This is a genomic window from Pseudomonas fluorescens (assembly GCF_902497875.1).
GTDB classification, from domain to species: domain Bacteria; phylum Pseudomonadota; class Gammaproteobacteria; order Pseudomonadales; family Pseudomonadaceae; genus Aquipseudomonas; species Aquipseudomonas fluorescens_BR.
The window spans coordinates 1-53056 of the sequence record NZ_CABVHY010000039.1 but is presented as its reverse complement, the minus strand read 5'-3'; the positions used below and the strand labels follow the sequence as shown (position 1 = coordinate 53056).

52 protein-coding genes and 2 pseudogenes are annotated in these 53056 nt (G+C 59.6%); 15 read left to right on the top strand and 39 right to left on the bottom strand.

Annotated features, from left to right (window positions below; genetic code table 11):
- The 22 genes from nuoN to F8N85_RS29290 form a co-directional block, all read right to left on the bottom strand.
- Positions 1-1044, bottom strand: a 1044-nt coding sequence (nuoN, locus tag F8N85_RS29400; RefSeq protein WP_150806966.1) for an NADH-quinone oxidoreductase subunit NuoN, incomplete at its 3' end; no start/stop codon positions are given.
- A gap of 7 nt (positions 1045-1051) precedes the next feature.
- The gene (gene nuoM / locus F8N85_RS29395) at positions 1052-2584 is read right to left on the bottom strand and encodes an NADH-quinone oxidoreductase subunit M (RefSeq protein WP_150806965.1); all 1533 of its coding nucleotides are present in this window, start codon (positions 2582-2584) and stop codon (positions 1052-1054) included.
- Between the two features lie 39 nt (positions 2585-2623).
- Positions 2624-4477, bottom strand: coding sequence for an NADH-quinone oxidoreductase subunit L (gene nuoL / locus F8N85_RS29390; RefSeq protein WP_150806964.1), 1854 nt, complete (start codon positions 4475-4477; stop codon positions 2624-2626).
- Positions 4474-4797 (bottom strand): NADH-quinone oxidoreductase subunit NuoK, encoded by a 324-nt coding sequence (nuoK, locus tag F8N85_RS29385; RefSeq protein WP_150806963.1) that lies wholly within the window; start codon positions 4795-4797, stop codon positions 4474-4476. Before nuoK ends, nuoL begins: the two co-directional genes overlap by 4 nt.
- Positions 4798-4801: 4 nt before the next feature.
- Positions 4802-5302, bottom strand: a complete 501-nt coding sequence (gene nuoJ, locus F8N85_RS29380) for an NADH-quinone oxidoreductase subunit J (RefSeq protein ID WP_150806962.1) — start codon at positions 5300-5302, stop codon at positions 4802-4804.
- A gap of 9 nt (positions 5303-5311) precedes the next feature.
- On the bottom strand, positions 5312-5860 hold the full coding sequence (gene nuoI, locus F8N85_RS29375) for an NADH-quinone oxidoreductase subunit NuoI (RefSeq protein ID WP_150643416.1): 549 nt from the start codon (positions 5858-5860) through the stop codon (positions 5312-5314).
- Positions 5861-5872: 12 nt separating this feature from the next.
- Positions 5873-6880 (bottom strand): NADH-quinone oxidoreductase subunit NuoH, encoded by a 1008-nt coding sequence (gene nuoH / locus F8N85_RS29370; RefSeq protein ID WP_150643417.1) that lies wholly within the window; start codon positions 6878-6880, stop codon positions 5873-5875.
- Positions 6877-9591: an NADH-quinone oxidoreductase subunit NuoG gene (gene nuoG, locus F8N85_RS29365; RefSeq protein WP_150806961.1), complete on the bottom strand. Its 2715-nt coding sequence runs from the start codon at positions 9589-9591 to the stop codon at positions 6877-6879. The genes nuoH and nuoG overlap by 4 nt, the downstream gene beginning before the upstream one ends.
- A 136-nt stretch (positions 9592-9727) precedes the next feature.
- Positions 9728-11083: an NADH-quinone oxidoreductase subunit NuoF gene (gene nuoF, locus F8N85_RS29360; protein ID WP_150806960.1), complete on the bottom strand. Its 1356-nt coding sequence runs from the start codon at positions 11081-11083 to the stop codon at positions 9728-9730.
- Positions 11080-11577 carry an NADH-quinone oxidoreductase subunit NuoE gene (gene nuoE / locus F8N85_RS29355; protein ID WP_150806959.1) on the bottom strand — a complete coding sequence of 166 codons (498 nt, stop codon included), beginning with the start codon at positions 11575-11577 and terminating at the stop codon, positions 11080-11082. Before nuoE ends, nuoF begins: the two co-directional genes overlap by 4 nt.
- Before the next feature lie 2 nt (positions 11578-11579).
- On the bottom strand, positions 11580-13364 hold the full coding sequence (gene nuoC / locus F8N85_RS29350; protein ID WP_150806958.1) for an NADH-quinone oxidoreductase subunit C/D: 1785 nt from the start codon (positions 13362-13364) through the stop codon (positions 11580-11582).
- 73 nt (positions 13365-13437) lie between these two features.
- Positions 13438-14112: a NuoB/complex I 20 kDa subunit family protein gene (locus F8N85_RS29345; protein WP_150643422.1), complete on the bottom strand. Its 675-nt coding sequence runs from the start codon at positions 14110-14112 to the stop codon at positions 13438-13440.
- A 10-nt stretch (positions 14113-14122) separates the two neighbouring features.
- A complete protein-coding gene (locus F8N85_RS29340) occupies positions 14123-14536 on the bottom strand; it encodes an NADH-quinone oxidoreductase subunit A (protein ID WP_007929187.1) in 414 nt (137 codons plus the stop codon).
- 849 nt (positions 14537-15385) lie between these two features.
- Positions 15386-16711 (bottom strand): isocitrate lyase, encoded by a 1326-nt coding sequence (aceA, locus tag F8N85_RS29335; protein WP_150806957.1) that lies wholly within the window; start codon positions 16709-16711, stop codon positions 15386-15388.
- A 496-nt stretch (positions 16712-17207) separates the two neighbouring features.
- Positions 17208-17969 carry a secretin N-terminal domain-containing protein gene (locus F8N85_RS29330; RefSeq protein ID WP_150806956.1) on the bottom strand — a complete coding sequence of 254 codons (762 nt, stop codon included), beginning with the start codon at positions 17967-17969 and terminating at the stop codon, positions 17208-17210.
- Between the two features lie 265 nt (positions 17970-18234).
- Positions 18235-18660: a GNAT family N-acetyltransferase gene (locus F8N85_RS29320; RefSeq protein WP_150806955.1), complete on the bottom strand. Its 426-nt coding sequence runs from the start codon at positions 18658-18660 to the stop codon at positions 18235-18237.
- Positions 18653-19819, bottom strand: a complete 1167-nt coding sequence (locus F8N85_RS29315) for a cupin domain-containing protein (RefSeq protein ID WP_150806954.1) — start codon at positions 19817-19819, stop codon at positions 18653-18655. Before F8N85_RS29315 ends, F8N85_RS29320 begins: the two co-directional genes overlap by 8 nt.
- Before the next feature lie 83 nt (positions 19820-19902).
- On the bottom strand, positions 19903-21273 hold the full coding sequence (gene purB, locus F8N85_RS29310; protein ID WP_150643427.1) for an adenylosuccinate lyase: 1371 nt from the start codon (positions 21271-21273) through the stop codon (positions 19903-19905).
- Between the two features lie 125 nt (positions 21274-21398).
- Positions 21399-22022, bottom strand: coding sequence for a high frequency lysogenization protein HflD (gene hflD, locus F8N85_RS29305; RefSeq protein ID WP_150643428.1), 624 nt, complete (start codon positions 22020-22022; stop codon positions 21399-21401).
- Positions 22019-23152, bottom strand: a complete 1134-nt coding sequence (gene mnmA / locus F8N85_RS29300; protein WP_150806953.1) for a tRNA 2-thiouridine(34) synthase MnmA — start codon at positions 23150-23152, stop codon at positions 22019-22021. The genes hflD and mnmA overlap by 4 nt, the downstream gene beginning before the upstream one ends.
- Before the next feature lie 59 nt (positions 23153-23211).
- Positions 23212-23658 (bottom strand): NUDIX hydrolase, encoded by a 447-nt coding sequence (locus F8N85_RS29295; protein WP_150806952.1) that lies wholly within the window; start codon positions 23656-23658, stop codon positions 23212-23214.
- 216 nt (positions 23659-23874) lie between these two features.
- Positions 23875-26118 (bottom strand): NADP-dependent isocitrate dehydrogenase, encoded by a 2244-nt coding sequence (locus tag F8N85_RS29290; RefSeq protein WP_150806951.1) that lies wholly within the window; start codon positions 26116-26118, stop codon positions 23875-23877.
- Between the two features lie 494 nt (positions 26119-26612).
- On the opposite strand from F8N85_RS29290, the gene icd reads away from it, so the two are divergent.
- Positions 26613-27869, top strand: coding sequence for an NADP-dependent isocitrate dehydrogenase (gene icd, locus F8N85_RS29285; RefSeq protein ID WP_150806950.1), 1257 nt, complete (start codon positions 26613-26615; stop codon positions 27867-27869).
- 73 nt (positions 27870-27942) lie between these two features.
- Here icd and cspD read toward each other — a convergent pair whose 3' ends face one another.
- A complete protein-coding gene (cspD, locus tag F8N85_RS29280) occupies positions 27943-28200 on the bottom strand; it encodes a cold shock domain-containing protein CspD (RefSeq protein WP_150806967.1) in 258 nt (85 codons plus the stop codon).
- A 224-nt stretch (positions 28201-28424) separates the two neighbouring features.
- Here cspD and clpS point away from each other — a divergent pair, with 224 nt between their 5' ends.
- Together clpS and clpA are read left to right on the top strand one after the other, a co-directional pair.
- Complete coding sequence (clpS, locus tag F8N85_RS29275; RefSeq protein ID WP_150806949.1) at positions 28425-28787, top strand: ATP-dependent Clp protease adapter ClpS; 363 nt, start codon at positions 28425-28427, stop codon at positions 28785-28787.
- Between the two features lie 30 nt (positions 28788-28817).
- Entirely contained in the window at positions 28818-31088 is a 2271-nt protein-coding gene (clpA, locus tag F8N85_RS29270; protein WP_150806948.1) for an ATP-dependent Clp protease ATP-binding subunit ClpA, read from the top strand.
- A 248-nt stretch (positions 31089-31336) separates the two neighbouring features.
- Here clpA and infA read toward each other — a convergent pair whose 3' ends face one another.
- From infA to trxB, 4 genes are all read right to left on the bottom strand, one after another.
- A complete protein-coding gene (gene infA, locus F8N85_RS29260) occupies positions 31337-31555 on the bottom strand; it encodes a translation initiation factor IF-1 (protein WP_002553999.1) in 219 nt (72 codons plus the stop codon).
- Between the two features lie 100 nt (positions 31556-31655).
- On the bottom strand, positions 31656-32363 hold the full coding sequence (locus F8N85_RS29255) for an arginyltransferase (protein WP_150806946.1): 708 nt from the start codon (positions 32361-32363) through the stop codon (positions 31656-31658).
- Between the two features lie 57 nt (positions 32364-32420).
- Entirely contained in the window at positions 32421-33101 is a 681-nt protein-coding gene (gene aat / locus F8N85_RS29250) for a leucyl/phenylalanyl-tRNA--protein transferase (RefSeq protein ID WP_150806945.1), read from the bottom strand.
- A gap of 64 nt (positions 33102-33165) precedes the next feature.
- A complete protein-coding gene (gene trxB / locus F8N85_RS29245; protein ID WP_150806944.1) occupies positions 33166-34125 on the bottom strand; it encodes a thioredoxin-disulfide reductase in 960 nt (319 codons plus the stop codon).
- Between the two features lie 338 nt (positions 34126-34463).
- On the opposite strand from trxB, the gene ftsK reads away from it, so the two are divergent.
- From ftsK to cysG, 6 genes are all read left to right on the top strand, one after another.
- Entirely contained in the window at positions 34464-36866 is a 2403-nt protein-coding gene (gene ftsK / locus F8N85_RS29240; protein ID WP_150806943.1) for a DNA translocase FtsK, read from the top strand.
- A 64-nt stretch (positions 36867-36930) separates the two neighbouring features.
- Positions 36931-37554 carry an outer membrane lipoprotein chaperone LolA gene (lolA, locus tag F8N85_RS29235; protein ID WP_150806942.1) on the top strand — a complete coding sequence of 208 codons (624 nt, stop codon included), beginning with the start codon at positions 36931-36933 and terminating at the stop codon, positions 37552-37554.
- Between the two features lie 80 nt (positions 37555-37634).
- On the top strand, positions 37635-38960 hold the full coding sequence (locus tag F8N85_RS29230; RefSeq protein ID WP_150806941.1) for a replication-associated recombination protein A: 1326 nt from the start codon (positions 37635-37637) through the stop codon (positions 38958-38960).
- Complete coding sequence (gene crcB, locus F8N85_RS29225) at positions 38957-39331, top strand: fluoride efflux transporter CrcB (protein ID WP_150806940.1); 375 nt, start codon at positions 38957-38959, stop codon at positions 39329-39331. Before F8N85_RS29230 ends, crcB begins: the two co-directional genes overlap by 4 nt.
- Before the next feature lie 16 nt (positions 39332-39347).
- The gene (serS, locus tag F8N85_RS29220) at positions 39348-40628 is read left to right on the top strand and encodes a serine--tRNA ligase (RefSeq protein WP_150806939.1); all 1281 of its coding nucleotides are present in this window, start codon (positions 39348-39350) and stop codon (positions 40626-40628) included.
- Positions 40629-42023, top strand: coding sequence for a siroheme synthase CysG (cysG, locus tag F8N85_RS29215; RefSeq protein ID WP_150806938.1), 1395 nt, complete (start codon positions 40629-40631; stop codon positions 42021-42023). It begins immediately after the preceding gene.
- A 146-nt stretch (positions 42024-42169) separates the two neighbouring features.
- Here the strand turns inward: cysG and F8N85_RS29210 are convergent, their stop codons facing one another.
- The 8 genes from F8N85_RS29210 to F8N85_RS29175 form a co-directional block, all read right to left on the bottom strand.
- Complete coding sequence (locus tag F8N85_RS29210; RefSeq protein ID WP_150806937.1) at positions 42170-43171, bottom strand: glutathione S-transferase family protein; 1002 nt, start codon at positions 43169-43171, stop codon at positions 42170-42172.
- A 110-nt stretch (positions 43172-43281) separates the two neighbouring features.
- Positions 43282-44265: a glycosyl transferase family protein gene (locus F8N85_RS29205; protein WP_191636290.1), complete on the bottom strand. Its 984-nt coding sequence runs from the start codon at positions 44263-44265 to the stop codon at positions 43282-43284.
- A 14-nt stretch (positions 44266-44279) separates the two neighbouring features.
- On the bottom strand, positions 44280-44615 hold the full coding sequence (locus tag F8N85_RS29200) for a TusE/DsrC/DsvC family sulfur relay protein (RefSeq protein WP_150806935.1): 336 nt from the start codon (positions 44613-44615) through the stop codon (positions 44280-44282).
- The gene (gene tusB / locus F8N85_RS29195) at positions 44612-44911 is read right to left on the bottom strand and encodes a sulfurtransferase complex subunit TusB (RefSeq protein ID WP_150806934.1); all 300 of its coding nucleotides are present in this window, start codon (positions 44909-44911) and stop codon (positions 44612-44614) included. The genes F8N85_RS29200 and tusB overlap by 4 nt, the downstream gene beginning before the upstream one ends.
- Positions 44911-45273 carry a sulfurtransferase complex subunit TusC gene (gene tusC / locus F8N85_RS29190; RefSeq protein ID WP_150806933.1) on the bottom strand — a complete coding sequence of 121 codons (363 nt, stop codon included), beginning with the start codon at positions 45271-45273 and terminating at the stop codon, positions 44911-44913. Before tusC ends, tusB begins: the two co-directional genes overlap by 1 nt.
- 1 nt (position 45274) lies before the next feature.
- Positions 45275-45667, bottom strand: coding sequence for a sulfurtransferase complex subunit TusD (gene tusD, locus F8N85_RS29185; protein ID WP_150806932.1), 393 nt, complete (start codon positions 45665-45667; stop codon positions 45275-45277).
- Positions 45668-45980: 313 nt separating this feature from the next.
- Positions 45981-46685 (bottom strand): YoaK family protein, encoded by a 705-nt coding sequence (locus tag F8N85_RS29180; protein WP_150806931.1) that lies wholly within the window; start codon positions 46683-46685, stop codon positions 45981-45983.
- Positions 46686-46752: 67 nt separating this feature from the next.
- The gene (locus F8N85_RS29175) at positions 46753-47082 is read right to left on the bottom strand and encodes a DUF6388 family protein (protein WP_150806930.1); all 330 of its coding nucleotides are present in this window, start codon (positions 47080-47082) and stop codon (positions 46753-46755) included.
- Positions 47083-47186: 104 nt separating this feature from the next.
- Here F8N85_RS29175 and F8N85_RS29170 point away from each other — a divergent pair, with 104 nt between their 5' ends.
- The 3 genes from F8N85_RS29170 to F8N85_RS29160 all read left to right on the top strand — a co-directional run bounded on the left by F8N85_RS29170 (position 47187) and on the right by F8N85_RS29160 (position 48981).
- The gene (locus F8N85_RS29170) at positions 47187-47444 is read left to right on the top strand and encodes a hypothetical protein (RefSeq protein WP_150806929.1); all 258 of its coding nucleotides are present in this window, start codon (positions 47187-47189) and stop codon (positions 47442-47444) included.
- A gap of 94 nt (positions 47445-47538) precedes the next feature.
- Positions 47539-48000, top strand: coding sequence for a hypothetical protein (locus F8N85_RS29165; protein ID WP_150806928.1), 462 nt, complete (start codon positions 47539-47541; stop codon positions 47998-48000).
- 66 nt (positions 48001-48066) lie between these two features.
- Positions 48067-48981, top strand: a complete 915-nt coding sequence (locus tag F8N85_RS29160) for a universal stress protein (protein WP_150806927.1) — start codon at positions 48067-48069, stop codon at positions 48979-48981.
- Between the two features lie 94 nt (positions 48982-49075).
- Here F8N85_RS29160 and F8N85_RS29155 read toward each other — a convergent pair whose 3' ends face one another.
- Entirely contained in the window at positions 49076-49915 is an 840-nt protein-coding gene (locus tag F8N85_RS29155) for an NAD(P)H-binding protein (protein WP_150806926.1), read from the bottom strand.
- A 183-nt stretch (positions 49916-50098) separates the two neighbouring features.
- Between F8N85_RS29155 and F8N85_RS29150 the strand changes: the two genes are divergently transcribed.
- Positions 50099-50767 carry a TetR/AcrR family transcriptional regulator gene (locus F8N85_RS29150; protein WP_150806925.1) on the top strand — a complete coding sequence of 223 codons (669 nt, stop codon included), beginning with the start codon at positions 50099-50101 and terminating at the stop codon, positions 50765-50767.
- Here F8N85_RS29150 and F8N85_RS29145 read toward each other — a convergent pair.
- Positions 50733-50993, bottom strand: coding sequence for a hypothetical protein (locus F8N85_RS29145; RefSeq protein WP_150806924.1), 261 nt, complete (start codon positions 50991-50993; stop codon positions 50733-50735). The two genes, F8N85_RS29150 and F8N85_RS29145, sit on opposite strands and share 35 nt — an antisense overlap.
- 460 nt (positions 50994-51453) lie before the next feature.
- Between F8N85_RS29145 and F8N85_RS35920 the strand changes: the two are divergent.
- Positions 51454-51567, top strand: a pseudogene (locus tag F8N85_RS35920) (antibiotic biosynthesis monooxygenase); the annotation flags it as partial.
- Positions 51564-51689 (top strand): annotated as a pseudogene (locus tag F8N85_RS29135) (MFS transporter); the annotation flags it as partial. The pseudogenes F8N85_RS35920 and F8N85_RS29135, both read left to right, overlap by 4 nt.
- 58 nt (positions 51690-51747) lie before the next feature.
- On the opposite strand, the gene F8N85_RS29130 reads toward F8N85_RS29135, so the two are convergent.
- Complete coding sequence (locus tag F8N85_RS29130; protein ID WP_150806922.1) at positions 51748-52122, bottom strand: DUF2784 domain-containing protein; 375 nt, start codon at positions 52120-52122, stop codon at positions 51748-51750.
- 324 nt (positions 52123-52446) lie between these two features.
- The coding region (locus tag F8N85_RS29125) for a transposase (RefSeq protein ID WP_150806921.1) at positions 52447-53056 on the bottom strand (610 nt) is incomplete at its 5' end.

Genomic DNA, 53056 nt, shown 5'->3' with positions numbered 1-53056 from the left:
CAGGGTGATCACGCCGAACGCGCCGAGGCTGGTGATCACGTAGGTGACCAGGTACACGCCGATGGCTTCCATCGCCAGACCCTTGCTCGCCACCAGGGCGATCAGCAGGTAACCGAAGTGCGCGATGGACGAGTAACCCAGCAGACGCTTGAGGTTGCTCTGGGTCAGCGCCAGCAGGTTACCGAACAGGATCGACGCGATGGCGATAATGGTCAGTACGTTGCTCAGGACACCGCTGTTGGCCACTGGCGAGATTTGGAACAGCCGCACCATCACCGCGAACACTGCGACTTTCGCCGCCGTCGCCAGGAACGCCGCCACGGGTGCCGGAGCACCTTCGTAGACGTCCGGGGTCCAGAGGTGGAAGGGTACCAGCGACAGCTTGAACGCCAGGCCGATCAGCATCATGGCCAGGCCCAGTTGCGCGATCGGGTTAGGCAGACCGGTAGCGGCCAGTGCCTGGCCGATGCCGCTGAAGCTCATGCTGCCGGCTTCTGCGTAAAGCAGCGCCATGCCGAACAACAGGAACGCCGAGCCGGCGGCCGACAGCACCATGTACTTGATGCCGGCTTCCAGCGAACGCTTGTTGAAGAAGGCATAGGCCACCAGGCCGTAGACCGGTACCGAAAGCAGTTCCAGACCGACGAACAAGCCGGCCAGGTGCTGCGCGCTGACCAGTACCAGGCCACCGGCCGCAGCCATCAGGATCAGCAGGTACAGCTCTTCGCGGTTGCCCGGGTAACCCGAACCGCCATCGCCGAGGTAGGCGTGGGCGAGGGTTACACACGCCAGCGTGGCGACCAGGATCAGCGCCATGTAGAGGCAGGCGAAGCTATCGATCTGCAGCAGTGGAGTCACGACCAGAGGCGCGACTTTCAAGGCAGGGAGGATCGATAGCAGGGCCAGGTTGAGACCGGCTACCGACAGCAGAAAGGTCTGTGAGTGGTTGCGACGCCAGGCGATGGCCAGCATCACCACGATGATCGTGGCGCTGGTGATCAACAACGGCGCAAGCGCGATAAAGTGTTGAGTCGTGAATTCCATAGCGCTCTTACCGGGCCGAAGCGAGTTGAGTGAAGGCGGTACCGAACCATTGCTGCACACCACTCATCGTAGCGGCAGAGGTATCGAGGAACGGTTGCGGGAACACGCCGAGGTAAATCAGCAGCACCGCCAGTCCAACCACCATGATCAGTTCGCGAGCATCCATGCCGTGCAGCACTGCGTCAGACTTGGACGGACCGAAGTAGGCACGGTGGATCATGATCAACGAGTAGACCGAACCGAACACCAGACCCGAGGTCGCAATCGCGGTGATCCACGGTGCGTTGGCGAAGTTGCCCAGCAGGATCAGGAATTCGCCGACGAAGTTACCGGTACCCGGCAAGCCCAAGGACGCGGCTGCAAAGAACAGGCTGATCGCCGGCAGATACGCGATGCGTGACCACAGGCCGCCCATCTCGCGCATGTCGCGAGTGTGCAGGCGCTCGTACAACTGGCCGCTGAGGATAAACAATGCGGCTGCCGAAACACCGTGCGCCAGCATCTGCATCACCGCGCCTTGCAGCGCCAGCTGGCTGCCGGAGTAGATCCCGATCAGCACGAAGCCCATGTGCGAAACGCTGGAGAAGGCGATCAGGCGCTTGATGTCGGTTTGCGCGAAGGCCAGGAACGCACCGTAGAAGATCCCGACCAGACCCAGGGTCATGGCGATCGGCGCGAACTCGGCCGAGGCATTCGGGAACAGCGGCAGGGCGAAACGCAACAGACCGTAAGCCGCGGTCTTCAACAAGATACCGGCCAGGTCGACGGAACCGGCGGTCGGCGCCTGGGCGTGGGCATCCGGCAGCCAGGAGTGGAACGGCACCACCGGCAGCTTCACCGCGAAGGCGATGAAGAAGCCGAGCATCAGGATGTACTCGGTGGTCAGCGACATCTTGGTTTTCAGCAACAGCGCGTAATCGAAAGTGATCACCCCGGTGTCGTTGAAGTTGACCAGTACCAGACCGAGGATCGCCACCAACATGATCAGGCCGCTGGCCTGGGTGAAGATGAAGAACTTGGTCGCCGCGTAGATCCGGGTCTTCTTGCCGTCCGATGAACTATGACCCCAGAGCGCGATGAGGAAGTACATCGGCACCAGCATCATTTCCCAGAAGAAGAAGAACATGAACAGGTCGAGGGCGAGGAACACGCCGACCACACCGCCGAGGATCCACATCAGGTTCAGGTGGAAGAAACCAACGTGACGCTGGATCTCTTTCCACGAGCAGAGTACCGAGAGGACACCCAGCAGACCGGTCAGCAGGATCATCAACAGCGACAGACCATCGAGGGCCAGGTGCACGTTGATGCCGAAACGCTCGATCCAGACGTGTTTGAACTCAATCACCCAGGTCGGATCGGCGCCAGGCGCCGGAGCAAATGAATAGTCGCCATGGGCCCACAGCCAGAGGCCGAGAGCGAGTTCCAGGGACATGGTCAGCAACGCAATCCAGCGTGGCAGGGTAGCGCCGAAGCGCTCCCCCATCCAGCACAGCAGGCCGCCGATAAAGGGGATCAGGATTAGCCAAGGCAGAATCATGACGGGCTCAATTCCTTTCGCAATTTCGCAAGGTTCATATCAGACCGCTACCAACACGATGGCGCCCATTACCAGCACGGCACCAGCAGCCATGGAAGCCGCATACCAACGCAACTGACCGGTCTCGGTACGGCTCAGGGAGGTGTGACCCCCTTTGGCCATACGCGGGATCAGGCCGATGGTCTGGTCGAGCGGGTCTTTGCGCAGCACATGGCTGATCATCAGGTACGGCTTGACGAACAGCTTGTCGTAGATCCAGTCGAAGCCCCAGGCGGCGAACCACCAGGCCGAGAGGAAACGTCCGATGCCGCTGTTGGCGATGGCCGTGACGAAGCGCCGCTTGCCGAGGAACAGCAGGGCCGCCAGCAGGATACCGGCCAGGGCGATGGCGCCCGAAGCGATTTCCAGACTGTGCTTGGCTTCGCCGCCGGCATGGCCGACGCTTTCCGGCAGCACGCCGTGCAGCGGTGGAACGATCATCGCGCCGACGAACGTCGACAGTACGATCAGCACCGACAGTGGCAGCCAGTGAGCAATGCCGTGACCCGCGTGGGCTTCGGTCTTGGCTTCACCGTGGAACGCGATGAAGATCAGGCGGAAGGTGTACAGCGAAGTCATGAAGGCACCGACCAGGCCGGCGTACAGCAGACCGTGGTTACCACTGGCGAACGCTTCCCAGAGGATTTCGTCTTTCGAGTAGAAACCCGCGGTCACCAGCGGCAGGGCCGACAGTGCGGCACCACCGACGATGAAGCTGGTGTAGGCCAATGGCAGTTTCTTCCACAGGCCGCCCATCTTGAAGATGTTCTGCTCATGGTGGCAGGCAACGATCACCGCACCGGATGCAAGGAACAACAGCGCCTTGAAGAAGGCGTGGGTCATCAGGTGGAAGATCGCGCCGTCAAAGGCGCCCACGCCCAGGGCCAGGAACATGTAGCCGATCTGGCTCATGGTCGAGTAGGCGAGGATCCGCTTGATGTCGGTTTGCACCAGCGCGGCGAAACCGGCCAGGACCAGGGTCACGCCACCCACGATGCCGACCAGTTGCAGGATATCCGGCGCCAGGGCGAACAGGCCGTGAGTACGGGCGATCAGGTAGACACCGGCGGTCACCATGGTTGCGGCGTGGATCAGTGCCGAAACCGGGGTAGGGCCGGCCATTGCGTCCGCCAGCCAGGTTTGCAGCGGTAGTTGCGCGGATTTACCGACCGCACCACCGAGCAGCATCAGGGTCGCCAGAACGATCCAGAAGTCACCGACCTTGAAGTGCTCAGGCGCCTTGACCAGCAGTTCCTGGATATTCAGCGTGCCCAACTGTTGGAACAGGATGAACAGGCCGATGGCCATGAACACGTCGCCGACCCGGGTGACGATAAAGGCTTTGAGTGCGGCGTTACCGTTGTTGCGGTTGCTGTAGTAGAAACCGATCAACAGGTAGCTGCACAGGCCCACGCCTTCCCAGCCGAAGTACAGGAACAACAGGTTATCGCCCAGCACCAGGAACAGCATGCTGGCGATAAACAGGTTGGTGTAGGCGAAGAAGCGCGAGTAACCGGCTTCACCGCGCATGTACCAGGAGGCGAACAGATGGATCAGGAAGCCGACGCCGACCACCACACCGAGCATGGTCAGGGACAGACCATCCAGGTACAGGGCGAAGTTCGGCTTGAAGCCTTCCACCGACATCCACTGCCACAGTACCTGCGTGTAGTGACCACCCTCGGGTGGGGCAACGTTGAACTGCCAGATGATATAGGCAGTGACGATCGCCGAGAGGCCGACGGAACCGACGCCGATCAGCGCCGAGAGGTTTTCCGAGAGGCGTCCCCGGGAGAACGCCAGCAGCACAAAACCGATCAGAGGGAACAGAAAAGTCAGATAGAGAAGGTTCATCCGCGCATCTCGCTGGCAGCGTCGATATCGAGAGTGTGGAAGCGGCGATACAGCTGCAACAGAATCGCCAGGCCAATACTGGCCTCGGCGGCTGCCAGGCTGATCACCAGGATGAACATGATCTGTCCATCCGGCTGGCCCCAGCGGCTACCGGCGACGATGAAGGCCAAAGCGGCGGCATTCATCATGATCTCCAGGCTCATCAGCACGAAGAGGATGTTGCGGCGGACCATCAGGCCGACCAGACCGAGGCAGAACAGCACGCCGGCGACAGCCAGGCCATGCTCCATTGGGATAGAACCGAAAGGGATAGCAGGCATAGTGTTACTCCTTCGCCTCGTTGCGGCCCAGGTGGAACGCCGTGACAGCTGCAGCGAGCAGCAGCATCGAGGCGAGTTCGACCACCAGCAGGTAAGGACCGAACAGGCTGATGCCCACGGCCTTGGCGTCTACGGTGGTGTGGCCGATACCGCCGACGCTCGGGTTGGCGAACAGCACATACAGCAGTTCCGCCAGCAGCAGCGCGGCGAGTACCACCGGACCCAGCCAGATGCCGGGTTTGAGCCAGACGCGCTCTTGCTGAACCGAGGCCGGGCCCAGGTTCAGCATCATCACCACGAACACGAACAGCACCATGATGGCGCCCGCGTAGGCGATCACTTCCAGTGCGCCGGCGAATGGAGCACCGAGGCTGAAAAAGGTCATCGCCACGGCGAGCAGCGAAATAATCAGGTAGAGCAGGGCGTGCACAGGGTTGGTGTTAGTGATCACGCGAAGCGTGGACACAACGGCAACTCCTGATGCGAAATAGAAAGCGAATTCCATCTTTCTTCCTTAAGGCAGCAAGCTCTTCACGTTGATCGGCTCGGCTTCATTTTGCGCGGAGCCTTTTGGCTTACCGGCAATGGCCATACCTGCAACACGATAGAAGTTGTAATCAGGGTTTTTACCGGGACCGGAGATCAACAGATCTTCTTTCTCGTAAACCAGGTCCTGACGTTTGAACTCGGCCATCTCGAAATCCGGTGTCAGCTGGATCGCGGTGGTCGGGCAGGCTTCCTCGCAGAGGCCGCAGAAAATGCAGCGCGAGAAGTTGATACGGAAGAACTCCGGGTACCAGCGACCGTCTTCGGTTTCAGCCTTCTGCAGCGAGATGCAACCCACCGGGCACGCCACGGCGCACAGGTTGCAGGCTACACAACGCTCTTCGCCGTCAGGGTCGCGGGTCAGCACGATACGCCCACGGAAGCGTGGCGGCAGGTACACCGCTTCTTCCGGATACTGCAGCGTGTCGCGCTTGCGGAAGGCATGACCGAAAATCATCACCAGGCTGCGAAGCTGGGTGTAGGTGCCATGCAATATGTCAAACAAGTACTTGAACATGGGTCTCTATCCTCACTGAACCGCGCCAGCGGGCGTGTTCATCAACACGATCGCAGCGGTCACCAGCAGATTGATCAGGGTCAGCGGCAGGCAGAATTTCCAGCTGAAATCCATCACCTGGTCATACCGTGGGCGCGGAATCGATGCGCGCAGCAGGATGAAGATCATGATGAAAAACGCGGTCTTCATAGCGAACCAGATGAACGGGATCTGCGGCAGAATGCCGAAAGGTCCGTGCCAGCCGCCGAAAAACAGAGTCACCAGCAGCGCCGAGATCAACACGATGCCGATGTACTCACCGACGAAGAACATGCCCCATTTCATGCCGGCGTATTCAATGTGGTAACCGTCGGCCAGTTCCTGTTCCGCTTCCGGCTGGTCGAAGGGGTGACGGTGAGTCACGGCCACGCCAGCGATGAAGAAGGTACAGAAACCAAGGAACTGCGGAATGATGAACCACAGGTTCTGCGCTTGATATTCGACGATGTCGCGCATGTTGAACGAACCAACCTGCGCCACCACGCCCATCAGCGCCAGGCCCATGAACACTTCATAGGACACGGTCTGGGCCGAGGCACGCAAGCTGCCGAGCAGGGCGAACTTGTTGTTGCTCGACCAGCCGGCGAACAGCACCGCATAGACCGACAGACCGGCCATGGCGAAGAAGAACAGCAGGCCGATGTTCAGGTCCGCGACACCCCAGGTCGGGGTGATCGGGATGATCGCGAACGCAATCAGCAAGGCGCTCATGGCCACGACCGGTGCCAGGGTGAAGATCACCTTGTCGGCAAACGGCGGAGTCCAGTCTTCCTTGAAGAACATCTTGATCATGTCGGCGGCGATCTGGAAGGCGCCGAACGGACCCACCCGGTTCGGACCGTAACGATCCTGCCAGAGGGCCAGCAAGCGTCGTTCGACCCAGCTCAGCAGCGCGCCGCAAACCACCACGGCAAGCATGATCACGATGGCCTTGACCACCGCGATGATCACGTCGATCACTTCAGGGGTGAACCAGGTCATTGCGCTGCCTCCTGCAGACCGTCAACGGACTTGCCAAAAATCGCCGGTGGAATACCGGCCAGACCGGCAGGCAACGCGACCAGGCCAGCACCCAACTCATCATTGATGCGCAGCGGCAGACGCAGGGTCTGGCCGGCAACGTTCAGGCTGAGCAGTGCACCATCGTTGACGCCCAGGCGATCCGCTTCGGATTTGGCCAGCGACACGTAGGCGGCCGGGATGCGTTCCTGGACCGGCGCGGCTTTGGAAGAGTTCTCTTCACTGCCGAACAGGTGATAGAACGGCACCACTTGCCAGGTTCCGCGAGCAGGGGAGAACGCGGTCGGGATGCTGGCGAACCAGCTCAGACCATCACCCTGGCTTTCGATCAGGCGGGTGCCCGGATCGCCAGCACGGATGTGACCACCGACTTCGTCCTGGAATTTGTTCCAGGCTTGCGGCGAGTTCCAGCCCGGAGACCAGGCAAACGGCACCTGCTGACGCGGTTCGACGGAGCCCGAGTAGCCTTCCATGGAGAACGAGAATGCGGAGTCGTTGTCCTGGGAAGTACGCGGCTCGTGCACGCTGATGTCGGCACGCATGGCGGTCCGGCCACTGTAACGCAGCGGTTCGCGGGCCAGTTTCAGGCCTTTGATGCGGAACGCGGCGGACGGTGCGGCGCTGACGATGCCGGTCAGTTGCGAGTTGCTGGCGGCGCAGGCAGCGGTGACGTGGTCCAGTTGGGTCCAGTCCAGCGGTTGGTTCAGCAGGGTCGATCGCAGGGCATGCAGCCAGCGCCAGCCTTCGTGAACCAGAATGCTTGCGTCCAGGTACGTCGGGTCGAAGACCTGGAAGAAGCGCTGGGCGCGGCCTTCCTGGCTGACCAGGGTACCGTCGCCCTCAGCGAAGCTGGCCGCTGGCAGAACCAGGTGCGCGCGATCGCTGGTGGCGGTTTTCTGATGATCAGCGACGATCAGCACTTTCGCGGCGCTCAGGGCAGCATCGACCTTGGCCTTGTCGGTGCGGGTGTACAGATCGTTTTCCAGTACCACGATGGCGTCGGCCTGGCCGTCGATCACCGCTTGCAGCGCAGCGTCGACCGATTCGCCACCGAGCATGGCCAGGCCGAGGCTGTTGGCCTCTGGCACGATCAGGCTGATGGAACCGTTCTTCTCGCGCAGCTTCAGGGCCTTCGCAATGTTTGCCGCAGCTTCGATCAGCGCCTTGGAACCCAGGGAGGTACCGGCGATGATCAGCGGACGTTTGGCTGCGAGCAGGGCGTTGGCGATGCGCTGGGCCAGTTCGAGTGCTTCGCTGTCCAGGCCTTCAACGGCTGGAGCGCTGGCGTCGAGGGCATGGGCCACGGCGAAACCGATACGAGCCAGGTCGTCGGGAGCGGCGTGAACGCACTCTTCGGCGATATCGTCGAGTTTGGTTTCAGCCAGGCTGGCGATGAACAGCGGGTTCAACGCGTTCTGACCGATGTTCTTCACCGCGGCATCCAGCCAAGGCTGAACGCGCATCGCGTCGGCCATCTCTTCGGCCTTGCCCTTGACCGACTGACGCAGGGCCAGGGCCATGCGGGCAGCGGTCTGGGTCAGGTCTTCACCGAGGACGAAGATCGCGTCGTGGTCTTCGATGTCGCGCATGTTCGGGATCGGCAGCGGGCTGCTTTTCAGCACTTGCACGACCAGACGGATGCGTTCCAGTTCGCTGGCTTCGATCCCCGAGTAGAAATGTTCGGCCCCGACCAGTTCGCGCAGGGCGTAGTTGCTTTCCAGGCTGGCGCGCGGCGAACCGATACCAACGATGTTGCGACCACGCAGCAGGTCAGCGGCTTTATCCAGGGCTTCGTCGAGGCTCAGCTTGGCGCCGTTGGCCAGCAGTGGCTGACGTGGGCGATCCTTGCGGTTGACGTAGCCATAGCCAAAACGGCCACGGTCGCAGAGGAAGTACTGGTTCACCGAACCGTTGAAACGGTTTTCGATGCGGCGCAGTTCGCCGTAGCGTTCACCCGGGCTGATGTTGCAACCGCTGGAGCAGCCATGGCAGATGCTCGGCGAGAACTGCATGTCCCACTTGCGGTTGTAGCGCTCGGAGTGAGTCTTGTCGGTGAACACACCGGTCGGGCAGACCTCGGTGAGGTTGCCGGAGAACTCGCTTTCCAGGGTGCCGTCTTCAACGCGACCGAAGTACACGTTGTCGTGGGCACCGAATACACCGAGGTCGGTGCCGCCGGCGTAGTCCTTATAGAAGCGTACGCAGCGATAGCAGGCGATGCAGCGGTTCATCTCGTGGGAAATGAACGGGCCCAGTTGCTGGTTCTGGTGGGTACGCTTGGTGAAGCGATACCGACGCTCGTTGTGGCCGGTCATGACCGTCATGTCTTGCAGGTGGCAGTGACCGCCTTCCTCGCAGACCGGGCAGTCGTGCGGGTGGTTGGTCATCAGCCATTCGACGACGCTGGCGCGAAACACTTTGGCTTCTTCGTCGTCGATGGAAATCCAGCTGCCGTCGGTGGCAGGGGTCATGCAGGACATGACGATACGACCACGCTTGTCGTTCTCGTCGGTGTACTGCTTGACCGCGCACTGGCGACAGGCGCCAACGCTGCCGAGGGCGGGGTGCCAGCAGAAATAGGGGATGTCGAGGCCTAGCGACAGACACGCCTGTAACAGGTTGTCTGCCCCATCGACTTCGAGCGCTTTGCCGTCTACGTGGATAGTGGCCATGGTTCAAAGATCTTCGTTGGCCCGGTGTCAGCGGGCGTGGCTAATGGAATCTTGTTTGCGTGCGAATCAACACAGCCGTTAACGGCGTCATCGCACGAAAGGCGAAGGGCACGGACCCTTCGCCTTTTTTAAAGCGTTAAGCGCCGACTACGATCGGCCTTGCCAGGGGCGGGACGGTGGCGCTGGTGGGCGCGATACCGGCTTCGAACTCTGGACGGAAATATTTGATTGCGCTGCCCAATGGCTCCACGGCGCCCGGTGCGTGAGCACAGAAAGTCTTGCCCGGGCCGAGGAAACCGACCAGCCCCAGCAGGGTCTCGATATCGCCGGCTTGCCCTTCGCCATGCTCGAGCGCCATCAAGAGCTTGACGCTCCATGGCAGACCGTCACGGCATGGGGTGCAGAAGCCACAGGATTCGCGGGAGAAGAACTGTTCCATGTTGCGCAGCAGGGAGACCATGTTGACGCTGTCGTCCACGGCCATCGCCAGGCCGGTACCCATACGGGTGCCGACCTTGGCGATGCCGCCGGCGTACATTTGTGCGTCCAGGTGCTCAGGCAACAGGAAACCGGTACCGGCGCCGCCTGGCTGCCAGCACTTGAGCTTGAAGCCGTCGCGCATGCCACCGGCGTAGTCTTCGAACAGTTCGCGACCGGTGATGCCGAACGGCAGTTCCCAGAGGCCAGGGTTCTTCACTTTGCCGGAGAAGCCCATCAGCTTGGTGCCGTGGTCTTCACTGCCTTCGCGAGCGAGGGATTTGTACCAGTCAACGCCGTCGGCAATGATCGCCGGTACGTTGCACAGGGTTTCGACGTTGTTCACGCAGGTCGGCTTGCCCCAGACGCCAACAGCGGCCGGGAAGGGCGGCTTGGAGCGAGGGTTGGCGCGGCGGCCTTCGAGGGAGTTGATCAGCGCGGTTTCTTCACCGCAGATGTAACGCCCGGCGCCGGTGTGGACGAACAGTTCGAAATCGAAACCGCTGCCCAGGATGTTCTTGCCCAGCAGGCCCGCGGCCTTGGCTTCTTCCACGGCACGGGTGAGGTGCTTGGCGGCGGTGGTGTATTCGCCACGCAGGAAGATATAGCCACGGTAGGTTTTCAGCGCGCGAGCACTGATCAACATGCCTTCGATCAGCAGATGGGGCAGTTGCTCCATCAGCATGCGGTCTTTCCAGGTGTTGGGCTCCATTTCATCCGCGTTGCACAGCAGGTAGCGGATGTTGATGGATTCGTCCTTGGGCATCAGGCCCCACTTCACACCCGTGGGGAAGCCAGCGCCGCCGCGACCCTTGAGGCCGGCGTCCTTGACGGTCTGGACAATGTCGTCCTGAGACATCTCGGCGAATGCCTTGCGCGCAGCGGCGTAGCCATTCTTGGCCTGGTACTCGTCGAGCCACACGGCTTCGCCGTCGTCACGCAGACGCCAGGTCAGCGGATGGGTTTCTGCGTTGCGCGCGATGCGGTTGGCAGGGCCGAATGAAGTCAGGGTCATACGTAGCCCTCCAACAGTTTGGCAACGCCGGCAGGCTGTACGTCACCGAAAGTGTCGTCGTCGATCATCAACGCCGGCGCCTTGTCGCAGTTGCCGAGGCAGCAGACCGGCAGCAGCGTGAAACGGCCGTCGGCAGTGGTTTCACCCAGGCCGATGCCGAGGTTGTCCTGGAGCTCGCTGACCACCGACTCGTGGCCGCCGATGTAGCAGACCATGCTGTCGCAGACGCGAATGATGTGACGGCCGACCGGCTGACGGAAGATCTGGCTGTAGAACGTCGCCACGCCTTCAACGTCGCTGGCCGGAATGCCAAGGATCTCGCCGATGGCGTAGAGCGCGCCATCCGGCACCCAGCCACGTTCCTTCTGGACGATCTTCAGGGCTTCGATCGACGCCGCGCGCGGGTCTTCGTAGTGATGCAGCTCGTGCTCGATGGCCGAGCGCTCGGTTTCGCTCAAGGCGAAACGGTCTGTCTGGATAAGCGTGCTATTCATGCTTAGCGGTCCACGTCGGCCATAACGAAATCGATACTACCCAGGTACGCAATCAAGTCCGCGACCATGCTGCCTTTGATCACCGAAGGGATCTGCTGCAGGTGCGGGAAGCTTGGCGTACGAATCCGGGTGCGGTAGCTCATGGTGCCGCCATCGCTCGTCAGGTAATAACTGTTGATACCCTTGGTCGCTTCGATCATCTGGAAGGATTCGTTGGCCGGCATGACCGGGCCCCACGAAACTTGCAGGAAGTGCGTGATCAGGGTTTCGATGTGCTGCAGCGTGCGCTCTTTCGGTGGCGGCGTAGTCAGCGGGTGATCCGCCTTGTACGCGCCTGCCGGCATGTTACGCATGCACTGGTCGATGATCTTGATGCTCTGGCGCATTTCTTCGACGCGAACCATGCAGCGGTCGTAGGCATCGCCATTGACTGCCAGCGGTACTTCGAACTCGAAGTTCTCGTAGCCGGAGTAAGGGCGAGCCTTGCGCAGGTCGAAATCACAGCCGGTGGAACGCAGGCCGGCACCGGTGACGCCCCATTCCAGGGCCTCTTTGGTGTTGTAGGCGGCGACGCCGACGGTACGACCCTTGAGGATGCTGTTCTGCAGGGCGGCCTTGGTGTATTCGTCGAGGCGCTTGGGCAGCCAATCGACGAAGTCCTTGACCAGTTTGTCCCAGCCGCGCGGCAGGTCGTGAGCGACGCCACCGATGCGATACCAGGCCGGGTGCAGGCGGAAGCCGGTGATGGCTTCGATCACCGTGTAGGCTTTCTGCCGGTCGGTGAAGGTGAAGAACACTGGGGTCATGGCGCCGACGTCCTGGATATAGGTACCCAGGAACAGCAGGTGGCTGGTGATCCGGAAGAACTCGGCCATCATGATGCGGATGGTGTCGACCTTGTCCGGAACCTTGATGCCCGCCAGCTTCTCGACCGCGAGCACGTACGGCAGGTTGTTCATCACCCCGCCGAGGTAATCGATGCGGTCGGTGTACGGGATGAAACTGTGCCAGGATTGGCGCTCGGCCATTTTCTCGGCACCACGGTGGTGGTAGCCGACGTCTGGCACGCAGTCGACGATCTCTTCGCCGTCCAGTTGCAGAATGATGCGGAATGCGCCGTGAGCCGAAGGGTGGTTCGGACCGAGGTTGAGGAACATGTAGTCCTCGTTGGCGCCGGAGCGTTTCATGCCCCAGTCTTCCGGCTTGAAGCGCGCGGCTTCTTCTTCCAGCTGATGCTTGGCCAGGGTCAGGCTGAACGGGTCGAACTCGGTCGCGCGGGCCGGGTAATCCTTGCGCAGCGGGTGACCTTCCCAGGTCGGCGGCATCATGATCCGGGTCAGGTGCGGGTGGCCGGCAAAGTCGATGCCGTACATGTCCCACACTTCACGCTCGTACCAGTTGGCGTTCGGCCAGATTCCGGTCACGGTCGGTACGCTGAGGTCGCTCTCGGACAAGGCGACCTTGATCATTACGTCACTATTACGTTCGATCGACATCAAGTGATAGAACACAGTGAAGTCGGCACCGCTCGGCAGCCCGTTGCGCTTGGCGCGCAGACGCTCGTCCACGCCATGCAGGTCATAGAGCATGACGTACGGCTTGGGCAGGTTGCGCAGGAAGGTCAGGACTTCGATCAGTTTGGCGCGGGTAACCCAAAGCACCGGCATGCCGGTGCGGGTGGCCTGGGCGGAAAACGCCTCTGGGCCAAAACGGTTGTTCAGTTCGACGACCACATCTTGGTCGTCTGCCTTATAAGGCGGGATGTACAGAGCACTGCCTGTAGTCATGGTTTTTTATCGCTTTCGGTCAACGTAAAGAATGAAGCCAGGTTCTCGTTTCTTTGTAAGAACTAAGGCTGGATCAGACTTCGTCGGGGCTGCGCAGGTTGGTTACCTGAATACGCTGTTCGCGGCGCTGTTCCTTTTGCGACGGCATCTCGGCGCGGTAAACGCCTTGATCGCCAACGACCCAGGAAAGTGGGCGACGCTCCTGGCCAATCGATTCCTGCAACAGCATCAAGCCTTGCAGGAATGCTTCAGGGCGGGGCGGGCAGCCAGGCACGTAGACGTCCACGGGCAGGAACTTGTCCACCCCTTGAACGACGGAGTAGATGTCGTACATGCCACCGGAGTTGGCGCACGAACCCATGGAGATAACCCATTTCGGTTCGAGCATTTGCTCGTAGAGACGCTGAATGATCGGCGCCATCTTGATGAAGCAGGTCCCGGCAATAACCATGAAATCCGCCTGACGCGGTGATGCCCGGATAACCTCGGCGCCAAAGCGCGCGATGTCATGGGGCGCCGTGAAGGCGGTAGTCATTTCCACGTAGCAACACGAAAGGCCGAAGTTGTACGGCCACAGGGAGTTTTTACGCCCCCAGTTGACCGTGCTGTTCAGCACGTCTTCGAGCTTGCCCATGAAAATGTTTTTGTGGACTTGATCTTCTAACGGATCGGAAACGGTTTCCCGTTCGCCGATCGGGTACTGCTCGTTAGGAGCATCCGGGTCGATCCTGGTGAGATTGTATTGCATCGCCAAAGCCTCATTGTTTCAGCTTCGCTTGCCGCTTACGACGACCTTCCGGAGCCCAATCAAGTGCCCCCACTCGCCAAAGGTAGACAAGACCTGCCAACAGAATTGCTATGAAAACGAGAGCTTCGACAAATCCGGTCCAGCCGCTTTCGCGGACGGACACAGACCAGGCAAAGAGAAAGAGGGCTTCGATATCGAAGATCACGAACAGCATCGCGACCAGATAGAATTTGGCTGAGAGCCGCAAGCGGGCGCCACCGGTAGGTAGCATGCCGGACTCGAACGGTTCGTTTTTACTGCGGCCCCAGGCTTTGGAGCCGAGCAGGCTGGAGACGCCGAGCATGAAGGCACAAAGGCCGCCGACACCCAGAAGGAAAATGGCAAAGCCCCAGTTGTGGGCCATGAGTCCTGTCGCTTCGGGCATGCTGGTAATCCTTAACAGAGAGCAAGGGTCTCTGAGCTTGAAAAAGTAATAAAGCAGTGACGATATGTCGCAGCGCAATCAATCCCGCTGATTTTATGGCTAAACACCGTGCAAGTAAATTTTCTATAGCGAAATTATTTAGCAGAATAAGGACATTGCGTGCCTCCGAGCCCACGCAGCCCATACGTTGCGGGCATTAGGCGGGGTTTTGTTAATTATGTTTTGTGAGTGATGTAATGAATAGCTCGCAGGCTAAATGATAATCAATATTATTTGGAGCGGGTTTTAAACTGTTATTCATGGTGGCAGCCAGAAAGTTGCCGTTACATACCCGTTATCGCAAGTTATGAGCGTAGCCTTTTTAACCTTTTTTGTGGGGTCCGATACTGCTTTTGGTCAATTTTTCGTGGTGCTGGGCGAGGGCTTGGCAAGTGCGCGGGCGCTTGTGTGTGGGGTAAGCCTGAGACAAGTCTCGGGTGAGGGGAAGTCGACTTTGGATGCAGTGGTCTAATCCGAAAGGCGGAATAATCCGAAGCGTTCCTCGCAACCGATGACGCTTACCCAGGCCTGTAGCAGCTGCCGAGCCCGCGAGGCTGCGTTCGAGCGCGAAGCGGTCGCAGAATTGGCACACCGGGTTGACCTGCAAAACCGCGTCGCTTGGTTTACGACCGCTTCGCGGCCGAACGCAGCCTCGCGGGCTCGGCAGCTGCTACGGAACCCGGTTGGTTTTACATTGAGTAAATTCCACGCAAAAAAAACGCCCCGAACCAGTCGGGGCGTCAGATGTGCGGCTTGCAGTTAGCTTTCTACTCGGTCCGCAATTGCCGTTTGCTCAAGAAACGAAGTCGATCAGTGGAACTGTTCTTCTTCGGTGGAGCCGGTCAGCGCGGTAACCGAAGACGAGCCACCTTGAATCACGGTGGTCATGTCGTCGAAGTAGCCGGTGCCGACTTCCTGCTGGTGAGCCACGAAGGTGTAACCCTTGGCAGCGTCAGCGAACTCTTGCTCTTGCAGCTTCACGTAGGCAGTCATGTCGTTGCGGGCGTAGTCGTGCGCCAGGTTGAACATGCTGTGCCACATGTTGTGAATGCCGGCCAGGGTGATGAACTGGTGCTTGTAGCCCATGGCGGACAGTTCGCGCTGGAACTTGGCGATGGTCGCGTCGTCCAGGTTTTTCTTCCAGTTGAAGGAAGGCGAGCAGTTGTACGACAGCAGTTGGTCCGGGTATTCCTTTTTGATCGCTTCAGCGAAGCGACGAGCCTCGTCCAGATCCGGCTTGGCGGTTTCGCACCAGATCAGGTCGGCGTACGGCGCGTAGGCCAGGCCTCGCGAGATAGCCTGGTCGAGACCGGCGCGCACTTTGTAGAAACCTTCCTGAGTACGTTCGCCAGTCACGAACTCTTTGTCGTACGGGTCGCAATCGGAAGTCAGCAGGTCAGCTGCGTTGGCGTCGGTACGGGCCAGGATGATGGTCGGTGTACCGGCAACGTCAGCCGCCAGACGGGCAGCGGTCAGCTTCTGTACAGCTTCCTGGGTAGGAACCAGTACCTTGCCGCCCATGTGGCCGCATTTTTTCACGGAAGCCAGTTGGTCTTCGAAGTGAACGCCGGCGGCGCCTGCTTCGATCATGCTTTTCATCAACTCGTAGGCGTTCAGTACGCCGCCGAAACCGGCTTCGGCGTCAGCCACGATGGGTGCGAAGTAGTCGATGTAGCCTTCGTCGCCTGGATTCTTGCCGGCTTTCCACTGGATCTGGTCGGCACGACGGAACGAGTTGTTGATGCGCTTGACCACGGTCGGTACGGAGTCGACCGGGTACAGCGACTGGTCCGGGTACATCGATTCTGCAGAGTTGTTGTCTGCAGCAACTTGCCAGCCCGACAGGTAGATTGCCTGGATACCGGCTTTGACCTGTTGTACAGCTTGGCCGCCGGTCAGGGCGCCCATGCAGTTGACGAAATCTTTCTCAGGACGGAAGGACGGTTTGGCGCCTTGGGTGACCAGGTTCCAGAGTTTCTCGGCGCCCATACGTGCCAGAGTGTGCTCAGGTTGAACCGAGCCACGCAGGCGGACGACGTCAGCAGCGGAGTAAGCGCGTGTCACGCCTTTCCAGCGTGGGTTCTCAGCCCAATCTTTTTCGAGGACTGCAATTTGCTGTTCGCGTGTCAGTGCCATGGAGATAAACCTCGTCGCGTCTTGTATAAAAAGTCGTTCTTGGGTGGAAAATTCTTGCTCCGCCAGATACGCAGGTTTGAAGTTGCGCAAAGGGCTGCTCGCTGACCAGAAGCTTAGGTCAAGTCAGGCTTGGCGGGGAACGCGACGGGCGAACGATGGGCTCGAGAAGGGAAGTGAGCAGGTAAGGGCGAGCTGCCGGGCACATTCAGGCATCGTGGGCCTTCATGCGATCAAACAGTATGTAGCCGAACTACCTAATTACGCTTCCGTCCCTCGGGACAACTTCGTTCCAGTCGCAACCTCGTCAAACTGCCTTGTGGGCGGTACAGACACGAATCGGCTCAGGTGGGTAAGTCAGAGCGGCGATCCGAAGGCCCTTGCCAGGGCCCCTGATTAGCGGGAGCGGGGCCATCATGCCCTTGGTTTTCTGACCCGTCAAATGTTTTGTAGTGCTTTTTTTTAGGCACTACATCTTTGGTCTAATACGACTAATCAGTCAGTTTTTGGTGCTTTGGTCCAGAGTTTCCACTTTCACGCGCAAGGTCATGTCGTCCCGACCCTGTGTCCCATAGCTGCGGGCTAGACCCTTTTGCTCGGCCTGAGTCTGGCGATTGACCCCGGCCAGGGTGATCCACTCGCCAAGCCGGCCACTGACGGTGCTGTCAGTGCTTTGCACGTTCACTACATCGGGACGTTCCTGGCTCATTCGGTCACGATTGGTGCTGATACTCAGATGAACGATATCGCCTGTGACGCTGGCGGTGACGTAGAACCCCTGGGTAACGTTACGGTACTGGGTCTGGTTTTGCAGGCGGCCGTAGGGGTCGACCTGGGTGCTGGTCAGCGGCACGCTCTGGCCGACCTGGATCAATGCCGGTGCGCCTTCGCTGGCCTGAATCTGCTGAATGCCGCCGTCACGGCTGGCTGTGCTGCGGCTGATGATGCGAGCGCCATTGACCGAGTAACCCTGTTGGTCCTGGGTGTTGTTTTCATTGGTGTCGACGGTGATCAGCAGGCGCTTGGGGGCAGTGTCCAATTTCTCGAGAAAGGCCCGCAGTTCGGTGATTTTCTCCGGTTCGGCGTTGACGATCAGTTGATTGCCGTAGGCGCTGACCTTGCCGTCCTTGCCGAGGAAGTTCTGCGCTACAGGCAGGAGATCGGCGCTGGTGCGGTAGTTAAGCGGCACGATCTCGGTGGCAGCGATGACCGAAAAACTGCAGGTCAGCAGCAGCGTGGTGAGCAGGGTGCGTAGGGACATGTCCGTTTATCTCCGCGTTCGAGAGGCTTGATATTGCCAGTTTGTCGGCCTGGGGTGGGGCAAGTTGAATCGTAGACAGCAAAACGCCCCGACATCCGAGGATGGCGGGGCGTTTTGTGGGGCTCTCTGTGGCGAGGGAGCTTGCTCCCGCTGGAGCGCGAAGCGGTCCTAAAATCAGTCAGCGCGGTTTATCAGATAAACCGCATTCACCGATTTCACGACTGCTTCGCAGTCGAACGGGGGCAAGCCCCCTCGCCACAGGTCTTCAGTCGAGCCCGCGCACCATGTCCACATGCGGAATCCCTGCTTCGAGGAATTCGCCGCTGACGATGGTAAAGCCCATGCGCTCGTAGAAAGCCGTCGCCTGGACCTGCGCGCTGAGACTCAGTTGCTTGAGCCCACGCTTCTCGGCTTCGCCGATCACGGCCTGCATCAGTGCAACACCGACCTTCAGCCCGCGCCAGTCCTTGAGGACCGACACCCGGCCGATATGGCCGTCGGGCAACAGGCGGGCGGTGCCAATCGGAAAGTCACCCTCGATGGCCAGGAAGTGCACGGCGCTCAGGTCGTCGGCGTCCCATTCAAGCTCTGGCGGAACGGACTGCTCGGCGACGAACACTGCTTCACGAATGCGCCGGATCTCGGCGTTATCCTTTTGCCAGTCTGCGACACGTACGTGAATCTTACTCATCGGCAAACCCCAGGCTTCCTTGCTTGACCAGTTCGCAGAGCAGGTTGCGCCCATCTTCATCCGCCAGCCATGGGCCGAGGTTGTCACTGTGCAGCGCATCCGCGGCGCAGACCATCTTCAACAGCTCGCGCAGCTTGCCCGGCAGCAGGCGGCTCTGGCCGCTGGCGAACAGCAGCAGGTCGTCATCGACTTCCGACCAGGCCAGGCGGGCGCTAGGGTTACGAATCAGCACAGCGCCTTGCTCAAGGCTGCTCAGCAGGTCTTCTTCTTCCAGTTCCGGGCCGACCACCAGTTCCGGGTAGCGTGGCTCGGTCATGAACTGGCCGAACCAGGTCAGCAGCAGGCGCTCGTCGCTCATGTGCTCGGCCAGCAGGCCTTTCAAGCGATCGAGTGCGTCGTGCTGGATCTGGTGCGGATCGCTGACAGGCTGCGCGTCGGCATCGGTGTAGCGTTCTTCGTCAGGCAGGAACTGGGCGAGGAAGTCGGTGAAGTGGGTCAGCACTTCGGCAGCGCTCGGGGCGCGGAAGCCTACCGAGTAGGTCATGCAGTCGTCGATCGCGACACCGCAGTGGGCCAGGCGCGGCGGCAGGTAGAGCATGTCGCCCGGTTCCAGCACCCATTCGGCGGTTTCTTCGAATTCGGCGAGGATGCGCAGGTCGGCATGTTGCAGCAGTGGACTCTCGGAGTCGCACATCTGGCCGATTTTCCAGTTGCGCTTGCCGTGGCCTTGCAGCAGGAACACGTCGTAGTTATCGAAGTGCGGACCGACGCTGCCACCTGGCGCGGCGAAGCTGATCATCACATCGTCGATGCGCCAGCTCGGCAGAAAGCGGAAGTGCTCCAGCAGTTCGCCGACTTCCGGCACGAACTGATCGACCGCTTGTACCAGCAGGGTCCATTCGCGTTCCGGCAGCTTGCTGAATTCGTCTTCGGCAAACGGGCCGCGACGCAATTCCCACGGGCGCTCGCCGTGCTCGATGACCAGGCGCGATTCGACTTCTTCTTCGAGTGCCAGACCGGCCAGTTCGTCGGCGTCGATCGGGCTTTCGAAGTCAGGAATCGCCTGGCGGATCAGCAGGGGTTTTTTCTGCCAGTAGTCACGCAGGAATTCCCGCGCAGTGATACCGCCCAGAAGTTGAAGAGGAATATCAGGATTCATGTGTAACCTATTGAAAAAAAGCACTTTTCAGACGGGAATAAAAACGCCCGGCGCTGCCGGGCGTCTAAATGTGTAGCGATCGATCAGATGCGTTTGGCTTGCGCCACAGCGTTACCGATGTAATTGGCCGGGGTGAGCTTTTTCAGCTCGGCCTTTGCTTCGGCGGGCATTTCCAGGCCGTCGATGAAAGTTTGCAGCGCTTCAGGGCTGATGCCCTTGCCGCGAGTCAACTCTTTGAGCTTTTCGTACGGGTTTTCGATGTTATAGCGACGCATGACCGTCTGGATCGGTTCGGCCAGGACTTCCCAGCACGCATCCAGGTCCGCAGCAATCTTCTGAGCATTGAGCTCCAGCTTGCTGATTCCCTTGAGACTTGCTTCGTAAGCGATAACGCTGTGAGCAAAGCCGACGCCGAGGTTGCGCAGAACGGTGGAGTCGGTCAGGTCTCGCTGCCAGCGGGAGATCGGCAGCTTGCTCGCCAAGTGCTGGAACAAGGCGTTGGCGATACCCAGGTTGCCTTCGGAGTTTTCGAAGTCGATCGGGTTGACCTTGTGCGGCATGGTCGAGGAGCCGATTTCGCCAGCGATGGTGCGCTGTTTGAAATAGCCCAGGGAGATGTAACCCCAGATATCGCGATCGAAGTCGATCAGGATAGTGTTGAACCGCGCCATGGCGTCGAACAGCTCGGCGATGTAGTCGTGGGGCTCGATTTGCGTGGTGTAGGGGTTGAAGCCCAGGCCCAGCTCGTCTTCGATGAAGGCGCGAGCGTTCTCTTCCCAGTCGATTTGCGGGTAAGCCGAGAGGTGTGCGTTGTAGTTGCCGACAGCACCGTTGATCTTGCCCAGCAGTGGAACGGCAGCGACCTGAGCGATTTGACGCTCCAGACGGTAAACCACGTTCGCCAGCTCTTTGCCCAGGGTAGTCGGCGAAGCCGGTTGGCCGTGGGTGCGCGACAGCATCGGCACGTCGGCGAAACGCACAGCCAGTTCACGGATGGCTTCAGCGGTCTGGCGCATCAGTGGCAGCATCACGTCATCACGGCCTTCGCGCAGCATCAGGGCGTGGGACAGGTTGTTGATGTCCTCGCTGGTGCAGGCAAAGTGGATGAATTCGCTGACCTTGGCCAGTTCCGGCAGCTTGGCCGCCTGCTCTTTGAGCAAGTACTCGATGGCTTTGACGTCGTGGTTGGTGGTGCGCTCGATCTCTTTGACGCGCTCGGCGTGCTCCAGAGCGAAGTTTTCCGCCAGGGTGTTCAGCACGGCGTTGGCTTCGGCGGAGAACGCCGGAACTTCGCTGATGGCCGGGTGGGCGGCCAGGCGCTGGAGCCAGCGCACTTCAACCAGGACGCGGGCACGGATCAGACCGTATTCGCTGAAAATCGGGCGCAGGGCCTGGGTTCTGCCGGCGTAGCGGCCGTCAACAGGGGAAACCGCAGTGAGCGAAGAGAGCTGCATGGGGTGTTCTCGGACAGTCGGGCAACGAAATGGGGCGCGTATCATACATGAAAAAAACCGCGGGTCCGTTGCCAACTGACCAGCGTCTTACGCGTACAGGCTACAAATGCTGTTGCGGGCGCGATTCAGCTGCTGCGCATCAACGGGTAAAGCTCTTTGAGCAGTTTGCGGCGGCTGACCACCAGCTGCCAGCGATGGCCGCCCAGTTGCCGCCACAGCCGTGCCGAGCGGATACCGGCCAGCAGCAATGCACGGATCTTCGACGCATTGTTTGGCTGTTGCAGGTTGCGCATATCGCCGTGCACCTGGATGCGCTGGCGCAGGGTGCTCAAGGTGTCCTGGTACAGCGCGCCACAGGCCGCCACCACGTTTTCGTGGGCCGGGCCGAAGTGTTCGACCTGGGACTGGATCTGCGGCAGGCGCTTGCCGATGGTTTCCAGCAGGTCGTCGCGCTTGGCCAGTTGCCGCTCCAGTCCGAGCATCGACAGCGCATAGCGCAGCGGTTCGCGTTGCAGGGTATTGGGGTCGCGCTCGAGGGCACCGACCAGTGCGCGATAACCTTCGCGCAGATTGAGATCGTCGCCACCGTAGACTTCCAGGGTGTCTTTCGGATCGCGAATCAACAGGCTGCCGAGCATGCAGCCAAGGCCGGCTTCGGTAACCTGGCCGGTCTTGGCAATCTTGTCGACCAGCACTGCGGCGAGAAACACACCACCCAGGGCGATCAGTTGCTCCTGAGTCGGGTTCATGAACGCTGGTCCTTGCTGCTCCAGGGCTCGGCTATTTCAATGACGCCGCCACCGAGGCAGATTTCGCCGTCGTAGAACACCACTGACTGGCCCGGAGTGACTGCGCGCTGCGGATCGTCGAAGATCGCACGATAACCGTTGGCGGTCTTTTCCAGGGTGCAGGGCTGGTCGCTCTGGCGATAACGGACTTTCGCCGTGAGCCGGCGCGGTGCGCTCAGGTCGACCGGGTTGACCCAGTAGATGTCCGAGGCGAGCAGGGCGCGGGAGAACAGCCACGGGTGGTCATTGCCCTGGCCAACGATCAGCTCGTTGTGTTCCAGGTCCTTGATCAACACGTACCACGGCTCTTCACTGGCGTCTTTCAGGCCGCCGATACCCAGACCCTGGCGCTGACCGATGGTGTGGTACATCAGGCCGTGGTGACGGCCGATCACTTCACCTTCGGTGGTCTTGATCTCGCCCGGCTGGGCCGGCAGGTATTGCTTGAGGAAGTCGCTGAAGCGGCGCTCGCCGATAAAGCAGATTCCGGTGGAATCCTTTTTCTTTGCGGTGGCCAGCTGGTGTTGCTCGGCGATCGCGCGAACGGCTGGCTTTTCCAGCTCGCCGACCGGGAACAGGGTCTTGGCGATCTGCTCACCGCCGACGGCGTGCAGGAAATAGCTCTGGTCCTTGTTCGGATCCAGGCCCTTGAGCAGTTCGGTGCGGCCATCGATGTCGCGGCGGCGCACGTAGTGGCCAGTGGCAATCAGGTCGGCACCGAGCATCATGGCGTAGTCGAGGAACGCCTTGAACTTGATTTCACGGTTGCAGAGGATGTCCGGGTTCGGCGTGCGTCCGGCCTTGTATTCGGCCAGGAAGTGCTCGAACACGTTGTCCCAGTACTCGGCGGCGAAGTTGGCGGTGTGCAGCTTGATACCGATCCGGTCGCACACGGCCTGGGCGTCCGCCAGGTCATCCATGGCGGTGCAGTATTCCGTTCCATCGTCTTCTTCCCAGTTCTTCATGAACAGGCCTTCCACTTCATAACCCTGCTCGATCAGCAGAAGAGCGGAAACGGAAGAGTCCACGCCGCCGGACATGCCGACAATGACGCGCTTCTTTTGTGTGTCAGAAGGGGCTGGATCACGCATAGGGATTCAATGAGTGTCTTGAAAAAGGACGCGATTCTAGCAGGCCGGAGCCTACAAGGCTAAAGAGAAGGGCGGATCAGTTCGAGACTGTGCATCTTGCCGCTCAGATAATCGTCAATGCACTGGATGATCAGCTCGCTGCGCCAGTGCGCGCGATGCTCGAGCAACTCGTCGCGGGTCAGCCAGCGCGGGCGGATAATGCCATCATCGAGCTGGTAGTCGCGATGGTGCCGTAGCGGTTTGCCGGCGAAGCACACGCGCTGGTAGGTCACGCCATTGCTCGGGGCGGTATACAGATAGATGCCGATGACTCCGGTCAGTTCGACGTCCCAGCCGGTTTCCTCGAGGGTTTCGCGGATGGCGGCGTCGATCAGGGTTTCGTCGGGATCCAGATGCCCTGCGGGCTGATTGAGTACCGCTCGTCCGCCGGCGAGTTCCTCGACCATCAGGAAACGGCCGTTATCTTCGACGATCGTCGCGACGGTGATGTGGGGCTGCCAATCCATGGGGCTTCCTCGATGTCAGGTTTGCAGAAATTCTAATGTAGAACCCGGACCCATGTGGGAGCGAGCCTGCTCGCGATAGCGGTGAGTCAGTTGACATAAGTGTGAATGATACATGGCTATCGCGAGCAGGCTCGCTCCCACAGGGGATTTGTGGTGTTGCCGAAAACAGAAACCCCGACACGGGGCCGGGGTTTCTGGTGTTACAGCACGGTGCTATCAGGCAGCCAAGCTATCGGAAACCAGCGCAGCGATCGCTGCGTTGAAGGTTTCGCTTGGGCGCATGGCCTTGCTGAGCAGTGCTGGCGTGGTGTGGTAGTAACCACCGATTTCCACGGGCTTGCCCTGAACGGCATTGAGCTCGGCGACGATGGTCGCTTCGTTCTCGGTCAGGGTTTTCGCCAGCTGGGCGAACTGCGCCTGCAGGGTGGCATCTTCAGTCTGGGCGGCCAGGGCCTGGGCCCAGTACAGAGCCAGGTAGAAGTGGCTGCCGCGGTTGTCGATGCTGCCGACCTTGCGCGCAGGCGACTTGTTGTTGTCCAGGAACTGGCCAGTGGCCTGATCGAGGGTCTTGGCCAGTACCTGGGCCTTGGAGTTGGCATAGGTACTGCCAAGGTGCTCGAGGGACGCTGCCAGGGCGAGGAACTCTCCCAGCGAGTCCCAGCGCAGGAAGTTCTCTTCGAGCAGTTGCTGGACGTGTTTCGGTGCCGAGCCGCCGGCGCCGGTTTCGAACAGGCCGCCGCCGTTCATCAGCGGAACGATCGACAGCATCTTGGCGCTGGTGCCCAGTTCCATGATCGGGAACAGGTCGGTCAGGTAGTCACGCAATACGTTACCGGTGACCGAAATGGTGTCCTTGCCTTCGCGGATGCGCGTCAGCGTGAAGGCCATGGCGTCGACGGGCGACATGATGCGAATGTCCAGGCCCGAAGTGTCGTGATCCTTCAGGTAGGCCTGAACTTTCTCGATCACTACGCCGTCATGGGCGCGCATCGGGTCCAGCCAGAAGATGGCCGGGGTGTCGCTGGCGCGAGCGCGGTTGACGGCCAGTTTGACCCAATCCTGGATCGGCGCGTCCTTGGTCTGGCACATGCGGAAGATGTCGCCGGCTTCAACGGTCTGGTCCAGCAGCAGGCGGCCAGCGCTATCACTGATCCGCACGACGCCATCAGTCTTGATCTGGAAGGTCTTGTCGTGGGAGCCGTACTCTTCGGCTTTTTTCGCCATCAGGCCAACGTTTGGCACGCTGCCCATGGTGGTCGGATCGAAGGCGCCGTATTTCTTGCAGTCTTCGATAACGGCCTGGTAGATGGTCGCGTAGCAGCGATCCGGGATCACCGCCTTGGTGTCGTGCAGTTGGCCGTCGGTGCCCCACATCTTGCCGGAGTCACGGATCATTGCCGGCATCGAGGCGTCGACGATGACGTCGCTCGGCACGTGAAGGTTGGTGATACCTTTGTCGGAATTGACCATCGCCAGGGATGGACGAGCGGCGTACACCGCCTGGATGTCGGCTTCGATCTGCGCTTGTTGTTCAGCCGGCAGCGCCTTGATACGGGCGTACAGGTCGCCGATGCCGTTGTTCAGGTTGAAGCCGATCTGGCTCAGCACGTCAGCGTGCTTGCTCAGGGCGTCCTGGTAGAACTCGGCAACGATCTGGCCGAACATGATCGGGTCGGAGACCTTCATCATGGTCGCTTTGAGGTGAACCGACAGCAGCACGCCTTGCTGGCGCGCGTCTTCGATTTGCGCTGCAATAAAGCTGCGCAGGGCGTTTTTGCTCATGATTGCGCAATCGATGATCTCGCCGGCTTGAACGGCGGTTTTTTCTTTCAGGACGGTGGTTGTGCCATCCCGAGCGATCAGTTCGATTTTAACGCTGTCTTTGGCATCGATCAGGGCGGCTTTTTCGCTGCCGTAGAAGTCGCCGCTGTTCATGTGCGCTACGTGGGACTTGGAGTCTGCGCTCCAGGCGCCCATTTTATGCGGGTGCTTGCGGGCATAGTTCTTGACCGACAGCGGAGCGCGGCGGTCAGAGTTGCCTTCGCGCAGAACCGGGTTCACGGCGCTGCCTTTGATTTTGTCGTAACGCGAGCGAATGTCTTTCTCGGTCTCGCTGGTCGGCGCTTCCGGGTAGTCCGGCAGCTCGAAGCCCTTGGCCTGAAGCTCTTTGATCGCATCTTTAAGCTGCGGCACCGATGCACTGATGTTGGGCAGCTTGATGATGTTCGCTTGCGGGGTGATGGCCAGGTCGCCCAGTTCGGCGAGGTGGTCCGGCACGTCGCCAGCGCTCAGCAGCTCCGAGAAGCTGGCAAGAATACGCCCTGCAAGGGAGATGTCGCGGGTTTCCACGGCGATATCAGCGGGGGCCGTGAAGGCTTCGATGATGGGCAGCAGCGAGTAGGTCGCGAGGGCGGGGGCTTCGTCGGTGAAGGTATAGATGATCTTCGAGCGGGTGGGCATATTCGGATTAACTCTCTTCTTTGCTGGGCGTGCTCGGAAACTCGGGATGCGCGGGGTATGCGCTTTCGTTCAAAGTCATCCATGAGCCGAAAGTCGAGGTTTCTTTGCGGTGATGTTGGGTGCATCAGTCGAGCGTCAGATGGCTGGGTCGCGGTAACAACTCAGCCTTTACAGGCTTGAAAGTCTCATTTCAGACAGGTCGGCCCGCAGTGACTCGCTGGTCACCGGGCCATTATACATAGGTCTTTAGTAGTAGGACGATGGTTGAAGTGCAACGAATTCCCTCCTTTGGTCTAAAGGACCGCGATCGGAGGGCGCCGTACACTGGTCGACCTAGTGCTGAGCTTTGGCAGTTTTCCCTTTGCTTTCAGGCTTGTAGGCCGCGAAGAGTACAGGTTCGGCGCTAGATGCATGGAACATAAGGTTCCCGTCCAGATTCAACTGGGTTACGCTCCTGCGCAGCCAGATGTTCAATCCACACAACGGAGTTCAGCATGGGATACAAGAAGATTCAGGTTCCAGCCGTCGGCGACAAAATCACCGTCAATGCAGACCATTCTCTCAATGTTCCTAACAACCCGATCATCCCTTTCATCGAAGGTGATGGTATTGGCGTCGATATCAGCCCGGTCATGATCAAGGTTGTCGATGCTGCTGTTAAGAAAGCTTACGGCGGCGAGCGCAAAATCTCCTGGATGGAAGTCTACGCCGGCGAGAAGGCCACCCAGGTTTACGACCAGGACACCTGGTTGCCTCAGGAAACCCTGGACGCGGTCAAAGACTACGTCGTTTCCATCAAAGGCCCGCTGACCACTCCAGTCGGCGGCGGCATCCGTTCCCTGAACGTTGCCCTGCGTCAGCAACTCGATCTTTACGTTTGCCTGCGCCCAGTGCGCTGGTTCGAAGGCGTGCCTAGCCCGGTCAAGAAGCCAGGCGACGTCGACATGACCATCTTCCGTGAAAACTCGGAAGATATTTATGCCGGTATCGAGTGGAAAGCCGGTTCGCCGGAAGCGACCAAGGTCATCAAGTTCCTGAAAGACGAAATGGGTGTTACCAAAATCCGTTTCGACCAGAACTGCGGCATCGGCATCAAGCCGGTTTCCCTGGAAGGCACCAAGCGTCTGGCGCGCAAGGCTCTGCAGTACGTGGTCGACAATGACCGCGACTCGCTGACCATCGTGCACAAAGGCAACATCATGAAGTTCACCGAAGGTGCCTTCAAAGAGTGGGCCTACGAAGTGGCTGCCGAAGAGTTCGGCGCTACCTTGCTCGACGGCGGCCCGTGGATGCAGTTCAAGAACCCTAAAACCGGCAAGAACGTCATCGTCAAGGATGCCATCGCCGACGCCATGCTCCAGCAGATCCTGCTGCGCCCGGCCGAATACGATGTGATCGCGACCCTGAACCTCAACGGCGACTACCTCTCCGACGCCCTGGCGGCCGAAGTGGGCGGTATCGGTATCGCGCCAGGTGCCAACCTGTCCGACACCATCGCCATGTTCGAAGCCACTCACGGCACGGCTCCAAAGTATGCTGGCAAAGACCAGGTGAACCCGGGTTCGTTGATTCTGTCCGCTGAAATGATGCTGCGTCACATGGGCTGGACCGAAGCGGCCGACCTGATCATCAAGGGCACCAACGGCGCGATCTCGGCCAAGACCGTGACCTATGACTTCGAACGTCTGATGGACGGCGCTACATTGCTGTCTTCTTCCGCGTTCGGCGATGCTCTGATCTCTCACATGTGAGCTGATCCGCGCTAAAGCAAAAACCGGCCGGCTCAAATAATTGAGTCGGCCGGTTTTTTTATGGCTGGAAGTTTTAGCTTGAAACGGTCGCGTGGGATTCAGGCGTGGCAGTCTCGGCGGTCGGGACTTTGATCGAGCCGATTTTGATGGCATGCAGTCCCTTGGGGCCCTGGATGATCTCAAAACTCACGGCCTGGCCTGCTTTCAGGGTTTTATAGCCATCCATCTCAATGGCTGAGTAATGGGCAAACAAGTCTTCATCCTTGCCGTCCTCGTTGATGAATCCATACCCTTTGGCATTGTTAAACCACTTGACCTTGCCACTCGCCATGCTCATATCCCTCTGCAACAGACTCCACCACTGGAGTATCATCCACTTCATCTGCACTCCAACCCATAAATCCGGTTGACTGTGCGGACCTTTTTTACCCACTGTGGGCTCTATTGGTTGTAACACCGTTTTGCCGATAGTCAAGGTGACCGGGCGGTCAGAGTTGAAATCGTCCCTAGCCGCCCCCACCACTGTATTTGCACAACTGACGAACCTTTCTTTCCATGCATGCAATCAGCCAGATTCGACTAACATTCAATCAGGATCGCCCGGATTTACACGACGACGATTCCGCTGGCTTGGCTGTACAGGAAGCTAAGCCCGCCTTACAGGCGCCACCGATGTACAAGGTGGTTTTGTTCAATGATGACTACACACCGATGGATTTCGTCGTCGAAGTGCTCGAGGTGTTTTTCAACCTGAATCGAGAGTTGGCGACCAAGGTAATGCTGGCCGTTCATACAGAAGGACGGGCAGTATGTGGAGTGTTTACCCGCGACATCGCCGAGACGAAGGCCATGCAGGTCAACCAGTACGCCAGGGAAAGCCAGCATCCGCTACTCTGTGAAATCGAGAAGGACGGTTAATCGCCGACCACTTGGGTATGAGGTGAAGCTATGTTAAACCGCGAGCTCGAAGTCACCCTCAATCTCGCCTTCAAGGAGGCGCGCTCGAAACGTCATGAATTCATGACCGTCGAGCACCTCCTGTTGGCTCTTTTGGATAATGAGGCTGCCGCCACCGTTTTGCGTGCCTGCGGCGCAAATCTCGAAAAACTCAAGCATGACCTGCAGGAGTTCATCGACTCCACCACGCCATTGATTCCTCTGCATGACGAGGATCGTGAAACCCAGCCAACCCTGGGCTTCCAGCGGGTACTGCAGCGTGCTGTCTTTCACGTACAGAGCTCGGGTAAACGCGAGGTGACTGGTGCCAATGTGCTGGTCGCGATCTTCAGTGAGCAAGAGAGTCAGGCGGTGTTTCTGCTGAAACAGCAGAGCGTTGCGCGTATCGATGTCGTCAACTACATCGCCCATGGCATCTCGAAAGTGCCAGGGCATGGCGATCACTCTGAAGGTGAGCAAGATATTCAGGACGACGAGGGCGGTGAGTCTTCTTCTTCAGGCAATCCTCTGGATGCTTATGCCAGCAACCTCAACGAACTCGCACGCCAGGGTCGTATAGACCCGCTGGTCGGGCGTGAGCTGGAAGTCGAGCGGGTCGCGCAGATCCTGGCGCGCCGACGCAAAAACAATCCGCTGCTGGTGGGTGAGGCGGGCGTGGGTAAAACCGCGATCGCCGAAGGTCTGGCTAAGCGCATCGTCGACAATCAGGTACCTGACCTGTTGGCCAATAGCGTGGTCTACTCCCTCGATCTGGGGGCGTTGCTGGCCGGCACCAAATACCGCGGCGACTTCGAGAAGCGCTTCAAAGCGTTGCTCAACGAGCTGAAAAAACGGCCGCAGGCGATCCTGTTCATCGATGAAATCCACACCATCATCGGTGCCGGTGCGGCTTCCGGTGGCGTCATGGATGCCTCGAACCTGCTCAAGCCGCTGCTGTCTTCGGGTGATATCCGGTGTATCGGCTCGACCACCTTCCAGGAATTCCGTGGAATCTTCGAGAAGGATCGGGCCCTGGCTCGACGCTTCCAGAAGGTCGATGTGTCCGAACCTTCGGTAGAAGACACCATCGGCATCCTCAGGGGCCTCAAGGGGCGCTTCGAGCTGCATCACGGCATCGAGTACAGTGATGAGGCGTTGCGTGCCGCAGCTGAGCTGGCATCACGCTACATCAATGATCGGCACATGCCGGACAAGGCCATCGACGTCATCGACGAGGCGGGGGCCTACCAGCGCCTGCAGCCGATCGAGAAACGTGTGAAACGCATCGAGGTGGCTCAGGTCGAGGACATCGTCGCGAAAATCGCACGGATTCCGCCAAAACACGTCACCACCTCCGACAAAGAGCTGCTGCGTAACCTTGAGCGTGACCTGAAGCTGACCGTGTTTGGCCAGGATGCGGCGATCGACTCGTTGTCGACGGCCATCAAGCTCTCACGTGCCGGCCTCAAGTCGCCTGACAAGCCTGTGGGTTCGTTCCTCTTTGCCGGCCCTACGGGTGTCGGTAAGACCGAGGCGGCGCGGCAATTGGCCAAGGCGCTGGGGATCGAACTGGTTCGCTTCGACATGTCCGAGTACATGGAGCGGCATACCGTTTCCCGCTTGATTGGTGCGCCTCCAGGCTACGTGGGCTTCGATCAGGGCGGTTTGCTGACCGAGGCGATCACCAAGCAGCCTCACTGCGTGCTGTTGCTCGATGAGATCGAGAAGGCGCATCCGGAAGTCTTCAACCTGCTGTTGCAGGTCATGGACCACGGTACGCTGACCGATAACAACGGGCGCAAGGCGGACTTCCGTAACGTGATCGTCATCATGACGACCAACGCCGGTGCCGAAACCGCAGCGCGGGCCTCGATCGGCTTCACGTATCAGGATCACTCGTCCGATGCCATGGAAGCGATCAAGAAGAGCTTCACGCCGGAATTCCGTAACCGTCTGGACACCATTATCCAGTTTGGTCGCCTCAGTCATGAGGTCATCAAAAGCGTGGTGGACAAGTTCCTTACCGAACTTCAGGCGCAGCTGGAAGACAAGCGTGTCCTGCTCGAAGTGACCGATGCCGCGCGCGGCTGGTTGGCAGAAGGTGGTTACGATGTGCTGATGGGGGCACGGCCAATGGCTCGTTTGATCCAGGACAAGATCAAGCGTCCGCTGGCCGAGGAGATTCTCTTTGGCGAACTGGCCGAACATGGCGGTGTGGTACACATCGACCTCAAGGACGGCGAGTTGACCTTCGAGTTCGAGACTACTGCCGAGATGGCCTGACAGTTGTTGCTGTAAAGCGAAAGGCGCCGAAAGGCGCCTTTTTGCTGTCTGGAGATACCACATTTACTGAGTAAATAGAGATCAACTGTGGGAGCGAGCTTGCTCGCGATAGCATCACCGCGGTCATCCTGGCGCACTGAGGTGCCTGCATCGCGAGCAAGCTCGCTCCCGCAGGGGATTGGGGTGTTGCCAACAAATCGCACAAACAAAAACGCCCGGCAGAAGCCGGGCGTTTTGTATTGACTTGTTTATCGAGCGCGGTAAGTGATGCGCCCTTTGCTCAAGTCATAGGGCGTCAGCTCGACGCGCACTTTGTCACCGGTAAGAATACGAATGTAGTTCTTGCGCATCTTGCCGGAGATATGCGCGGTTACGACGTGCCCATTTTCCAACTCCACACGAAACATGGTGTTGGGCAGGGTGTCGACGACAGTGCCTTCCATTTCGAAGCTGTCTTCTTTCGACATGCAGTAAAGCCCTCGGTATCCAATGAATGGCCCGGTGCAACTGCGCCAGGCAAAAGCGGCGTGCATTGTGCCCGAAAAATGAGGTTTAAGCCAAGGGCTTCTAGCTCAAGGTGACCCATCGTTGGTTAATCAACAGTTCAATGGGCCGATATTGGGTCTTGTAGCTCATCTTTTTGCAGTTTTTGATCCAGTAGCCGAGGTAAACCGCGTCCAGATTCCGCCGACGGGCCTCGCCAATCTGCCAGAGAATCGCAAACCGACCCAGGCTGCGCCGCTCTTCATCCGGTTCGTAAAAGGTGTAGACCGCCGACAGGCCATTGGGCAGCAGATCGGTGACAGCGACTGCCAGCAGGCGTTCTTCGAGACGAAACTCATAGAATCTGGAAAACGGCAGGTCGCGGACCAGGAATGTCGAAAACTGATCGCGACTCGGTGGATACATATCGCCATCAGCGTGGCGCTGCTCAATGTAGCGTTTGTATAGATCGAAATACTCTTCACTGAAGCCGGGTCTCGCCGGATGCACCTGCAGATCGGCATTGCGCTTGAGAATGCGTTTCTGCTGGCGATTGGGCGAAAAATGCGCCACAGGAATGCGCGCCGGAACACAGGCATTGCAATTCTGGCAATGCGGCCGGTAAAGGTGGTCGCCGCTGCGGCGAAAGCCCATTTCCGACAGATCCGCGTAGACGTGCACATCCATGGGCTGACTAGGGTCGAGGAACAGCGTGGTGGCCTGTTCTTCGGGCAGATAGCTGCAAGAGTGGGGCTGAGTGGCATAGAACTTCAGGCGCGCCAACTCGGTCATGATCAACCCTCGGGATAATGCTTTGGATTAAGTGTAAGCCAGGCTTTCAAAAGTCGCCTAGGAAACCCAGTTGGCGGTAGTCGGTTGGTCGAGATGCTGGCGCAGATAACCGGCAAAATTGCTGCGCGGTATGGCCCGGGCACCGAGGCTGTGCAGATGATCGGTAGGCATCTGGCAATCGATCAGCACGAAGCCCCATTGCTTGAGCTGCTTGACCAGGGTCGCGAAACCGAATTTCGAGGCGTTGTCGGCGCGACTGAACATCGACTCGCCGAAAAACAGTTGGCCCATCGCCAGGCCGTAGAGGCCGCCGACCAGCTCACCTTGATCCCAGACCTCGACCGAATGCGCATGCCCGCGCTTATGCAATTGCAGGTAGGCGTTCTGCATGGCCTCGGTGATCCAGGTACCGTCGGCATACTCGCGCGGAGCGGCGCAGGCGCGAATCACCGCGGCGAAATCGTGGTCGAAGGTCACCTGATACCGTTGCTGGCGCAGCAGCTTGTTCAGGCTGCGCGAGACATGCAGCTCGTCTGGAAATAGCACGGTGCGTGGATCGGGCGACCACCAGAGAATCGGCTGGCCTTCCGAGAACCACGGAAAGCAGCCGTGGCGATAGGCCTGGACCAGGCGATCGGCGGACAGATCGCCACCGGCCGCGAGCAGGCCATTGGGGTCGCGCATGGCTTTTTCCAGCGGGGGAAAGGTCAGGGTGTTGCGTTGTAACCAGGTCAGCATGGCATTCAGGCTTGCAGAAGGGGAGGGCGATGACGGGCTGAAGGGCCCGCCTTGAAGTGAGCCGTCAAACGGTCGGAATGTCGTCGAGGTATTTCTCGGCGTCCAGCGCTGCCATGCAGCCAGCCCCGGCGGAAGTCACCGCCTGGCGGTAAACGTGATCGGCGACGTCGCCGGCGGCAAACACGCCGTCGATTTCGGTGGCGGTGGCATCGCCTTCGCTGCCGCCCTTGACTAGCAGATAGCCATTGCGCATTTCCAGCTGGCCTTCGAACAGGTCGGTATTGGGCTTGTGGCCGATGGCGATGAATACGCCAGCCAGCGGCAACTCACGGGTTGCGCCGGTATGACTGTCCCGCAGTCGGGCGCCGGTCACGCCGCTGGCATCACCCAGCACTTCGTCCAGATTTTGATTCCAGTGCAGGCGGATATTGCCCGTCGCGGCTTTTTCGAACAGCTTGTCCTGAAGGATCTTCTCGGAACGCAGTTTGTCGCGCCGGTGAATCAGGTGGACTTCCTTGGCGATGTTCGACAGGTACAACGCTTCTTCGACCGCCGTGTTGCCGCCGCCGACCACCGCGACCACCTGATTGCGGTAGAAGAAGCCGTCGCAAGTAGCGCAGGCGGAAACCCCTCTGCCGGCAAATGACTCTTCCGATGGCAGCCCGAGGTATTGCGCCGAGGCGCCGGTGGCGATAATCAGGGCGTCGCAGGTGTAGGTGCCGTTATCCCCGGTGAGCTCGAACGGGCGCTGTTGCAACTTGGCGGTGTGGATGTGGTCGTAAACAATCTCTGTGTCAAAGCGTTCGGCGTGTTTCTGCATGCGTTCCATCAGCACCGGGCCGGTCAGACCTTCAACGTCGCCGGGCCAGTTGTCGACTTCGACGGTGGTGGTCAGTTGGCCACCAGCCTGCAAGCCAGTAATGACAGTGGGCTTAAGGTTGGCGCGGGCGGCATAAACGGCAGCGCTGTAACCGGCAGGACCGGAACCGAGGATAATCAGGCGTGAATGCTTCGCTTCGCTCATAAAAACACCTCATAAGCCTTTGTCACAAAAGAGAATGCATGCTCAAATTGAACCGCGCGTAAAGTGCTGCTGGCTATGCTACACCGAAGCCGCTGGCGTGGCATCGGACGGACAAACCCGTACAATGCCGGTTTGTATCCATATGTTGGATAATTGTTGGCGTTAAAAGATCGGCGGCCCGAACCTGCGGCAGCTCCTACGGGGGTTTTGGAATGCAGGACCATAGTGTTTAAAGTAGCTCCAGTTGCGCTGGTTAACTTTGTTACCTGCTTGGATCGAGCAGTTTTTTGTGGTCAATCAACAGTTGGACGCGCTACAGGCGCAGGAAAAGACGCGTTTTGAAGAAATCCACCGCTACACCCAAGACAGTAGTACCGCTCTGGCGTCAGCATCTGCACTACCGGTTGAAGGAAGGTGCACTGATTGCCATCGGAGCCTTATGCCTGTTCCTGATGATGGCATTGTTGACATACGGCAAGGACGATCCAGGCTGGAGTCATAACAGCAAGATTGAAGACGTGCAGAACTTCGGCGGGCCCGCGGGCTCCTACTGCGCCGATATCCTGTTCATGGTGCTGGGTTATTTCGCTTATATCTTTCCGCTGCTGTTAGCGATCAAGACCTTTCAGATTTTCCGTCATCGCCACGAAACCTGGGACTGGAGCGGCTGGCTGTTCTCCTGGCGCCTGATCGGCCTGGTGTTTCTGGTGCTGTCGGGCGCGGCCCTGGCGCATATCCACTTTCATGCAGCGACCGGCTTGCCGGCGGGCGCGGGTGGCGCGCTGGGTGAAAGCCTCGGCGACCTGGCGAAGAACGCGCTCAATATCCAGGGCAGTACCCTGATGTTCATTGCGCTGTTCCTGTTCGGCCTGACGGTGTTCACCGACCTCTCGTGGTTCAAGGTCATGGACGTCACCGGCAAGATCACCCTTGACCTGTTCGAACTGTTCCAGGGCGCGGCCAATCGCTGGTGGGCGGCGCGCAACGAGCGCAAGCAACTGGTGGCGCAATTGCGTGAAGTCGACAGCCGGGTCAACGAAGTGGTGGCCCCGACCGTGACCGACAAACGTGAACAGGCCAAGGTCAAGGAACGTTTGATCGAACGTGAGCAGGCCTTGAGCAAGCACATGTCCGAGCGCGAGAAACAGGTTCCGCCGGTGATTGCACCAGCGCCGCCTAAAGCGCCGCCGCTCAGCAAACGCGTGGAAAAAGAAAAGCAGGCGCCGCTGTTCGTCGACAGTGCGGTCGAAGGCACCTTGCCGCCGATTTCGATTCTCGACCCGGCGGAAAAGAAACAACTCAACTACTCCCCCGAGTCCCTGGCTGCGGTTGGCCACTTGCTGGAAATCAAGCTCAAGGAATTTGGCGTCGAAGTCTCGGTCGACTCGATTCATCCGGGCCCGGTGATTACCCGTTACGAGATTCAGCCGGCCGCCGGGGTCAAGGTCAGCCGTATTTCCAACCTGGCCAAGGATCTGGCGCGTTCGCTGGCGGTGACCAGCGTGCGGGTGGTGGAAGTGATTCCGGGCAAGACTACCGTGGGTATCGAGATTCCCAACGAAGACCGGCAGATCGTACGGTTCTCCGAAGTGCTGTCGACACCTGAGTACGATAACTTCAAGTCGCCGGTCACCCTGGCCCTGGGCCACGATATTGGCGGTAAACCGGTCATCACCGACCTGGCAAAAATGCCTCACCTGCTCGTCGCCGGTACCACCGGTTCCGGTAAGTCGGTGGGTGTGAACGCGATGATCCTGTCGATCCTGTTCAAGTCTGGCCCGGAAGACGCCAAGATGATCATGATCGACCCGAAAATGCTTGAACTGTCGATCTACGAAGGCATTCCGCATTTGCTCTGCCCGGTCGTGACTGACATGAAGGACGCGGCCAACGCCCTGCGCTGGAGCGTCGCCGAGATGGAACGGCGCTACAAACTGATGGCGAAGATGGGCGTGCGTAACCTGGCGGGCTTCAATGCCAAGATCAAGGAAGCTCAGGACGCCGGCACGCCGTTGACCGATCCTTTGTACAAGCGCGAAAGCATTCACGACGAGGCGCCGTTGCTGGTCAAGCTGCCGACCATCGTCGTGGTCGTGGACGAATTCGCCGACATGATGATGATCGTCGGCAAAAAGGTTGAAGAACTGATCGCCCGTATCGCCCAGAAGGCCCGTGCTGCCGGTATCCACTTGATCCTCGCGACCCAGCGTCCGTCGGTTGATGTGATTACCGGTCTGATCAAGGCGAACATTCCGACGCGTATGGCGTTCCAGGTATCGAGCAAGATCGATTCGCGGACCATCATCGATCAGGGCGGCGCCGAACAACTGCTCGGCCACGGTGACATGCTCTACATGCCGCCGGGCACCAGCCTGCCGATCCGGGTCCACGGCGCGTTCGTGTCCGACGAAGAGGTGCACCGGGTGGTTGAAGCCTGGAAGCTGCGCGGCGCACCGGAATACAACGACCAGATCCTCGCGGGTGTCGAAGAGGCCGGTAGTGGCTTTGAAGGTGGCAGCGGCGGCGATGAAGACAGCGAATCCGATGCACTCTACGACGAAGCGGTGCAGTTCGTTCTGGAAAGCCGTCGTGCGTCCATCTCCGCGGTTCAGCGCAAGCTGAAAATCGGCTACAACCGCGCCGCGCGCATGATCGAGGCCATGGAAATGGCCGGGGTCGTGACTTCCATGAATACCAACGGTTCGCGTGAAGTCCTGGCTCCAGGCCCGGTGCGCGACTGATTTGAATTGAAAGGGTGGCGCGATGATGCGCCGCCACTCTCCCACGAAATTTATGAGGACTCCCATGCGCCTTATCCGCATGCTGTTGTTGCCGGTACTGGCTTTAACCACTCTTTCGGCCCATGCCGACAGCAAAGATGTGGCGCGTTTGACCCAGCTGCTCGAAAAGTCGCAGACCCTGACGGCCCGTTTCTCGCAGCTGACCCTCGATGGCGGTGGTACTCAGTTGCAGGAAACCGCCGGTGAAATGTCCCTGCAGCGTCCTGGACTGTTCTACTGGCACACCGACGCACCGCAAGAGCAGCTGATGGTTTCCGATGGCAAGAAGGTTTCCCTGTGGGATCCGGACCTGGAGCAGGTCACCATCAAGAAGCTCGATCAGCGCTTGACCCAGACCCCGGCCTTGCTGCTGTCCGGCGACGTGTCGAAAATCAGCGAAAGCTTTGACATCAGCGCCAAGGAAGCCGGCGGCGTGATCGACTTCACCTTGAAGCCGAAAACCAAGGACACCCTGTTCGACAGCCTGCGTCTGTCGTTCCGCAACGGTCTGGTCAATGACATGCAACTGATTGACAGCGTCGGCCAGCGCACCAATATCCTGTTCACCGGGGTGAAGGCCAACGAACCGATTCCGGCGTCCAGGTTCAAGTTCGACATCCCCAAGGGTGCCGATGTGATCCAGGAATAAACCGCAGGACCTGTAGGAGCAAGCTCGCTCCCACAGTGATTGATCGGCATCAGGACCCAGTGGAGGTTTCATAAGTAGTCATGGATCTGTTTCGAAGTGCCCCGATTGCCCAGCCCTTGGCAGCGCGCCTGCGCGCGGCCAACCTGGATGAGTATGTCGGTCAGGAACACCTGCTCGCTCGCGGCAAGCCCCTGCGTGAAGCCCTGGAGCAGGGTGCCCTGCACTCGATGATTTTCTGGGGGCCGCCGGGGGTGGGTAAAACCACCCTGGCGCGGCTGCTGGCAGAAGTCTCGGATGCGCATTTCGAAACGGTTTCGGCGGTATTGGCCGGGGTCAAGGAGATTCGCCAGGCGGTGGAAATCGCCCAGCAGCAGGCCGGGCAATACGGCCGTCGGACTATCCTGTTCGTTGACGAAGTGCATCGCTTCAACAAGTCGCAACAGGACGCCTTTCTGCCCTATGTCGAAGACGGCACGCTGATTTTTATCGGCGCGACCACGGAAAACCCCTCGTTCGAACTGAACAACGCACTGCTGTCCCGGGCTCGGGTTTACGTGCTCAAAAGCCTCGACGAAGCGGCGCTGCGTAAACTGGTGCAGCGTGCACTCACTGAGGAACGCGGCCTGGGCAAGCGCCAGCTGACTCTCAGTGACGAAGGCTTCAAGATACTGCTGGCCGCCGCCGACGGCGACGGCAGGCGGTTGCTCAACCTGCTGGAGAACGCCTCCGACCTGGCCGAAGACAGCACTGAAATCGGCATCGAGCTGCTGCAAAGCCTGTTGGGTGATACCCGCCGGCGCTTCGACAAGGGCGGCGAGGCCTTTTACGACCAGATCTCGGCGCTGCACAAGTCAGTGCGTGGCTCCAACCCGGACGGCGCGCTGTACTGGTTCGCGCGCATGCTCGACGGCGGCTGCGATCCGCTGTACCTGGCCCGGCGCGTGGTGCGCATGGCCAGTGAAGACATCGGCAATGCCGATCCGCGGGCGTTGAGCCTGTGTCTCGCCGCCTGGGATGTGCAGGAACGCCTGGGCAGCCCTGAAGGCGAGTTGGCGGTGGCCCAGGCCATCACCTATCTGGCCTGCGCGCCGAAAAGCAATGCGGTGTACATGGGCTTCAAGGCCGCCATGCGCAGCGCCGCCGAGCACGGTTCGCTGGAAGTTCCGCTGCATTTGCGCAATGCGCCGACCAAGCTGATGAAGCAGCTGGGGTATGGCGACGAATACCGTTATGCCCACGATGAGCCCGAGGCCTATGCCGCCGGTGAAGATTATTTCCCGGACAAGCTTGAGCCGCAGCATTTCTACCAGCCGGTACCCCGTGGCCTTGAATTGAAGATCGGCGAGAAGCTCAATCACCTCGCCGCGCTGGACCGGCTCAGCCCCAGACAGCGGAGAAAGACTTGATTGCGTTGATTGTCGCGGTCTCCGTGGGGGGAGTCGCCGGGACCTTGTTGCGCTTTGCCACCGGTAACTGGATCAATGCTAATTGGCCGCGGCACTTCTATACCGCTACGCTGACCGTTAATATCGTGGGCTGCCTGTTGATCGGCATCTTATACGGTCTGTTTTTGCTCCGCCCGGAGGTGCCGCTTGAGGTGCGTGCCGGGTTGATAGTGGGCTTCCTCGGTGGCCTGACGACTTTTTCATCCTTTTCACTGGATACGCTGCGCTTGCTGGAAACCGGGCAAGCGCCGCTGGCCCTGGGCTATGCGGCAATCAGCGTATTCGGCGGGCTGCTCGCGACCTGGGCTGGCCTGTCCTTGACCAAACTTTGATAAACGAGAGACCGACATGCTCGATTCCAAACTGTTACGTAGCAACCTTCAGGACGTAGCGGACCGCCTGGCATCCCGTGGCTTTACCCTGGATGTCGCGCGCATCGAAGCGCTGGAAGAACAGCGCAAGATCGTCCAGACCCGCACCGAACAACTGCAGGCTGAGCGTAACGCGCGCTCCAAATCCATCGGTCAGGCCAAGCAGCGCGGCGAAGACATTGCGCCGCTGATGGCGGATGTCGAGCGCATGGCCAATGAGCTCAATAGCGGTAAAGTGGAGCTGGACGCGATTCAGACCGAGCTGGACTCGATGCTGCTGAACATCCCCAACCTGCCTCACGAGTCCGTGCCGATTGGCGCCGATGAAGAAGCCAACGTTGAAGTGCGTCGCTGGGGCGCTCCGGCCACCTTCGATTTCGAGGTCAAGGATCACGTCGCCTTGGGCGAGAAGTTCGGCTGGCTGGACTTCGAGACCGCGGCCAAGCTCTCTGGCGCGCGTTTTTCCCTGCTGCGCGGGCCGATCGCGCGTCTGCACCGCGCACTGGCGCAGTTCATGATCAACCTGCACATCAACGAACACGGCTACGAAGAGGCTTACACCCCGTACCTGGTCCAGGCCCCGGCCTTGCAGGGCACCGGCCAGTTGCCGAAGTTCGAAGAAGACCTGTTCAAGATCAGCCGCGAAGGCGAGGCCGATCTGTACCTGATCCCGACCGCTGAAGTGTCGCTGACCAACATCGTGTCCGGCGAGATTCTCGACTCCAAGCTGCTGCCGATGAAGTTCGTCGCCCACACGCCGTGCTTTCGCAGCGAAGCCGGTGCCTCGGGCCGCGACACCCGCGGGATGATTCGCCAGCACCAGTTCGACAAGGTCGAGATGGTCCAGATCGTCGAGCCATCGACGTCGATGGAAGCGCTGGAAGGTCTGACCGGCAACGCCGAGAAGGTTCTGCAATTGCTCGAGCTGCCGTATCGCGTGCTGGCATTGTGCACCGGCGACATGGGCTTCAGCGCGGTCAAGACCTACGACCTGGAAGTGTGGATTCCGAGCCAGGACAAATACCGTGAGATTTCCTCGTGCTCCAACTGCGGTGACTTCCAGGCCCGTCGCATGCAGGCGCGCTTCCGTAACCCGGAAACCGGCAAACCTGAACTGGTTCACACCCTGAACGGTTCCGGTCTGGCGGTTGGCCGTACCCTGGTGGCAGTGCTGGAGAACTATCAGCAGGCCGACGGTTCGATCCGTGTGCCAGCAGTGCTCAAGCCATACATGGGTGACATTGAGGTTATCGGCTAAATGGACTATCTGCCGCTGTTCCACAACCTGCGCGGCAGCCGTGTACTGGTCGTCGGTGGCGGGGAGATTGCCTTGCGCAAATCCCGCCTGCTGGCGGATGCCGGTGCACTGCTGCGGGTGGTTGCGCCGGAAATAGAAGTCCAACTGCGCGAACTGGTGCAGAACAGTGGCGGTGAGTGTGTCTTGCGCGGTTATGCCGAGACCGATCTTGCGGGCTGCGTGCTGATCATTGCCGCCACCGATGACCAATTGCTGAATGCGCAGGTATCCAGAGATGCGCAGCAGCGTTGCGTGCCGGTCAACGTGGTCGATGCTCCAGCATTGTGCAGCGTGATTTTCCCGGCGATCGTCGACCGCTCGCCCTTGGTGATTGCGGTTTCCAGCGGCGGCGATGCGCCGGTGCTGGCGCGGCTGATCCGGGCCAAACTGGAAACCTGGATCCCGTCTACCTATGGCCAATTGGCCGGTCTGGCGGCGCGTTTTCGCACCCAGGTCAAAGGTCTGTTCCCTGATGTGCAACAGCGCCGGGCCTTCTGGGAAGATGTTTTCCAGGGGCCGATTGCCGATCGCCAACTGGCCGGGCAGGGTGCGGAAGCCGAGCGCCTGCTGCTGGAAAAAATCAATGGCACTGCGCCTGTGGCAGCCGGTGAGGTCTATCTGGTTGGCGCCGGGCCGGGCGATCCGGACCTGCTGACGTTCCGTGCCTTGCGGTTGATGCAGCAAGCGGATGTGGTGTTGTACGACCGTCTGGTTGCACCGGCGATTCTTGAGCTGTGCCGGCGTGATGCCGACCGGGTCTACGTCGGCAAGCGTCGGGCTGATCATGCCGTGCCTCAGGAGCAGATCAACCAGCAATTGGTGGATCTGGCCAGGCAGGGCAAGCGGGTGTTGCGCTTGAAAGGCGGCGATCCGTTCATTTTCGGCCGTGGTGGCGAAGAGATCGAAGAACTGGCGGCCCAAGGCATTCCATTCCAGGTGGTGCCAGGTATCACCGCGGCCAGCGGTTGTGCGGCTTATGCCGGGATTCCACTGACTCATCGTGATTATGCGCAGTCGGTGCGGTTTATCACCGGGCACCTGAAGGATGGCACCTCGGATCTGCCGTGGAGCGACCTGGTGGCCCCGGCGCAGACCCTGGTGTTCTACATGGGCTTGATCGGCTTGCCGATCATCTGCAATGAACTGATCAAACACGGTCGTTCGGCGGATACGCCCGCGGCATTGATCCAGCAGGGTACTACCTCGAACCAGCGGGTCTTTACCGGGACCTTGGGCAACCTTCCACAGCTGGTCGCCGAACATGAAGTTCATGCACCGACGTTGGTGATTGTCGGGGAAGTGGTGCAGCTTCGTGAGAAGCTGAAGTGGTTTGAAGGGGCGCAGTCGCAGGTTTGACCTTAGTCGCCTGCCTTAAAAGATCGCAGCCTGCGGCAGCTCCTACAAAGTCCTTGTCCACCCGTGATTTATCGGGTGTACACAAAATCTGTAGGAGCTGCCGCAGGCTGCGATCTTTTTCGGGCTACACCTAAATCATCCTGCAATCATTTATTCTGCCAAACCCCTTTCCCGCTCAACCGCTCCCGATCATGCCCGGCATTGAAATCCTGCGCCGGCCCCTTCGGCACGATGCCGGTGGGATTGATCATTCGATGGCTTGAGTAGTAATGCCCCTTGATGTGGTTGAAGTCCACGGTCTCGGCAATGCCCGGCCACTGATACAGTTCCCGTAGCCAGTTCGACAGATTCGGGTAATCGGCAATCCGCCGCAGGTTGCACTTGAAGTGGCTGTAATACACCGCGTCGAAGCGAATCAGCGTGGTGAACAGGCGGATATCGGCTTCGGTGAGGTATTCACCAGCCAGATAGCGCTGCTCGCCCAAGCGTTTCTCCAGCCAGTCGAGTTCACTGAACAGCTCATCGAAAGCCTCTTCATAGGCTTTTTGCGAAGTGGCGAAGCCGGCGCGATAGACGCCGTTGTTTACCGCCGGATAGATCCGCTCGTTCAGTTCATCGATCGCTGCCCGCAGCGGTTGCGGGTAGAAGTCCAGGCGATTGCCGGTCAGTTCGTCGAAGGCACTGTTGAACATGCGGATGATTTCCGCCGATTCGTTGTTGACGATGCGTTTGTGCTTATTGTCCCAAAGCATGGGGACCGTGACCCGGCCGGTGTAGTCGTCGGTATCCGCGGTGTAGCGCTGATGCAGCCAGGTCAGATTGTCCAGGCGGTCGCCGCTGGAGCCGAAGGCTTTATCGAAGGTCCAGCCGTTTTCCAGCATCAACCAACTGACCACGGAAACGTCGATCAGGCTTTCAAGGCCTTTGAGTTTGCGCAGGATCAGCGTGCGGTGGGCCCAGGGGCAGGCGAGCGACACATAGAGGTGATAACGGCCGGCCTCGGCCGGAAAGCCACCTTCGCCGGTGGGGCCCGGCTTGCCGTCGGCGGTCAGCCAATTGCGGCGCTGCGCTTGTTCGCGCTGGAACTCGCCGTCGTTGCCGCTCTCATACCACTGGTCTTGCCAGCGCCCTTCAATCAGCAAACCCATCGCAAGAAATCCTCGGCTGTGTGTCCCGTCTCCGGGACACTGTACGTTGGAGTCCAGTCTAATCCGATGAGTTCGAACAAAAAGCGCAAAGGTTGGGCGTTAATGATCGGTTAAATCGATTTGTCCCGCGCATCCCAGTACTGCTGCGCGAGTTCGAACGCCTGCTCCCGCGGCGTTCCGAGGCCGCGCAAGGCCAGGGCCATAGTCGAGATCAGCGCCAGTTGTGGGTAGCTGTCCTGCACCTCGCCGCGCCACAACGCAGTCAATTGCTCGGGGTCCAGGGTCGCGGGTTTGACATGCCGTTGAGCTGACAGCGCCGGCCATTCTTCATCCCAGCTTTCGCCACCGGTGGTGCCGTACAAATGACTGATGGTATCCGGGTTGATTTCAATCTCGCCGCCATCGCCTTTGATGACAATGGTGTTGTCGCCCAGCAGGCCACTGGCATCGCGGTGCACGCCCTGATAACCGGGATGGAAAATACTTTGCAGGCCACAACGAGCACCCAACGGATTGAGAATCCGTGCCAGCGAATGGATGGGCGAGCGCAAGCCGAGGGTGTTGCGCAGGTCGATCATCCGTTGCATCTGCGGCGCCCAATCGCCGAGCGGGATAAACGCCAGATTGCCTTGCTCCAGCGCCTTGTCGACCTGCTGCCAATTGCGGCACAGCGGGATCTTTAATAGTTCGAGCAGCTGTTCGCTGTACAGGCGGCCGGCGGTATGCGCGCCGCCGCCGTGCATTAGAATGCGCACGCCGTTCTGTGCCAGGCATTTGGCCGCCAGCAAGTACCACGGCAGATGACGTTTCTTGCCGGCATAGGTCGGCCAATCCAGATCGACCTTCAAGGCCGGTGCCTTCAATCGCTCACGCAGTGCTTCGGTAAAACCGGCCAGCTCTTCCGGGCTTTCTTCCTTGTGCCGCAACAGCATCAGGAAGGCTCCAAGCTGGGTGTCCTCGACTTTTTCGTCGAGCAGCATGCCCATGGCCTCCCGCGCTTCTTCGCGGGTCAGGCTGCGGGCACCGCGCTTGCCTTTACCAAGGATTCGCACGAATTGGGCGAAAGGGTGCTCGGCGGGTGTTTCGGTGATCAACGGCGCAAAATCGGTCATAAGCAATTAGTCGGTTTGGGCAGGCCCGCCAGCTTGGCGGCAAGTTTGGCGGGAGTGCCTTTGAACAGTCGGTTCAGGTGCAGGCTGTTGCCCTTGGCCGGGCCCAGCTTCAGTGCGGTGTACTTGATCAGCGGGCGGGTCGCCGGAGACAACTGGAACTCTTGATAAAAGCTGCGCAGCAACTCGAGGATTTCCCAGTGCTCCGGGCTCAGCTCGAGTTCTTCGGCAGCGGCCAGCGCACTGGCGACCTCGGTGGACCAATCGTTCAGGTTGACCAGATAACCGTCTTTATCGAGGTCGATGCGCTGTGCACCTACGATCAGCGAACTCATAGCCAGCTGTTGACCTTGTCATAGTGAATCGACAACTCGACAAACCCTGGGTAGTCGACGCTTTTGACCCAGTCAGGGACTTCCAGGCCACGGGCCTGTCGGTCTTCCTCGAGGGCGAACAAGCGCAGGGTATCGATCCGTGCTTGCAGCGCGTTGAGCGGTGCGCTATCGGGTTGCAGGGCATACAGCGCGTCACCGCAGAGCAGGATGGCATCCTGCGGTCCAAGCAGGCGCAGGCAACTGGTCAGCCGGTTATCGGTAAACGGCGAATGGGACAACACATGCAAAGTCGACATCAGAGGGTAATAACCTGGTCGTAACGATCAATAATCGAGGAGATTTGCTCCGGGTCCAGCAACTGCACAGTGGCCATGTTCAGCGCCGAGGGTGCTAAACCACGTTCCGTCACACTGTTGCCACAGGCAAACACATCGTCTACTCCAAACAGCGACAGGGCTTGCAGATTGGCGCTGAGGTCCTTTTGCTGCACGGCCTTGGCGTTCTGTGCCGGCGCCAACTGGAAGACCCCGTCATCGAGAAACAACAGGCCAATCGGCAAATCAAAGGCGCCACCTGCCAGCACGATGTCCAGCGCTTCACGAGCGCTGGGGCCGGACCAGGGTGCCTGTCGGCTGATAATCAGCAAGGATGCAGGCATTTCATGGCCCTCCGAAACAAATCAAGCGGTCGGCCGCTTGCACGGCGTCATGCAGTTGCCCGAGTCCGGACAACTCCCAGGGCGCGCTCAGATTGACCGCGGAACGCTGATAGCGCCCGGCTTCTTCTTCATTCAGCACGCCACGGCGCAAGGCGGCAGCAATACACACCACGCCATCGAGTTGATGCTCGGTGACGAAGGCGCGCCATTGCCGGGGCAGGTCCAGTTCATCCTGCGGGGTAACGCTAGTGTCTTGAGCGTTGTAAACCCCGTCCTGATAGAAAAACAGCCGCACGATCTGGTGCCCACCGGCCAGCGCTGCCTGGGAAAACAGCAGGGCGCGGCGCGAGGAGGGCGCATGGGCGGCGGAGAAAACGGCGATGGCGAACTTCATGACGAACTCTGTCAGCAAACCTGGGGCAATGATAAAGCTTTATCGCCGGGTCGGCGAAGTCCGTTTCGGTCTTGTCTGGCCCTAACAGGTCAGTTCAGGAGTTTGAGGTTCAGCGCTGTCCCCCGTAGCAGCTGCCGAAGGCTGCGTTCGGCTGCGAAGCAGTCGTAAAATCAGACAGTGCGGTATTCCAGACAAACCGTGCAAGCAGGATTTACGACTGCTTCGCCCGAACGCGGACCGAGCCGAACGCAGGCTTCGCCAGCTGCTACGCCGATAGAAGGGCATGGCCAGGGATGTGGGTCGATGCCAAGGATCAACGCGGCATATAGCCCAGTTGCCAGCGATGGGGGATCTTCAGCGAGGCAACACCGAGGATCGCGGCAAACAGGCCGCTGACAAATAGCGCCTTGATCCCGAGTTGATGCTCGAGTAGCGCGCCAAGGACGGCGCCGGCAAACATCCCGGTCCAGGGGATCAACTGCACCCGCCAGCCATTGCGCCGTTCCCCGAGCATCCAGCGTCCCAGGCCACGGCCAAAACGCGAAAGGGCGCCGGTCACGTAGGTCAGGCCGACGGGCAGGCCATTGACCTCTTCGACTGCGGCGTTAAGCATGCCCATGGCAATGATCGCCGCCAGCAAGGCTGGTAACTGCGCTTCAAACGGCCAGGTCGCGGCGGCGCACAGCAGGGTGGCGATGCACAACAGCAAAGGCAGGGCCCGCCGACCGCCGATACGACTGACCACAATGCCCAGGGCGTTGCCGGCGATAAAGGTGGCGACCAGGATAAGCAGCCGCAGGGTCAATCCCAGGTCACCGTCGCTGATCGCTACCGCCAGACGCGTAGTGTTGCCGCTCATGAAGGAGACGAAGTCGCCGGTGGCCATGAAGCCTATGGCATCGGTCATCCCGGCCAATACCGAGAGGCTCGCCACCAGGCACAGACCGATGCGTCCGCGCCATTTTTGGGTGTGCCGCAGGCCGGGGTGGGAATGGTTTTTAGGTGAGGTGGGCAGCATCAGCGAAATGTCATCGGCAAAGATCCTTTATAGGCGCTATCAAGCGATAGGCGCTATAGGGCTTTGGTCACTTATCGAGACCATTCAATTGGCAGTATTGCTCCCAGTCCATGCCGGCCATTTCCGCCACCTCCTTGTGCACCTCCATTCTCCGGGCCTGGTAATCCTGAGGTGATGTGCAGGTCAGCTGCAGCGTCAGCTCCCAGGCAAACAGACCCAGGCGCTCGGCTTCTGCTTCGAACGCTTCATGCAGACGCTCCTCGCGGTACTGTTCCAGCGTCTCGCCCCTGGCCTGGGCAGCCAAAGGGTTCAGGTGATCGAGCTGCTCCTTGAGCTGTGGGTGTTGCAGCAGGAATTTATCCAGAGCCAGCTGGTGATGGGGTTCGATCGGCGGCATCGGCGGTCCTTGATGGATTGCTTGATTGTCGGGTGTATCCACCCATGAATACGTACCACGATCTATAGTGATATTCCATGCCACCAAATAGAAGCGAGAGTGCGATGAAACGATCCATTCTATTTTTGGTTGGCGCATTGGTCGCAACACCGCTCTTTGCTGCGGACGACCTGTGTGCCATCAATCTACAAAAGATCAGAGAGCTCAAAGCGACTCCGGTGATGGGCCAGCCTCAACTGGATAAAATTCGGAATACGCGAATGGAAGCGGAAAAAGCCCAAGCCGCTGGCGACACTAAAAAATGCATAAGCCTGACCAATCAGGCTTTACAGGACATTAATAACGCTCAAAAAAACCAATGACCAGGGAGGCCGGGCCCGTATCCCCTGCTCGGTCATTTATCGGCTAGCGTGACGCTCGGCTCCTGGTTGTAGTCAGGCTGGGCGGGAGGTTGCCATGAGCTATCAATCGATAACCGAAGAGCAGTGGGCTACAGTCAGTTGCGCCGCGGAAGAGGCGCTGGAACTGAAAAAATACGCGGTCAGGCTGTCCGCGAAGTTGAAGGAATATTTCGATGACGAACACTCAAGAGCGCGCCTCGGGGTAAAGTTCGAGGTCCTTGGGGATGACACTACCTGGCGGATCGAATCGGTGTTTGGGGTGGCCAGGGCGCACCTGCGGATTTTCGCCAATGAAGCCGGCCTGTACGCAAAATATCTCATCGAAAGGCAGAATAAATGTCCGGCGGATCAACCGGTCTGGCAGTCGGTATGGGCCATTCATATCACCTTGCAAGGTGTGGCCCACCCAGGGCATGACAGCGCAGAGCCGATCAATCTCAGGGCTTCTTCAAACCATACCGACGATGCCATGGTGGGGTTGGGGCTTTCCTTGCTGTATGCGCTGGGGCAGGAGTAGCAGGCGTATATTAATAAGCGTCATACCAGGCAGTAGCGGATAACCCGGGACGTTTGGAGGTGCCACATGAGCCAGTATCTGCGACTATTTCTGATAGCCGCTCCCACCATGCGCCACTCGCCGGCGATGGAGCGGGCGGTCGCGATTGCCGAAGCCACGGATGCAGCGCTGCATATCGCGGTGTTCATCGAAGACTTCGACCTTATGCGGTTGATGAGCGACAGCAAGCAACAGCGCGAGACCAGTCGGCAAGAGAACGAACAGTGGCTCATGGATGAAGCGGATGTGCTACGCCACAAGGGCCTCGAAGTGACCACCGAAGTGCTGGTGACTCGCGATCCTCTGCAGGAAATTCTCGAGCATGTGACTCAGATGCGGCCGGACATGGTGATCAAGGACCTGCACCACGAATCAGCGCTCAAAGGCGCGGTCATGACTCCCCTGGATTGGCAATTGCTGCGTCATTGCCCGGGTGCGGTGCATCTGGTCAGCGAGGTCCGCTGTCCACTGCCAAGGGTGGTCGTGGCGGCTGTTGATCCGGCGCATCCGGCGGGGCAGATCCACGGGATCAACGACAGCATCATTCAGGCTGCGCAGGACCTGGCCGAGCAATGCGACGCCGAGCTGCACCTGCTGCATGCCTACGATCTGAGCCACACTCAGATAGCCGATGCGGGTGCGGGGGCCGTGACCATGCCGGGCTTCGGCGCCGACGTGCGTCGCTCCCTGGAGAAAACCTTTGCTGTCCTGGCCAAGCAGTACGACGTGCCAGTCGAGCGCCGGCATTTCATCGCCGGGCCGCTGACCAAGGCCCTGGCTAACTTCGTCGCCCATAGCCGGGCCGATGTGATCGTTATGGGCAATGTGCATCACAAAGGACTGGGTAAGCTGATTGGCAGCACCACCGAGCATGTTCTGCAGCACGTACACTGCAACGTGTTGGCCGTAGAGGGCGAGTCGATCAGTAAGCAGGGCGGCTGAAAGGGCTTAAGCTCGGGCCCTCGCAATCGATGCCCTTCAGGCAACACTCTCGCAGAGTGCTGGCTGGAGGGCATCCGTTCGACCCTCTGGTTATTCAAGCATGGCTGCCACCCCAGACTCCGCTGGCCGCCGTGCGCCGCACATAATCGGAAAAGTCCCGGGGAGGGCGACCGAGCGCACGCTGCACGCCGTCGGCTATCGGCGTGTTGCGGCCGTCCAGCACCGTAGTGAACAAGTAGAGCACCAGATCGATCAGCTCTGCGGGCAGCTGGCTCTGTTCCAGCGCCTCGCGATAGGCCTGGGTTGGCACGCTGGCAAAGCGGATGTCACGACCGGTGGCTTGGGCGATTTCGTCGATCGCCTCGACGAAGGTCAGGGCGCGTGGACCGGTCAGTTCATAGAGTTGACCGGCATGCGCAGAGCTGGTCAGTGCCGCGACGGCTATCTCGGCGATGTCCTCGACGTCGACGAAAGGCTCGGCCACCGGGTCGACCGGCAACGCAAGCTCGCCCTCGAGTATCGGCTCGAGGAAATGCGCCTCACTGAAGTTCTGGCAGAACCAGCTCGCGCGCAGCACTGTCCATTCGGCGCCGGATGCTTGCAGCAGCTGTTCGGCCTGAGTCGCCTCGACCTCGCCGCGTCCCGACAACAGCACCAGCTTGCGAGCACCGCTTTCGAGCGCCTGGTTAATGAAAGCCCGGACTGTCTCGAGAGCGTTTGGCACTGCGAGGTCCGGCTGGTAGGTGATGTAGACGGCCTGAACCCCTTCAAGCACGGTGCTCCAGGTAGAGCGGTTTTCCCAGTCGAAGGGCGGGTTCGCCGTGCGTGATCCGAGACGCACCGGGTGCCCGGCGGCTTGCAGTCGTTCGGCGACCCGCCGACCAGTTTTACCGTTGGCACCGAGCACCAGGATTAAATCGTTGGAGGTTTTCATCAGGTTTGGCTCCGCTTAAATGTGAGTAACACTCACGTATAAAAAATGATAAGCCCTCACTTTTTACTGTCAAGCAAGCCCGCCGGCGAAACCGACGGAAGGCGCAACCCGCTGCTCTTTGTCATCCCACACGTCCGGTGCTAAGGTGAGTATTCGTCACATTTTATTCCGGGGATCGCGCGAGTGCGAAAGAAAGCGCCTGCTCAAGCAGTGCCAGCGGTGGTGGAGCCGGCATCGGCGCGGCGTACGCCAACGCAACAGCGCAGCCGGGAACGGCTGGAGCGGATCTTGAGGGTGGCTACCGAGTTGATTGCGGCCAAGGGCAGCGATCAGGTGAAGATGAGTGAGATCGCCGAGCTGGCGGAAATCTCGATTGGTTCGCTCTATCAGTACTTCCCCGACAAGAGCGCGGTTATCCGCACCCTGGCCGAGCGCTACAATGCCGAGAGTCGGCGCTGCATCGAAGCGGCCCTGACCGACGTCCAGGACCTCGATGGCCTGCGGATTGCTTTTTCGAGCCTGCTGGATCAGTACTACCAGATCGTCCTCGCAACACCGGCGATGCGCGACATATGGTCCGCCATGCAGGCTGACAGGCAACTGCTGGCGCTCGAACTGGAAGAAAGCCGCGTGGCTGGAGCGATGCTCGCCGAGGCGATGCGTCGCGTGCATCCGCACGCCGATCCGCAACGCATTTGCGAATCGGCGTTCCTGATCTGGCATCTGGGCGAGGCGACCGTGCGGCTGGCTATTTCTTACGAGATCGAGGAAGGGCGTGCGCTGGTGGACGCCTTCAAGCGAATGTCCCTACGCGAGATCATGCAGCCCCAGGCGGCGGTTCATCGGCTTTAGTGCGTTTGATATGCCGGCCCTTCACCTCATTGGCGTAGGCGTTCAGCCGCTTCTCGTTGTCCTGGAATAGATCACACATCCTGCGCATCGCCTGAGCGTCGGCGTCATTCCCGGCATTTTTCAATAGTTCAGCGATACGCAGCAATTCGACAGCCGACCAGCGCAAGTCAGACGCGACGCCCTGAAGGTCGCGCCTCAGATCCTGTTCAAGTTCGTTCAGCCACATGATGAGCCTCCTTCAAATGCCCGCTGCCCCCAGAGGACTGATCAGGAGCCTGCGGGTTTGCACCGGCACCGGTTGAAGTGCCAGTGAATGGATTAAGCCACTTTCAATAGTAGCTGACCGGGGCGGGTCCCTTGCACCATTAGCCAACAGATCGGCAAGGCGAAACCGCTGATTTATCCGGGCGCATCCCAAAGTCTGACCGATACTCACAAGGGCGCGCTCGACGCCGACCTGCGGGCCTTGATTCAGGGGCAGTTTGCCGGGTTGCTGCCGATTGTCTTTACTGCCTTGTTGATCGACGGCTCCGGGAGAATCTGCCGGGGTGCGGATTTGGCGGGTCGCCGGTGGTTGTTCAACTCCCTTGGGAGGAGTCGTCATGAATCTCGAGCGTTCGGACGGGGTGGTCACGCTGCTGGTGCGCCACCGGGTCAAACAGGGCAAGGATGAGCAGTATGAAAGAGTGCAGAGCATTGTGCTGATCACCTTGAGCATCGTGCTGCTGCTCGTCTATGTGTTCATGCCGCGTGTGACCCGGCTGTTCAGTAAACAGCTGCAGCCAGGGGCCGGCTCATGAGCAAGCCCCTCGACAGCGCCGCCGCAACATCCGCTCGCTCGCCCTGGAGTCCTTTGCGCCATGGCATTTTTCGCAGCCTGTGGCTGGCCAGCATCGCGTCGAACTTTGGCACCTGGATGCATCCTGGGTCGGCCATTTTCGGCACCATGAGCGAGTGACCCGCGCAAGCCGAGGTTCAGTCTACAGACTCCAACCCTGCTTCCACCGCCTCAGCAACACCAGGTAGACCAACAGATTGATCAGCAGCACCAGCGCGCCCAGCCATAGTTGTATGTCGGGTGTCAGCCCGACCGGATAAATCAGCGGCCACAGGTAATGCTCGATGAAACTGCTGCCATAACCGGCCTCGCCGGCAGCCCGGCGCATCTGGTTTTCCCATCCGGTCAGCGGGCAGGGCAAGTGGAAAACCTCGACCGCCACTCCCCAAGCCACCGCAGGCAGATGCCACCAGCACAGCGAGTGCCATTTCAGCACCAGCAGCCCGCCGCCCAGCACGAAGACAATGAACAACAGATGGAACAGCACCAGCCCGTCGGCGGCTATCCGGTAGAGCATGTGGCCTCCGTCGCTTGTGGCGGGTGAGGGGGGAAACTCACCATAGCACCGGAGAAAGCGTGTGACTCACAGGCCGGCGAGGTATCGCGCAATGCCAGTCAATTAACGGAAATCTTTAGTCCGGCGAACATTTGTGGCGAGGGGGCTTGCCCCCATAGGCGCTAACCAAATCTCTCGCTCCATAGCTCATCTTGCTGGTATCCCCGCTTTTTTCGCGGGGATTCGCGCAGTGCACGACTGAAGTAATCCCATTTCTCAAGACACGTAAACAACGACAAGCGGGGACTGATCACGCTACAAAGCAACCAATGGATAAAGGCCATTTCACGCCAGCGACAACGCCTCTGAGCCACGTTTTCTTGAATGCCCCTCGCTCTCGACAGGGGAAAAATGCTCGCCTGTGGCGATCAACCGCTCAATAAGGCAAGCCACTAATAATTTCCCTTGCAGCCAGGCTTTCGCGCCTTCCGGGTTTTTCTTTCTCAAGCGCGATAACCCTAGCAATGACTTCATCCGCTTGAACGCCAACTCCACCTGCCAGCGGTGCCGATAAAGGGCCAAGACCTCTTGCGCACTCAGGCAGTCCAAGGTCGTGACCACCACAACGTAGCCTGCTGCCTCCACTGTCTGTGATTGAAGCTGCTTCTGTTTTTGCTTTTTTTGTGCAGTTCTCTGTAACTTGCGCTCGCTTTCCATCCTTTGTTCATCCGTCTTGCGGTATGCACACACGCGTACCGCAATATCCCCTTTCGAACCTTGCATCACCGCTGGCCATTCACCCGTTTGCCCTGCCTGCAAGGTGCGTAACTGCGGCAGTTGCTCAAAGCGCGACCCTTGCTCATCCGTCAGCGGCAGGCTGCTCAGGTTCATTCGCACCAAGATGTCGCCGCCCCCGTCGAGAACGTGATTGATCCCTCGCCGATTAGCAAAGCCC

Excerpts from the sequence above, each read along its gene's own strand:
- nuoJ (WP_150806962.1), bottom strand. The coding sequence starts at position 5,302 with ATGGAATTCGCTTTCTATTTCGCATCAGGAGTTGCCGTTGTGTCCACG.
- cspD (WP_150806967.1), bottom strand. The coding sequence starts at position 28,200 with ATGGCGAGTGGCAAGGTCAAGTGGTTTAACAATGCCAAAGGGTATGGA.
- purB (WP_150643427.1), bottom strand. The coding sequence starts at position 21,273 with ATGCAGCTCTCTTCGCTCACTGCGGTTTCCCCTGTTGACGGCCGCTAC.
- cysG (WP_150806938.1), top strand. The coding sequence starts at position 40,629 with ATGGACTATCTGCCGCTGTTCCACAACCTGCGCGGCAGCCGTGTACTG.
- nuoF (WP_150806960.1), bottom strand. The coding sequence starts at position 11,083 with ATGACCCTGACTTCATTCGGCCCTGCCAACCGCATCGCGCGCAACGCA.
- F8N85_RS29155 (WP_150806926.1), bottom strand. The coding sequence starts at position 49,915 with ATGAAAACCTCCAACGATTTAATCCTGGTGCTCGGTGCCAACGGTAAA.
- mnmA (WP_150806953.1), bottom strand. The coding sequence starts at position 23,152 with ATGCGTGATCCAGCCCCTTCTGACACACAAAAGAAGCGCGTCATTGTC.
- F8N85_RS29170 (WP_150806929.1), top strand. The coding sequence starts at position 47,187 with ATGAAACGATCCATTCTATTTTTGGTTGGCGCATTGGTCGCAACACCG.
- tusC (WP_150806933.1), bottom strand. The coding sequence starts at position 45,273 with ATGCCTGCATCCTTGCTGATTATCAGCCGACAGGCACCCTGGTCCGGC.
- nuoG (WP_150806961.1), bottom strand. The coding sequence starts at position 9,591 with ATGGCCACTATCCACGTAGACGGCAAAGCGCTCGAAGTCGATGGGGCA.
- clpA (WP_150806948.1), top strand. The coding sequence starts at position 28,818 with ATGTTAAACCGCGAGCTCGAAGTCACCCTCAATCTCGCCTTCAAGGAG.
- F8N85_RS29345 (WP_150643422.1), bottom strand. The coding sequence starts at position 14,112 with ATGCAATACAATCTCACCAGGATCGACCCGGATGCTCCTAACGAGCAG.
- F8N85_RS29320 (WP_150806955.1), bottom strand. The coding sequence starts at position 18,660 with ATGAGTAAGATTCACGTACGTGTCGCAGACTGGCAAAAGGATAACGCC.
- F8N85_RS29315 (WP_150806954.1), bottom strand. The coding sequence starts at position 19,819 with ATGAATCCTGATATTCCTCTTCAACTTCTGGGCGGTATCACTGCGCGG.
- icd (WP_150806950.1), top strand. The coding sequence starts at position 26,613 with ATGGGATACAAGAAGATTCAGGTTCCAGCCGTCGGCGACAAAATCACC.
- F8N85_RS29255 (WP_150806946.1), bottom strand. The coding sequence starts at position 32,363 with ATGACCGAGTTGGCGCGCCTGAAGTTCTATGCCACTCAGCCCCACTCT.
- F8N85_RS29130 (WP_150806922.1), bottom strand. The coding sequence starts at position 52,122 with ATGCTCTACCGGATAGCCGCCGACGGGCTGGTGCTGTTCCATCTGTTG.
- tusD (WP_150806932.1), bottom strand. The coding sequence starts at position 45,667 with ATGAAGTTCGCCATCGCCGTTTTCTCCGCCGCCCATGCGCCCTCCTCG.
- nuoE (WP_150806959.1), bottom strand. The coding sequence starts at position 11,577 with ATGAATAGCACGCTTATCCAGACAGACCGTTTCGCCTTGAGCGAAACC.
- clpS (WP_150806949.1), top strand. The coding sequence starts at position 28,425 with ATGCATGCAATCAGCCAGATTCGACTAACATTCAATCAGGATCGCCCG.
- F8N85_RS29330 (WP_150806956.1), bottom strand. The coding sequence starts at position 17,969 with ATGTCCCTACGCACCCTGCTCACCACGCTGCTGCTGACCTGCAGTTTT.
- aat (WP_150806945.1), bottom strand. The coding sequence starts at position 33,101 with ATGCTGACCTGGTTACAACGCAACACCCTGACCTTTCCCCCGCTGGAA.
- infA (WP_002553999.1), bottom strand. The coding sequence starts at position 31,555 with ATGTCGAAAGAAGACAGCTTCGAAATGGAAGGCACTGTCGTCGACACC.
- F8N85_RS29160 (WP_150806927.1), top strand. The coding sequence starts at position 48,067 with ATGAGCCAGTATCTGCGACTATTTCTGATAGCCGCTCCCACCATGCGC.
- F8N85_RS29180 (WP_150806931.1), bottom strand. The coding sequence starts at position 46,685 with ATGCTGCCCACCTCACCTAAAAACCATTCCCACCCCGGCCTGCGGCAC.
- F8N85_RS29295 (WP_150806952.1), bottom strand. The coding sequence starts at position 23,658 with ATGGATTGGCAGCCCCACATCACCGTCGCGACGATCGTCGAAGATAAC.
- F8N85_RS29230 (WP_150806941.1), top strand. The coding sequence starts at position 37,635 with ATGGATCTGTTTCGAAGTGCCCCGATTGCCCAGCCCTTGGCAGCGCGC.
- F8N85_RS29340 (WP_007929187.1), bottom strand. The coding sequence starts at position 14,536 with ATGCCCGAAGCGACAGGACTCATGGCCCACAACTGGGGCTTTGCCATT.
- F8N85_RS29290 (WP_150806951.1), bottom strand. The coding sequence starts at position 26,118 with ATGCCCACCCGCTCGAAGATCATCTATACCTTCACCGACGAAGCCCCC.
- nuoL (WP_150806964.1), bottom strand. The coding sequence starts at position 4,477 with ATGAACCTTCTCTATCTGACTTTTCTGTTCCCTCTGATCGGTTTTGTG.
- nuoH (WP_150643417.1), bottom strand. The coding sequence starts at position 6,880 with ATGACCTGGTTCACCCCTGAAGTGATCGACGTGATCATCGCGGTGGTC.
- F8N85_RS29210 (WP_150806937.1), bottom strand. The coding sequence starts at position 43,171 with ATGGGTTTGCTGATTGAAGGGCGCTGGCAAGACCAGTGGTATGAGAGC.
- tusB (WP_150806934.1), bottom strand. The coding sequence starts at position 44,911 with ATGTCGACTTTGCATGTGTTGTCCCATTCGCCGTTTACCGATAACCGG.
- aceA (WP_150806957.1), bottom strand. The coding sequence starts at position 16,711 with ATGGCACTGACACGCGAACAGCAAATTGCAGTCCTCGAAAAAGATTGG.
- F8N85_RS29200 (WP_150806935.1), bottom strand. The coding sequence starts at position 44,615 with ATGAGTTCGCTGATCGTAGGTGCACAGCGCATCGACCTCGATAAAGAC.
- serS (WP_150806939.1), top strand. The coding sequence starts at position 39,348 with ATGCTCGATTCCAAACTGTTACGTAGCAACCTTCAGGACGTAGCGGAC.
- trxB (WP_150806944.1), bottom strand. The coding sequence starts at position 34,125 with ATGAGCGAAGCGAAGCATTCACGCCTGATTATCCTCGGTTCCGGTCCT.
- F8N85_RS29145 (WP_150806924.1), bottom strand. The coding sequence starts at position 50,993 with ATGTGGCTGAACGAACTTGAACAGGATCTGAGGCGCGACCTTCAGGGC.
- hflD (WP_150643428.1), bottom strand. The coding sequence starts at position 22,022 with ATGAACCCGACTCAGGAGCAACTGATCGCCCTGGGTGGTGTGTTTCTC.
- nuoI (WP_150643416.1), bottom strand. The coding sequence starts at position 5,860 with ATGTTCAAGTACTTGTTTGACATATTGCATGGCACCTACACCCAGCTT.
- lolA (WP_150806942.1), top strand. The coding sequence starts at position 36,931 with ATGCGCCTTATCCGCATGCTGTTGTTGCCGGTACTGGCTTTAACCACT.
- F8N85_RS29165 (WP_150806928.1), top strand. The coding sequence starts at position 47,539 with ATGAGCTATCAATCGATAACCGAAGAGCAGTGGGCTACAGTCAGTTGC.
- nuoM (WP_150806965.1), bottom strand. The coding sequence starts at position 2,584 with ATGATTCTGCCTTGGCTAATCCTGATCCCCTTTATCGGCGGCCTGCTG.
- F8N85_RS29175 (WP_150806930.1), bottom strand. The coding sequence starts at position 47,082 with ATGCCGCCGATCGAACCCCATCACCAGCTGGCTCTGGATAAATTCCTG.
- nuoC (WP_150806958.1), bottom strand. The coding sequence starts at position 13,364 with ATGACTACAGGCAGTGCTCTGTACATCCCGCCTTATAAGGCAGACGAC.
- nuoK (WP_150806963.1), bottom strand. The coding sequence starts at position 4,797 with ATGCCTGCTATCCCTTTCGGTTCTATCCCAATGGAGCATGGCCTGGCT.